The sequence below is a fragment of the Enterobacter cloacae complex sp. 2022EL-00788 genome, from assembly GCF_026627565.1.
Classification (GTDB): domain Bacteria; phylum Pseudomonadota; class Gammaproteobacteria; order Enterobacterales; family Enterobacteriaceae; genus Enterobacter; species Enterobacter pasteurii.
On sequence record NZ_JAPNMC010000006.1, the window covers coordinates 283,246 to 340,123 of the forward strand.

56 protein-coding genes and 1 other annotated feature (1 of these 57 cut by a window edge) are annotated in these 56,878 nt (G+C 56.1%); of the genes, 14 read left to right on the forward strand and 42 right to left on the reverse strand.

From position 1 onward, the window contains the following. Both OWK27_RS12095 and dsdC read right to left on the reverse strand, forming a co-directional pair. Positions 1-136: the beginning of a glycoside hydrolase family 5 protein gene (locus OWK27_RS12095; RefSeq protein ID WP_267590466.1), read on the reverse strand. It extends 953 nt beyond the left edge of the window; only the first 136 of its 1,089 coding nucleotides appear in the window; it begins with the start codon at positions 134-136; its stop codon lies off the left edge, out of view. Between the two features lie 84 nt (positions 137-220). Further along, entirely contained in the window at positions 221-1,135 is a 915-nt protein-coding gene (gene dsdC / locus OWK27_RS12100; protein ID WP_242174271.1) for a DNA-binding transcriptional regulator DsdC, read from the reverse strand. A 121-nt stretch (positions 1,136-1,256) separates the two neighbouring features. On the opposite strand from dsdC, the gene dsdA reads away from it, so the two are divergent. Further along, positions 1,257-2,543 (forward strand): D-serine ammonia-lyase, encoded by a 1,287-nt coding sequence (gene dsdA, locus OWK27_RS12105; RefSeq protein WP_267590467.1) that lies wholly within the window; start codon positions 1,257-1,259, stop codon positions 2,541-2,543. A 31-nt stretch (positions 2,544-2,574) separates the two neighbouring features. Here dsdA and OWK27_RS12110 read toward each other — a convergent pair whose 3' ends face one another. From OWK27_RS12110 to ibpA, 5 genes are all read right to left on the reverse strand, one after another. Then, complete coding sequence (locus OWK27_RS12110; RefSeq protein WP_176609124.1) at positions 2,575-2,922, reverse strand: DUF202 domain-containing protein; 348 nt, start codon at positions 2,920-2,922, stop codon at positions 2,575-2,577. Next, the gene (locus OWK27_RS12115) at positions 2,912-3,259 is read right to left on the reverse strand and encodes a YidH family protein (protein WP_148420369.1); all 348 of its coding nucleotides are present in this window, start codon (positions 3,257-3,259) and stop codon (positions 2,912-2,914) included. Before OWK27_RS12115 ends, OWK27_RS12110 begins: the two co-directional genes overlap by 11 nt. A gap of 92 nt (positions 3,260-3,351) precedes the next feature. Next, positions 3,352-5,013 (reverse strand): putative transporter, encoded by a 1,662-nt coding sequence (locus OWK27_RS12120; RefSeq protein WP_148420368.1) that lies wholly within the window; start codon positions 5,011-5,013, stop codon positions 3,352-3,354. Between the two features lie 152 nt (positions 5,014-5,165). Continuing rightward, the gene (gene ibpB, locus OWK27_RS12125; RefSeq protein ID WP_148420367.1) at positions 5,166-5,594 is read right to left on the reverse strand and encodes a small heat shock chaperone IbpB; all 429 of its coding nucleotides are present in this window, start codon (positions 5,592-5,594) and stop codon (positions 5,166-5,168) included. Between the two features lie 136 nt (positions 5,595-5,730). Then, positions 5,731-6,141, reverse strand: coding sequence for a small heat shock chaperone IbpA (gene ibpA, locus OWK27_RS12130; RefSeq protein WP_267590468.1), 411 nt, complete (start codon positions 6,139-6,141; stop codon positions 5,731-5,733). Then, positions 6,135-6,208 (reverse strand) — a sequence feature (ROSE (Repression Of Heat Shock gene Expression) occurs in the 5'-region of heat shock genes and acts as an RNA thermometer to modulate expression.). It overlaps the preceding gene by 7 nt. 249 nt (positions 6,209-6,457) lie before the next feature. Here ibpA and OWK27_RS12135 point away from each other — a divergent pair. After that, entirely contained in the window at positions 6,458-6,790 is a 333-nt protein-coding gene (locus OWK27_RS12135) for a YceK/YidQ family lipoprotein (protein WP_148420365.1), read from the forward strand. On the opposite strand, the gene OWK27_RS12140 is transcribed toward OWK27_RS12135, so the two are convergent. From OWK27_RS12140 to OWK27_RS12175, 8 genes are all read right to left on the reverse strand, one after another. Further along, a complete protein-coding gene (locus OWK27_RS12140; protein WP_267590469.1) occupies positions 6,787-8,016 on the reverse strand; it encodes a DUF3748 domain-containing protein in 1,230 nt (409 codons plus the stop codon). The genes OWK27_RS12135 and OWK27_RS12140 overlap by 4 nt on opposite strands. A gap of 51 nt (positions 8,017-8,067) precedes the next feature. Then, the gene (locus tag OWK27_RS12145) at positions 8,068-9,405 is read right to left on the reverse strand and encodes an MFS transporter (protein ID WP_162273767.1); all 1,338 of its coding nucleotides are present in this window, start codon (positions 9,403-9,405) and stop codon (positions 8,068-8,070) included. A 127-nt stretch (positions 9,406-9,532) separates the two neighbouring features. Beyond that, positions 9,533-10,681 carry a galactonate dehydratase gene (gene dgoD / locus OWK27_RS12150; protein WP_176609130.1) on the reverse strand — a complete coding sequence of 383 codons (1,149 nt, stop codon included), beginning with the start codon at positions 10,679-10,681 and terminating at the stop codon, positions 9,533-9,535. Further along, positions 10,678-11,295 (reverse strand): 2-dehydro-3-deoxy-6-phosphogalactonate aldolase, encoded by a 618-nt coding sequence (locus tag OWK27_RS12155; RefSeq protein ID WP_267590470.1) that lies wholly within the window; start codon positions 11,293-11,295, stop codon positions 10,678-10,680. Before OWK27_RS12155 ends, dgoD begins: the two co-directional genes overlap by 4 nt. Next, on the reverse strand, positions 11,279-12,157 hold the full coding sequence (locus tag OWK27_RS12160; protein WP_267590471.1) for a 2-dehydro-3-deoxygalactonokinase: 879 nt from the start codon (positions 12,155-12,157) through the stop codon (positions 11,279-11,281). The genes OWK27_RS12155 and OWK27_RS12160 overlap by 17 nt, the downstream gene beginning before the upstream one ends. Continuing rightward, entirely contained in the window at positions 12,154-12,843 is a 690-nt protein-coding gene (dgoR, locus tag OWK27_RS12165) for a D-galactonate utilization transcriptional regulator DgoR (protein ID WP_003861109.1), read from the reverse strand. The genes OWK27_RS12160 and dgoR overlap by 4 nt, the downstream gene beginning before the upstream one ends. 226 nt (positions 12,844-13,069) lie before the next feature. Continuing rightward, complete coding sequence (yidA, locus tag OWK27_RS12170; protein ID WP_242174262.1) at positions 13,070-13,882, reverse strand: sugar-phosphatase; 813 nt, start codon at positions 13,880-13,882, stop codon at positions 13,070-13,072. Positions 13,883-13,997: 115 nt separating this feature from the next. Further along, positions 13,998-15,023 carry a zinc-dependent alcohol dehydrogenase family protein gene (locus tag OWK27_RS12175; protein ID WP_148420359.1) on the reverse strand — a complete coding sequence of 342 codons (1,026 nt, stop codon included), beginning with the start codon at positions 15,021-15,023 and terminating at the stop codon, positions 13,998-14,000. Between the two features lie 110 nt (positions 15,024-15,133). Here OWK27_RS12175 and OWK27_RS12180 point away from each other — a divergent pair, with 110 nt between their 5' ends. Further along, complete coding sequence (locus OWK27_RS12180; RefSeq protein WP_193355451.1) at positions 15,134-16,069, forward strand: LysR family transcriptional regulator; 936 nt, start codon at positions 15,134-15,136, stop codon at positions 16,067-16,069. A 33-nt stretch (positions 16,070-16,102) separates the two neighbouring features. On the opposite strand, the gene gyrB is transcribed toward OWK27_RS12180, so the two are convergent. From gyrB to dnaA, 4 genes are read right to left on the reverse strand one after another with little or no spacing between them, the layout of a single operon-like run. Beyond that, complete coding sequence (gene gyrB, locus OWK27_RS12185; RefSeq protein ID WP_267590472.1) at positions 16,103-18,514, reverse strand: DNA topoisomerase (ATP-hydrolyzing) subunit B; 2,412 nt, start codon at positions 18,512-18,514, stop codon at positions 16,103-16,105. A gap of 28 nt (positions 18,515-18,542) precedes the next feature. Next, entirely contained in the window at positions 18,543-19,616 is a 1,074-nt protein-coding gene (gene recF, locus OWK27_RS12190) for a DNA replication/repair protein RecF (RefSeq protein WP_045260850.1), read from the reverse strand. Further along, entirely contained in the window at positions 19,616-20,716 is a 1,101-nt protein-coding gene (dnaN, locus tag OWK27_RS12195) for a DNA polymerase III subunit beta (RefSeq protein WP_003861122.1), read from the reverse strand. Before dnaN ends, recF begins: the two co-directional genes overlap by 1 nt. 4 nt (positions 20,717-20,720) lie before the next feature. Next, complete coding sequence (gene dnaA / locus OWK27_RS12200) at positions 20,721-22,115, reverse strand: chromosomal replication initiator protein DnaA (RefSeq protein WP_003861124.1); 1,395 nt, start codon at positions 22,113-22,115, stop codon at positions 20,721-20,723. A 601-nt stretch (positions 22,116-22,716) separates the two neighbouring features. On the opposite strand from dnaA, the gene rpmH reads away from it, so the two are divergent. The 9 genes from rpmH to OWK27_RS12245 all read left to right on the forward strand — a co-directional run bounded on the left by rpmH (position 22,717) and on the right by OWK27_RS12245 (position 30,236). Beyond that, a complete protein-coding gene (gene rpmH / locus OWK27_RS12205; RefSeq protein WP_000831330.1) occupies positions 22,717-22,857 on the forward strand; it encodes a 50S ribosomal protein L34 in 141 nt (46 codons plus the stop codon). A 16-nt stretch (positions 22,858-22,873) separates the two neighbouring features. After that, a complete protein-coding gene (gene rnpA / locus OWK27_RS12210) occupies positions 22,874-23,233 on the forward strand; it encodes a ribonuclease P protein component (RefSeq protein WP_003861126.1) in 360 nt (119 codons plus the stop codon). After that, positions 23,197-23,454 (forward strand): membrane protein insertion efficiency factor YidD, encoded by a 258-nt coding sequence (gene yidD, locus OWK27_RS12215; RefSeq protein ID WP_001307474.1) that lies wholly within the window; start codon positions 23,197-23,199, stop codon positions 23,452-23,454. The genes rnpA and yidD overlap by 37 nt, the downstream gene beginning before the upstream one ends. A 2-nt stretch (positions 23,455-23,456) precedes the next feature. Beyond that, complete coding sequence (gene yidC / locus OWK27_RS12220) at positions 23,457-25,100, forward strand: membrane protein insertase YidC (protein ID WP_176609136.1); 1,644 nt, start codon at positions 23,457-23,459, stop codon at positions 25,098-25,100. 72 nt (positions 25,101-25,172) lie between these two features. Then, on the forward strand, positions 25,173-26,537 hold the full coding sequence (gene mnmE / locus OWK27_RS12225; protein ID WP_148420355.1) for a tRNA uridine-5-carboxymethylaminomethyl(34) synthesis GTPase MnmE: 1,365 nt from the start codon (positions 25,173-25,175) through the stop codon (positions 26,535-26,537). 111 nt (positions 26,538-26,648) lie between these two features. Continuing rightward, positions 26,649-27,824, forward strand: a complete 1,176-nt coding sequence (locus OWK27_RS12230) for an MFS transporter (RefSeq protein ID WP_267590473.1) — start codon at positions 26,649-26,651, stop codon at positions 27,822-27,824. After that, positions 27,793-28,764 carry an HTH-type transcriptional regulator YidZ gene (gene yidZ, locus OWK27_RS12235; protein ID WP_148420353.1) on the forward strand — a complete coding sequence of 324 codons (972 nt, stop codon included), beginning with the start codon at positions 27,793-27,795 and terminating at the stop codon, positions 28,762-28,764. Before OWK27_RS12230 ends, yidZ begins: the two co-directional genes overlap by 32 nt. A gap of 122 nt (positions 28,765-28,886) precedes the next feature. Next, complete coding sequence (locus tag OWK27_RS12240; protein WP_148420352.1) at positions 28,887-29,633, forward strand: 4'-phosphopantetheinyl transferase family protein; 747 nt, start codon at positions 28,887-28,889, stop codon at positions 29,631-29,633. Between the two features lie 36 nt (positions 29,634-29,669). Next, positions 29,670-30,236: an NADPH-dependent FMN reductase gene (locus OWK27_RS12245; RefSeq protein ID WP_003861147.1), complete on the forward strand. Its 567-nt coding sequence runs from the start codon at positions 29,670-29,672 to the stop codon at positions 30,234-30,236. A 93-nt stretch (positions 30,237-30,329) separates the two neighbouring features. Here OWK27_RS12245 and adeP read toward each other — a convergent pair whose 3' ends face one another. Further along, positions 30,330-31,667, reverse strand: a complete 1,338-nt coding sequence (adeP, locus tag OWK27_RS12250; protein WP_148420480.1) for an adenine permease AdeP — start codon at positions 31,665-31,667, stop codon at positions 30,330-30,332. Positions 31,668-31,832: 165 nt separating this feature from the next. Between adeP and yieH the strand changes: the two genes are divergently transcribed. Beyond that, positions 31,833-32,498, forward strand: coding sequence for a 6-phosphogluconate phosphatase (gene yieH / locus OWK27_RS12255; protein ID WP_148420350.1), 666 nt, complete (start codon positions 31,833-31,835; stop codon positions 32,496-32,498). 45 nt (positions 32,499-32,543) lie between these two features. On the opposite strand, the gene phoU is transcribed toward yieH, so the two are convergent. From phoU to asnC, 20 genes are all read right to left on the reverse strand, one after another. Beyond that, positions 32,544-33,269, reverse strand: coding sequence for a phosphate signaling complex protein PhoU (gene phoU, locus OWK27_RS12260; protein ID WP_008500182.1), 726 nt, complete (start codon positions 33,267-33,269; stop codon positions 32,544-32,546). A gap of 26 nt (positions 33,270-33,295) precedes the next feature. Next, entirely contained in the window at positions 33,296-34,069 is a 774-nt protein-coding gene (gene pstB / locus OWK27_RS12265; RefSeq protein WP_015961095.1) for a phosphate ABC transporter ATP-binding protein PstB, read from the reverse strand. Positions 34,070-34,116: 47 nt separating this feature from the next. Then, complete coding sequence (pstA, locus tag OWK27_RS12270; protein WP_003861156.1) at positions 34,117-35,007, reverse strand: phosphate ABC transporter permease PstA; 891 nt, start codon at positions 35,005-35,007, stop codon at positions 34,117-34,119. Further along, the gene (pstC, locus tag OWK27_RS12275; RefSeq protein ID WP_148420349.1) at positions 35,007-35,966 is read right to left on the reverse strand and encodes a phosphate ABC transporter permease PstC; all 960 of its coding nucleotides are present in this window, start codon (positions 35,964-35,966) and stop codon (positions 35,007-35,009) included. Before pstC ends, pstA begins: the two co-directional genes overlap by 1 nt. 128 nt (positions 35,967-36,094) lie before the next feature. Continuing rightward, positions 36,095-37,135, reverse strand: coding sequence for a phosphate ABC transporter substrate-binding protein PstS (pstS, locus tag OWK27_RS12280; RefSeq protein ID WP_063452042.1), 1,041 nt, complete (start codon positions 37,133-37,135; stop codon positions 36,095-36,097). 277 nt (positions 37,136-37,412) lie between these two features. After that, the gene (gene glmS / locus OWK27_RS12285; protein ID WP_148420348.1) at positions 37,413-39,242 is read right to left on the reverse strand and encodes a glutamine--fructose-6-phosphate transaminase (isomerizing); all 1,830 of its coding nucleotides are present in this window, start codon (positions 39,240-39,242) and stop codon (positions 37,413-37,415) included. A gap of 183 nt (positions 39,243-39,425) precedes the next feature. After that, the gene (gene glmU / locus OWK27_RS12290; protein ID WP_252004747.1) at positions 39,426-40,796 is read right to left on the reverse strand and encodes a bifunctional UDP-N-acetylglucosamine diphosphorylase/glucosamine-1-phosphate N-acetyltransferase GlmU; all 1,371 of its coding nucleotides are present in this window, start codon (positions 40,794-40,796) and stop codon (positions 39,426-39,428) included. Between the two features lie 307 nt (positions 40,797-41,103). Next, positions 41,104-41,523 carry a F0F1 ATP synthase subunit epsilon gene (locus OWK27_RS12295; RefSeq protein WP_006177560.1) on the reverse strand — a complete coding sequence of 140 codons (420 nt, stop codon included), beginning with the start codon at positions 41,521-41,523 and terminating at the stop codon, positions 41,104-41,106. A 20-nt stretch (positions 41,524-41,543) separates the two neighbouring features. Next, entirely contained in the window at positions 41,544-42,926 is a 1,383-nt protein-coding gene (atpD, locus tag OWK27_RS12300; protein ID WP_003862362.1) for a F0F1 ATP synthase subunit beta, read from the reverse strand. Positions 42,927-42,957: 31 nt separating this feature from the next. After that, positions 42,958-43,821 carry a F0F1 ATP synthase subunit gamma gene (gene atpG / locus OWK27_RS12305; protein ID WP_003862364.1) on the reverse strand — a complete coding sequence of 288 codons (864 nt, stop codon included), beginning with the start codon at positions 43,819-43,821 and terminating at the stop codon, positions 42,958-42,960. Positions 43,822-43,872: 51 nt separating this feature from the next. Next, complete coding sequence (atpA, locus tag OWK27_RS12310; RefSeq protein WP_006808751.1) at positions 43,873-45,414, reverse strand: F0F1 ATP synthase subunit alpha; 1,542 nt, start codon at positions 45,412-45,414, stop codon at positions 43,873-43,875. 12 nt (positions 45,415-45,426) lie between these two features. Next, entirely contained in the window at positions 45,427-45,960 is a 534-nt protein-coding gene (atpH, locus tag OWK27_RS12315; RefSeq protein WP_003862369.1) for a F0F1 ATP synthase subunit delta, read from the reverse strand. 14 nt (positions 45,961-45,974) lie between these two features. Then, the gene (gene atpF / locus OWK27_RS12320; protein ID WP_013099406.1) at positions 45,975-46,445 is read right to left on the reverse strand and encodes a F0F1 ATP synthase subunit B; all 471 of its coding nucleotides are present in this window, start codon (positions 46,443-46,445) and stop codon (positions 45,975-45,977) included. Between the two features lie 48 nt (positions 46,446-46,493). Next, positions 46,494-46,733, reverse strand: coding sequence for a F0F1 ATP synthase subunit C (gene atpE, locus OWK27_RS12325; protein WP_000429386.1), 240 nt, complete (start codon positions 46,731-46,733; stop codon positions 46,494-46,496). Positions 46,734-46,782: 49 nt separating this feature from the next. Further along, positions 46,783-47,598, reverse strand: coding sequence for a F0F1 ATP synthase subunit A (gene atpB / locus OWK27_RS12330; protein WP_148420346.1), 816 nt, complete (start codon positions 47,596-47,598; stop codon positions 46,783-46,785). 8 nt (positions 47,599-47,606) lie between these two features. Continuing rightward, positions 47,607-47,987: a F0F1 ATP synthase subunit I gene (atpI, locus tag OWK27_RS12335; protein ID WP_003862375.1), complete on the reverse strand. Its 381-nt coding sequence runs from the start codon at positions 47,985-47,987 to the stop codon at positions 47,607-47,609. Between the two features lie 616 nt (positions 47,988-48,603). Beyond that, the gene (rsmG, locus tag OWK27_RS12340) at positions 48,604-49,227 is read right to left on the reverse strand and encodes a 16S rRNA (guanine(527)-N(7))-methyltransferase RsmG (protein WP_267590474.1); all 624 of its coding nucleotides are present in this window, start codon (positions 49,225-49,227) and stop codon (positions 48,604-48,606) included. A gap of 108 nt (positions 49,228-49,335) precedes the next feature. Further along, on the reverse strand, positions 49,336-51,225 hold the full coding sequence (gene mnmG / locus OWK27_RS12345; protein WP_267590475.1) for a tRNA uridine-5-carboxymethylaminomethyl(34) synthesis enzyme MnmG: 1,890 nt from the start codon (positions 51,223-51,225) through the stop codon (positions 49,336-49,338). A 374-nt stretch (positions 51,226-51,599) separates the two neighbouring features. Next, complete coding sequence (gene mioC / locus OWK27_RS12350) at positions 51,600-52,049, reverse strand: FMN-binding protein MioC (protein WP_020882767.1); 450 nt, start codon at positions 52,047-52,049, stop codon at positions 51,600-51,602. 90 nt (positions 52,050-52,139) lie between these two features. Continuing rightward, positions 52,140-52,598 (reverse strand): transcriptional regulator AsnC, encoded by a 459-nt coding sequence (asnC, locus tag OWK27_RS12355; RefSeq protein WP_003862383.1) that lies wholly within the window; start codon positions 52,596-52,598, stop codon positions 52,140-52,142. 151 nt (positions 52,599-52,749) lie between these two features. Between asnC and asnA the strand changes: the two genes are divergently transcribed. Beyond that, entirely contained in the window at positions 52,750-53,742 is a 993-nt protein-coding gene (gene asnA / locus OWK27_RS12360; RefSeq protein WP_267590476.1) for an aspartate--ammonia ligase, read from the forward strand. Here asnA and viaA read toward each other — a convergent pair whose 3' ends face one another. Both viaA and ravA read right to left on the reverse strand, forming a co-directional pair. Further along, positions 53,743-55,194: an ATPase RavA stimulator ViaA gene (gene viaA, locus OWK27_RS12365; RefSeq protein WP_267590477.1), complete on the reverse strand. Its 1,452-nt coding sequence runs from the start codon at positions 55,192-55,194 to the stop codon at positions 53,743-53,745. Further along, a complete protein-coding gene (gene ravA / locus OWK27_RS12370) occupies positions 55,188-56,684 on the reverse strand; it encodes an ATPase RavA (protein WP_267590478.1) in 1,497 nt (498 codons plus the stop codon). Before ravA ends, viaA begins: the two co-directional genes overlap by 7 nt. Positions 56,685-56,878: the final 194 nt, after the last annotated feature.

Sequence of the window (56,878 nt, forward strand, 5' to 3'; positions counted from 1 at the left end):
GCTCGGTGCGCGCCCAGTCCACGTCCATCCCCACGCCCAGCAACTGCGCGTATCGGGCAGCCGTGAGGGGCGGCTCAGCGGCACAGGCCCAGCCGGAAGCGATCGCTAACAGGGTGACAATGAAAGCCTTTAGCACGGTTTATCCAGGACACATCAATAGCATTACCTGTATTTAGCACGCTTTTTCACATTTGGTGTAGCGCCAAAGCGTAATAATTCTTCAGCCTGCCTGCTCCCTCAGCCAGCCGATAAAGGCATCGATTTTCGGCCACTGGCGGCCGGTAAGCGTGGAGATGTAATAGTGCTGATGGCATTTGAGAGCCTTGCTGCCAAACGGGGCGATGAGCTCGCCCCGCTCAAGCCGCTTTTGCACCAGCCGCTTTCTGCCCATCGCCACGCCCAGGTGATTAACGGCCGCGATAATCGCTAAGTCTGAGCGATCGAAACCCATCCCCGACGATGGCGGCATATTCACCGCAAAATGCTGCGCCCAGCTTAGCCACTCATCCGTGCCGGTATCATTGCTCCAGGCCTGACGGTCATGCAGCAGCGTGCAGTGGCCGAGCTGCGCGGGGTTTTCCAGCAGCGCATGCTCGCGGGCGTAGGTCGGCGAGCAGACGGGCAAAATCTCTTCGTCCATCAAAAAGTGATGGGAGACGTGGTTTGGCGGCGTATCGTCGAAGTAGAGCGCCAGATCGATCCCCGTTCGCTGCATGTTAACGTAATCATTGCCGGTCAGGACGGTGAGCGAAATCGACGGGTAGCGGCGGGTAAAGTCGCCCAGCATGGGTACCAGCCAGCACTGGGCGATGGACGGCCGTGAATAGACCGTCAGCGTGCCGGAGAGCGCCTGGTTTTTAATATCCAGGATCTCCTGATTCAGGGTGTCGAGGGACGATTTAAGGGTCCAGTAAACGCGCTTTCCCTCCTGCGTCAGCTCCACCTTACGGTGCGAGCGGATAAACAGCTGAATGCCCAGCTCCTCTTCCAGCAGGCTGATGCGGTGGCTCACCGCGCTGGGTGTCAGGGACAGCTCAGCGGCTGCCAGCGCAAAAGATTCATACCGGGCCGCCGCTTCAAAGGTGTGCATTTTTGACAGCTGCCAGCCGTTTAGCCGTCGCTTATCTTCCTCCATCGCCCTCATCTCTTCGTGGTTGGTTCAATCTGGTTCACCTGAAACGCAATTTATATCATTTGTCAGTATGCCTCTTTTTTTTGCTTAATACCGGATGAAACCCCTTGCGAAGAGATGGACGATGAAAAGCGCAACGATCAACGCGTTAACCGCACAGTTTCCTCTGGTTGAGGACCTGATTGCCCTGAAAGAGACCACCTGGCTTAACCCGAGCACCACCACGCTTGCCGAAGGGTTGCCCTACGTCGGGCTGACCAAAGCCGACGTGGACGACGCGCACGCTCGCCTTAACCGCTTTGCGCCGTATCTGGCGAAAGCCTTCCCGGAGACGGCCGCCACGAAGGGGATTATTGAATCTGAGCTGGTTGCCATTCCGGCAATGCAGGCGCGGCTGGAGAAAGAATCTGGCAAATCCGTTCCCGGCACGCTGCTGCTGAAAAAAGACAGCCACCTGCCGATCTCCGGCTCGATTAAAGCGCGCGGCGGCATTTATGAGGTGCTGGCCCACGCGGAGAAGCTGGCGCTGGAAGCCGGGTTGCTGAGCGTGGAAGACGATTACAGCATCCTGCTGGAGCCGCGCTTTAAGGACTTCTTCAGCCAGTACAGCGTTGCGGTAGGCTCAACCGGCAACCTGGGGATGTCCATCGGGATCATGAGCGCGCGCATTGGCTTTAGGGTGACGGTGCATATGTCTGCCGACGCCCGCGAGTGGAAGAAGGCCAGGCTGCGCGGCCACGGCGTGACCGTCGTGGAGTACGAGCAGGATTACGGCGTGGCGGTGGAGCAGGGTCGTAAAGCAGCGGAAAGCGATCCGAACTGCTTCTTTATTGACGATGAGAATTCACGCACCCTGTTCCTGGGCTATGCGGTGGCGGGCGAGCGCCTGAAGGCGCAGTTTGCCGCACAGGGGCGCGTGGTGGATGCGGAGCATCCGCTGAACGTCTATCTGCCGTGCGGCGTTGGCGGCGGCCCGGGCGGCGTGGCGTTTGGCCTTAAGCTGGCTTTTGGCGATAATGTGCACTGCTTCTTTGCCGAGCCGACCCACTCGCCGTGCATGCTGCTGGGGGTTTATACCGGCCTGCATGACGAGATCGCCGTGCAGGATCTGGGTATCGACAACGTCACGGCGGCTGACGGGCTGGCGGTAGGTCGGGCGTCCGGCTTTGTCGGCCGCGCGATGGAGCGCCTGCTTGACGGGTTCTATACCCTGTCCGATCAAAGCATGTACGACATGCTCGGCTGGCTGGCACAGGAGGAGGGGATCCGTCTGGAGCCGTCGGCGCTGGCGGGGATGGCCGGGCCGCTGCGCGTGCAGTCTGATGCCGGCGTTACCCACCTGGTATGGGCAACCGGCGGCGGCATGGTGCCGGAAGATGAGATGGCGAAATATTTAGCAAAAGGCCGATAATTGCAGGCCCGGTAAGGCGTAACCGCCGGGCTTACAGGCTCACTATTTGCTGAATATGCGTCACCGCAAACAGCAGCGACAGCAACAATACCGCCAGCGCGATCAGGAACTTGTCCCGCACGGCTTTCGGCTGCACAAAATCGCTCTGCGCCACATCCATCAGGTTACGGCTGCGGGTGTAGCGCCATAAAATGAGGGCCACCAGCGCCAGCACCACCAGCGCGATCCAGAATGGCCCTCCCGTGCGGTGCCAGTTATGCTTTATCGCCAGGGCGATGAGCGCTCCATATCCCAGCAGGGTCCGCAACCACGCGAGCGAGGTACGCTCCGGCTGCAGGCCGGGATCGGCTTCGCGGCGCGCTTTGCGGCTATCCGGCATAGAACACCAGCACCATCACTACGCCAGCGACGGCCAGCAGTATCGTACTGATGATGAGCAGGCCTCGCGTATAGGGGAGATCCTGCTTCAGACGCATCGCCTTTTCATTTCGCAGCCAGCGCAAATAGCCATAAATCGCCAGTACGCCCGCAAACAGGCACAGCAGCAGGGCGAGTACTTCGCGGATCGCCGGGGTAGCAAAATCGGGAGCGAGCTGGTCAAGCCCAACGCCTGCGGCCAGAAAGCCCAGCGCCGTGCGGATCCACGCTAAAAAGGTACGCTCGTTTGCCAGAGAGAAGCGATAGTCCGGTGCTTCACCGAGGCGGGAAAGTTTCATGAAGGCTCCTTGTCTTGCTGCGGGCAGGCTTCAGCATAGCGTAAAATGGCAGGGACAAGGAGACCGGCATCGGGCGATGCCGGTCAGCGAAGCTAGCCTATTCCCCAGAACAGCACCGCCAGTAGCTGCGGGGTGATGATGCGCAGGAACATCACCAGCGGATAAACCGTGGCATACGACAGCGCCGCCGCGCCGCTGGTGGCGTGCAGATTATTTGCAAAAGCCAGCGCGGGCGGGTCGGTCATCGAGCCCGCCAGCATGCCGCACAGCGTCAGATAGTTCATTTTAGCGAACATTCGCGCCAGTATCCCGACCGTTAGCAGCGGGATAGCGGTGATAAAGATGCCGTATCCTACCCAGCTGATCCCGTCGCCGTTCACCAGGGTATCAACAAAATCGCCGCCCGATTTCAACCCTACCACCGCCAGGAACAGCACAATGCCTAACTCGCGCAGCGCCAGGTTAGCGCTCGGGGGCATAAACCAGTAAAGCTTACCGATGGAGCCGATACGCCCAAGGATCAGCGCCATTATCAGCGGTCCGCCCGCCAGACCCAGCTTGAGCGCGACCGGGAAGCCGGGCACGTACAGCGGAATGGAGCCAAGCATGACGCCAAGCCCGACGCCGATAAATACCGGCAGCATCTGCACCTGCTGAAGCTTCTGCTGCGCGTTGCCCACCATGTCCGCCACCGCATCAATGGAGGCCGGACGCCCGACCAGGTTGAGAATATCACCAAACTGCAGGCTGGCATCCTGGCTTGCGACCAGCTCGACGCCGGCGCGATTAAGCCGGGAGATCACGACGTCATAGCGCTCTTTTACCTGCAAATCGCGGATTTTCTTGCCTAACACTTTCTCGTTTGTGACCACCACGCGCTCCACGCGCATGTCCGTACCGCGGGTGGAGAGCGAGGTATCCACCTCCTGGCCAATCACTAGCCGCGCGTTGTTTAAATCCGCCGGCTGTCCTACCAGGTGCAGGAGATCGCCGTGCTGAATAAGGGTGCCGGGCGAGGGCACCATCAGCGTTTCATCCCGTTTCAGCCGCGAGCAGATAATGGTTGCGCTGTTCAGGATGGGTACGTCCTGAATCGCCATATTATTAAGGTTAGGGTTTTCGACGCGGATGTTTATGGTTTTGATCAGCGTATGGCCGTTGGTCAGCGTGCTTTCATGGTCCTTTGCCTCCTGCTCAACGTTAACGCGGAACAGCACGCGCACAAGCCACATCGAGAGCAAAATGCCGCAGATGCCGAACGGATAGGCCATGGCGTAGCTCATGCCCATCTGATCGACGACGTCGAAAGGGATACCCAAATCGCGCAGAATTTGCTGCCCCGCCCCGAGCGCGGGCGTGTTGGTGACGGCCCCGGAGAAGATGCCCAGCACCACGGGCAGCGGGATGGCGAAGAGCTTATGCAGAATGGCGGTGACCAGCCCACCCATCACGACAATGCCGAAAGCAAAGAGGTTGAGCCGTAAACCGGAGACGCGCAGCGAAGCGAAGAACCCCGGGCCCACCTGAATGCCGATGGTATACACAAAGAGGATCAGGCCGAACTCCTGGATGAAATGCAGCATATCGGCGCTGAGCACCCACCCAAGCTGGTCGGCAAAATGGCCGACGAAAATCCCGCCAAACAGCACTCCTCCGATGCCAAACCCGACGCCGCGGATTTTGATATTCCCCAGCCACAGCCCCACTACCGCGACAAGGGCCAACACGCTGACGGTTAACGCGATATCACTCATGATCCACTTCCTGTGTATAACCATAGGTATACTAAGGATTCTCTCAGAGCTGGCGGCGGCTGTATGGGCGATGGCGCACAAAAAAGCCCTGCCGGGGCAGGGCTTTAACTTTTCACCTTTCCCTGGGGGAGAGGGTCAGTATGACACAGGTATTAACTGTTCAGCGCCGGACGCTCGCTAATGGCGATGCGCTGGGGCGCAATGGCTTCCGGCACGTTACGGGTAAGATCGATGTTCAGCAGCCCGTTAGTGAACGTCGCGCCAGAAACTTCCATATGGTCTGCCAGGGTGAAGCTCAGGCTAAACGGCTGAGTTACCAGCCCCTGGTGCAGCCATTTGGTCTCGGTTTCCGGTTTTTCAGGCGACCCTTTCACGGTCAGGCGCGTGCCCTCAAGCTGAATATCGAGATCTTCCTGACGGAATCCGGCCAGCGCAAGCGTGATGCGGTAGTGGTTATCGTCGCTTTTTTCGATGTTGTACGGCGGAAACGTCTGCTGTTCGGTCGCGCTTTGCAGGGCGTTAGCCAGTTTGTCAAAACCAATCCACTGACGCAGCAGAGGGGAAAAATCATAGTTACGCATACTAAATCTCCTTCTGAGAAGCGAGTTCGGCACAGTTTAATTTTGTGCACAATTGTTCCTGCAAATCCTTATGGATTCGCATATGCTCCCGTTACGGCAAGCAGTTTCAGATGGGCCGCTTTCGCGACCCGCACAATTAGTTGATTTCGATACGGCGCGGTTTTTTCTCTTCCGGAATCACACGTTCCAGTTCGATAAACAGCAGGCCGTTGACCAGGTTCGCGCCCTTAACGTGAATGTTTTCGGCGAGCTGGAACTTGCGTTCAAAGTTGCGCTCGGCAATGCCCTGGTAAAGGTAGGTACGTTCTTTCTGCTCGGTCGTATGGGAGCCTTTCACCACCAGCAGGTTATCCTGCGCGGTGATCTCCAGTTCGCTCTCTGCGAAACCGGCAACAGCGATCGCGATGCGATAGTGGTTTTCGTCTACCAGTTCAACGTTGTAGGGAGGATAGCCGTTGCTCTGGCTCTGATTGTTTTCTAAATGGTTGAACAGGCGATCGAAACCAATGGCAGAACGGTATAGCGGAGAGAGATCGAAATTACGCATAGATTAAAACTCCTGAAATCAGCGAGAAAATGTAGCCTTCCACCATGGACAGGCTTCTGTTTCCCCGAACACCCATCAGGCGTGTTCGTTATCGGGTTACATTCTTAAAATGGGTCTGGTTACGGGCTTTTCAAGCGTATTTATGTGAGATTTTTTTGCACTTTGCTGGTTGTCGCATAGACTCAGGGGCAACAGCACAAAGGGTTAAATTGCGATGGCCTCCACAGTGCGGACGTTTTGCGCTGTCCATTTTGTACCAGCCTCGCTATAACCCTGAGTTGCAGGTCAATGCCGTGCTAATAATGATGACTGAGTGATGATGAGAAATGTTCTGATTAAGCTGGCGACGTTCAGCGGGGTTGTTTTACTTTGCGGGTGTTCGAGCGTGATGTCTCACACCGGCGGTAAAGAAGGAACATATCCAGGGACGCGCGCCAGCGCCGCAATGATCTCTGACGATGAGACGAACTGGGGCACCAAATCTCTGGCGATTCTTGATATGCCATTTACTGCGGTTGCCGATACGCTTCTGCTGCCGTGGGACATGTTCCGCACCGACAGCTCCGTGCGCTCGCGCGTGGAGAAAAGCGAGCAGGAAAATCTGGCGACCAACTCCGTCATTCCGCCCGCCGCGATGCCACCACGCTAGTCCCGTGCGGTTTCCGTTAGCCACAGCTGGCGGAAACCCGCTTTATCCTCCATCCACGCGATAAAACGCCCGTCCGGCGAAAACACGACGGCATCAGCAGACGGCGGGTTGTCATGATCGGACGTCAAAAACGTGACCTCACCGGTCCGCGCATCGCAGCAGGCAATGCGGCCTTCAAGCACAAACCCCAGCGCGTTGCCGGAAGGATGCCAGTTGAACGCCGACTGAATATCGCTCTCATTGTGGGTTAACTGGCGCGGCTCGCCGCCCTCAGGTGCGATAAGCCACAGCTGCACAACGCCGCTATCGTCGCGCATTAAAAACGCAATCTGCGTCCCCTGCGGGTTGCTGCGCACCCAGTGGCGCGGCACGTTAACCAGCCCCGGATACGCCTTCTGATGGGTGAAGGTCAGACGGCGCTGCAGCACGCCAGCAGGCGGTGCTGGCATCGTCTCCGGCGTACCCTGCAATGGCGCATCGCCCGCCCGCTTCCAGCCCTGCTCGTCCTGGGGCAGATCGACAATAAACAGTTCGGGTACCTTATCGCCTTTCGCAGACAGGGTATCGCCAATAAACGCCAGCCTGCCGTTGCCCACCCAGCCCTCTTCATAGGCGCGGCCGATCTCATCGCTGCCCGGTTTTGGATCCGGCGTGGTGCGGCTCACCAGCACGCTCCAGAAGGTGCCGGCATATTCCCGCGGATGGTTCCCCTGCGGGTGCACCGGGCCAAAAGGCGTTGCCACCCCGACGTTACGCAAATCCAGCTTCGGATCGCGCTCGTGCAGCACGTGGTCGTTATAGGTAAAGCTGACGAACTGCCCGTTCGGACTGAAGACGTGGACGTGACTGCCGCCGCGCAGCGCGCCGGCCGTGTAAGGCGCGGTGATATCCATCGCATCAAGGTTGCTTACCTGGCCATTGTGCGCAATCACCCCCTGACGATGATGAAAATCATACTGCCACTCTGCGTCCGGATTTTTCGGGCCGTGGATAAAAACGTATTTCTCCTGTGCCGGATGAACGGTCACCACGCCAACGTGCGCGCCGTCAGTGGCCCGGTAGATCACGTCAACCTCGCCCGTAAAGACGTTTACCCGCTCGATGGTTTCACCGGTGAACGACGCGCCTGACGGGCGCACATCATAAGCAAGCCACTGGCTGTCCGGAGTCCAGGTATTGATATTGGTGAGCTGGTGGTTGCGGGAAGCGAAGGTGATTTGTTTCATGGACGTACCCTGATGCGCGGTTTTCGCATCAGGGTAAAACATCCGAAGGGATTAGCCTACTCGTTTCACGTCGCCCACCAGCAGGATATAGGAGAGCGCCCCGATCAGCGCCACGGCGGAGATGTAGACCAGAGCCGGACCAAAGCCGTAGTCCTGCGCCAGGTAGCCGATGACCAGCGGCACGGTGATCCCGCCCAGCCCGCCTACGAAGTTGAACACGCCCCCGGTCAGGCCGATCAGACGCATCGGCGCCAGAGACGACACCAGTGACCAGGTGATGGAGGCAAAACCGTTTCCGAAGAACGCCACCGCCATCAAGGTCATAATCCATACCGGATCGTTGGTGTAGTTAGCGCCCATGATGCAGGTAGAGATCAGCAGCCCGCAGATAATCGGCGTTTTACGCGCAACGCCCAGTGAGAAACCTTTTTTCACCAGCTTGTCCGCCAGCCAGCCCGAAAGCAGCACCCCGAAGAAGGCCGCCAGGAACGGTACGGTGGTCATAAAGCCCGCCTTCAGCGCGGTAATCCCCTTCTCCTGGGTCAGGTAGTTCGGGAACCAGGTGAGGAAGAACCACAGCGTCGACGTGACCGCAAACTGGCCCAGATACACGCCCACCAGCTTACGATGGAAGACCAGCTTCCAGTCCGCGCGGGTTAGCGGCTGACGCGCCTCTTTTTTCACCGGGGCATCGCCGTCCACCAGACCGCCACCGTCGCGGATGTAGTCCAGCTCGGCTTTGGTGATGCTTTTGGTCAGACGCGGCGGCTGATAGACCTTAAACCAGATAAGCGACCAGATAATGCCGATCCCGCCGGTGACGATAAACACCCAGTGCCAGCTCAGCAGCTCCTGGATCCAGATTAGCAGCGGCGTCAGGAACGCCAGGCCAACAAACTGCCCGGAGGTGTAGAAGCCCACGGCAGAGGCACGCTCATGCTCCGGGAACCAGCTGGTCACCATGCGGTTGTTGGTCGGGAACGCCGGCGCTTCAAACACCCCGGTGATGGCGCGCAGGCCAATCAGCGACATCAGCCCGGTCGCGAAGCCCTGGAACAGGGTCGCCACGGACCAGCCTAAAATGGCGATAAAGTAGGTCAGGCGCGACCCCACGCGGTCAAGGAACCAGCCGCCGGGGATCTGGCAGAACGTATAAAGCCAGGCAAACGCCGAAAAGACATAGCCCATTTCCGCTTTGGTGATCCCAAACTCTTCCTGAATATGGGCCGATGCCACGGCAAGGTTGGCGCGGTCTACATAGCAAATGACCACGGTAATAAAAATCATAATTAGCGTCAGGTAGCGGCGACGCCCGGTCTTTGTAGCAGTAACTGGAATATCCATCGCAATCTGTCTCCAGATTTTGGGCATAGCGAAGCCGCTCACCATGCCCTGTAATTTACAGAGGGTGTATTTGGTTTTTTTAATTAAAAACGTAAACAGAATGCGCTAAGTAATTCGTGCTGGGGTAAGAAAACGCAGCCAACGCATTACCAGCGCGAAGTATGACGCGCATTTACCATTCCGCTACGCTGCCATCCTCATGGCGCCACAGCGGGTTACGCCAGTCCGGCGTATTTTTACTCAGCTCAATGACTTTGGCTTCGTCAACTTCCACGCCAAGGCCCGGCTTCGTTAACGGTTTAAAGAAACCGCCTTCCATGCTGAAGTCTTCTTTGTTTTTCACAAAGTCGAGCAGCTCCGCGCCCTTGTTATAGTGAATACCCATGCTTTGCTCCTGGAACACCGCATTACGGGAGACAAAGTCGACGTGCAGGCAGGCCGCCAGCGCAATCGGCCCAAGCGGACAGTGCGGCGCCAGCGCAACATCGTAGGCTTCCGCCATGCCGGCAATTTTGTAGCATTCGGTGATGCCGCCCGCATGGGAGAGATCCGGTTGCAGGATCGCAACGCCGCCCGCCTCCAGCACGCGTTTAAACTCGAAGCGCGAGAACATGCGTTCACCCGCCGCGATTGGAATGTGCGTCTGTTCTGCCAGTTTCGGGTAGTACTCTGCCTGCTCGGCCAGCACCGGCTCTTCGATAAACAGCGGGCGGTACGGCTCCAGCTCTTTAATCAGTACCTTAGCCATCGGCGCGCTGACGCGTCCGTGGAAGTCCAGGCCAAACTCAATCTCGTTGCCGAAGGCCTCGCGGATTTGCGCCACGGTATTCACCGCCCGGTCTACGGCGCGGGAGTTATCGACGATACCCATCTCTTCGCAGCCGTTGAGCTTAAAGGTATCGAACCCGATGCCGCGCAGCTTGTGTATGCCGTCGATCACCTCTGCCGGACGGTCGCCGCCTACCCAGCTGTAGGCCTTGATTTTGTCGCGCACCAGGCCGCCCATCAGCTGCCAGACCGGGGCATTCAGCACTTTGCCTTTGATATCCCACAGCGCCTGGTCGATACCGGCGATGGCGCTCATCAGAATCGGGCCGCCGCGATAGAAGCCCGCCCGGTACATCACTTGCCACAGGTCGTTGATGCGCGCCGGATCCTGACCAATCAGGTATTCCCCCAGCTCATGCACGGCGGCCTCAACCGTGCGCGCGCGGCCTTCAATCACCGGCTCGCCCCAGCCAACCACGCCTTCATCGGTTTCGATCTTCAGGAACATCCAGCGCGGGGGTAAACGGTACGTGGTGAGTTTGGTTATTTTCATTGCACTGCCTCTCGATACGCTTTCACAAATGCTGCCGCCTGCTGCGCGGTACGCTCCACGGACTGTCCGGCGCGATAGAGATCGCTGCCCAGCCCAGCGCCCGCGCAGCCTGCCTTCATCCACTGCGCCAGGTTTTCTGGCGTTACGCCGCCCACGGCAAAGACCGGCACGCTGGCGGGTAAGACCGCTTTCAGCGCTTTGATGTAATCCGGGCCAAAGGCCGACGACGGGAAAATTTTGAGCGTCTGCGCGCCCGCATCGAGAGCGGTAAAGGCTTCGGTAGCCGTAGCGCATCCCGGGCAGACGGTCATGCCGTAGCCCACCGCCCGGCGGATGACCTCGGGGTTGATGTTGGGGGTGACGATGAGTTTGCAGCCCATCTTCGCCAGCCTGTCCACCTGCTCCGGCTGTAACACGGTTCCCGCGCCAATCAGTGCTTTATGACCAAACGCATCCACCACGGCCGGAATGCTTTTTTCCCATTCCGGGGAGTTGAGCGGGATTTCCACCGCGTCGAAACCGGCGTCGATAACCGCGCCGACGTGGGCAAGCGCCTCATTGGGCGTGATGCCGCGCAAAATTGCGATAAGGGGAAGACTAGTTTGCCACTGCATGAGCGATGCTCCTTATTCCTGCCTGAAATGCCGTGTCGCCTTCCACCGCAGCAACATCCCGACCGATGGCGCGAAACGCCTGTCGGTAACGAGACGTCAGCGATGAGCCCGCGACGAGGGTGATGGTCTGCTGCCCGGCGAACGCGTCGGCCAGGGAGGCGACTTCCGCGCCAATCAGCAGGCCGGACAAAAATTCGCTAACCTCCTCGCGCGGGAGATTTCCCAGCACGTGCGAAGCGCGAACCTCAAAAAGCTGTGGCAAAACGGCAGGGGAGGCGATCCCGCGCTCAAGCCCGGCGGCAAACGCCTCCGGCGACGGAACCTGCTCAGACAAACCGGCGCCCACCAGCGAATGCATAAGCAGCAAATGGTGTAATTCGCCGGTCATTACGGTACGAAAATCATGAATTTGCCCGGCATCGGTCTGCACCCATTTGCAGTGCGTACCGGGCATAACGTAGACGGAAGAGGGAGAGAGAGCGCGCGCGCCGAGCAGCTGTGTCTCTTCGCCGCGCATCACGTTATGGTTATCGTCGCGAGAGACGCACAGGCCGGGAATAATCCAGACATTGTCGTCAACGGACGTTAACTGCTCGCCAATGGCGGCAAAATGGGCCGGAACAGGCAGATAGGGGGCAACCTTCCAGCCCACGTTACTGCCGACCATTCCCGCCATCACCACCGGCGTAGCGCCGTCGCGCCAGTCTTGCGTCACTTCTGCTAACACCGCCTCCGGGGATTTACCGTTCAGGCGCGTCACGCCCGCCTCTGATTGCCTGCTTTCCAGGCACTGCTCGCCCTGGTACAGCCAGGCGCGCAGGTTGGTCGATCCCCAGTCAATTGCGATGTAGCGTGATGTCATGTGATTTCCTTCAACCTTCGTGTTGAGCTGGCAATCATGGTGAGAGCCGCCTGCTCTGCCGCATCGCCGTCCTGATGCCGTATCGCATCGAACAGCGCTTTATGTTCCTGGAGCGTTTTCGGCATGTTGGCCTCATCGCCCATCCAGGTACGTTCAAATACCGCTCGCTGTAGCGAGCTGATCGCCACGCTAAGCTGCTGTAACACCGGGTTATGCACCGACTGCAATACCGCCTCGTGATAGCGTATATCCGCCTCGTTGAACGCTTCCCGGTTCTGGTTATTGGCGATCATGTCGTTTAAAGCCGACTCAATCTGCGCCAGGTCGCCTGACGTTGCGCGCTCCGCTGCCCATCGGGCGATGGCCGGTTCCACCAGGTTTCGCACTTCACTCATCGCGCCGATAAGCCGCGGGTCGTAGTCGTTTTCCAGCACCCACTGCAGGACATCGGTATCGAGGTAGTTCCACTGGTTGCGCGGCGCGACAAACGCGCCGCGATAGCGTTTCATTTCAATCAACCGCTTCGCCATCAGCGAGCGGAACACTTCCCGGATGATGTTGCGCGAGGTTTCAAACTCTTCGCAAAGTTCGGCCTCTGCCGGCAGCGGCGAACCGGGAACGTATTTACCACCCACAATCTGAGTGCCCAGCGTGATGACAATGCGATCGGTTTTATTGAGTGTCATGGAGAGTCCTTGTGCTCTGTAAGTCCATCACTACTTTACCGCGACCGCTGAATTTCGCCTCACTTTTGCAGTACAAACGTGAGGCCTTTCGCCTTTGCTGTGACGCTAATGTAGTACAATCATTTAATGTTGTACTACAATCCAGATCACAAAAAGAACAATTCGATAAATTCAGGGCCAAAAAAAGCCCCGGTTGATAACCGAGGCTGATGATTACGGACAGCTGCTAGGACAGGACAAATTTCTCAATCGCGTAAGCCACGCCGTCCTCCAGGTTAGATTTGGTGACGAAGTTCGCCACGTCTTTCACCGACGGGATCGCGTTATCCATCGCCACGCCCATGCCCGCATACTCGATCATCGCGATGTCATTCTCCTGGTCGCCCAGCGCCATAATCTCCTCAGGCTTAATGCCCAGCGCATCGGCAAGGGACTTCACGCCGGTGCCTTTATTGACGCGTTTATCGAGGATCTCGAGGAAGTACGGCGCGCTTTTCAGCACGGTGTATTTCTCTTTCACCTCTGCAGGAATGCGCGCGATGGCTTTGTCCAGAATCGCCGGTTCGTCGATCATCATTACTTTCAGGAACTGCGTCGCCGGGTCCATTTTTTCCGCTTCGCAGAACACCAGCGGGATGGTCGCGACGTAGGATTCATGCACCGTGTAGTAGCTGATATCGCGGTTAGCGGTATACAGCGTTGTGCGATCGAGCGCGTGGAAGTGGGAGCCCACTTCGCGGGAGAGTTTTTCAAGGAACAGGTAGTCATCATAGCTCAGCGCAGTTTGTGCCACCGTGCTGCCATCTGCGGCCTTTTGTACCAGCGCGCCGTTATACGTGATGCAGTAATCGCCCGGCTGATTCATGTGCAGCTCTTTCAGGTAGCTGTGCACCCCGGCATACGGGCGGCCAGTGGTCAGCACCACGTTCACGCCTTTTTCGCGGGCGGCGGCGATCGCGTTTTTAACGGCGGGAGAGATGGTGTGGTCAGGCAGCAGCAGCGTGCCGTCCATATCGATTGCAATGAGTTTGATAGCCATGAGTTCCCCAGGATGAATGAGTGCTACCTCATGCTAACGCGATTAAGCACACAAAAATAGAGCTACATTGCGCAACGGAAACACCCCTTTTACGCTTATCCTGGGGAACTACGGCTTACTTGCGGGTAAGGACAATTTTACCAAACGCACCGCGATCCAGATGTTCAAGCGCCTGTTCAAGTTCATCAAAGCGGTAGCGATGCTCAATCACGGGCTTGAGTTCCATCACATCCACGGCGCGGACGAAATCTTCCAGCGCACGGCGGTGCCCCACGCCAATGCCCTGAATAACGGGGGATTTCAGCAGCAGCTCGCCAGCAGGCAGGGAAATGTCCGTTCCGGCCAGCACGCCAATGACGGAGATACGCCCGTGAACGGCTACCGCGCGCAGGGAATGCTTCAGGTTCTCCCCACCTACGGTTTCGATAATATGGTCGATGCCGCGATCCTGCGTGAGCGCCAGCGTATCTTCTGCCCAGTCGCCCTTCAGCCGGTTAATACCCTGACTGGCCCCGAGTTCTTTGGCCTGCGCCAGTTTGTCATCGCTTCCCGAGGTGACAAACACCTCCGCTCCGTGCGCTTTTGCAATTTGCAGGGCAAAGATCGCCACGCCGCCCGTTCCCTGAACCAGCACCGATTGTCCGGCTCGCAAGTTCCCGCGCTCCACCAGCGCGAACCAGGCGGTAAGCCCTGCGCAGGGCAGCGTGCTGGCCTCTTCGTCATTCAGGGTCTCCGGGGATGCCACCAGCGCGCTTTCCTTCACAACCACATACTCGGCCAGCATCCCCGGGAAGTACCCTCCGCTCGTTTTATAGGGCAAATTACGGGCATCCGCCTGCGGCTTACCGTCGATCCACTCCGGGAAGAAGGTTGAGATAACGCGAGCGCCGGGCTGGAACCGCGTCACGCCTTCACCAACGCTGTCCACCACGCCCGCCATGTCAGATGCCGGAGTGAACGGGAAGGAAAGCGGAATCGGCATCGTGCCTTCAATCACCATTTTATCGCGATAGTTGAGCGCAACGGCATTCACCCGTACGCGCACTTCACCCGGGCCTGGCTGTGGCACCGGCTCCTGAATGAGTTTGAGGCTATCGCGCCCGAGGGCGTTCATAGACCAGCGCTGCATTGTCTCTGTCATTTTTTCTCTCCTGCCATCAAATAAGCTATAGGACTGACAGTCTACCGTTGACGCCTGGTCGTCAGTGGCGATAACTTTTCCCATAATTGATGACGCAGTGGATACAATCTATGACCGATACGCTGAAGGATATTCCTGTCTTTGTGGCCGCCGTTGAGGCGGGAAGTTTTGCTCAGGCCGCTGTTCGTCTGCACCTGTCGCGCTCTGCGGTAGGAAAAAGCATCGCCCGCCTTGAAGAGCGGCTGGGCGTACGTCTTTTCCAGCGCACCACCCGCAGCCAGAGGCTTACCGACAACGGCGCTCTGTTTTATGAACGCTGCCTGCGTGCGCTGGAGGAAATTCGGGGCGCGGAGTCGCTGCTTGAGACAGGGAAGCAGCAGGTCAGCGGCCGCCTGCGCGTCGCCATGCCGGTACTGTTTGGTCGCCAGTGCGTCGCGCCGCTGCTGATAGAACTGACGCAGGAACATCCCGGGCTTGAGCTTGAAATGTCATTCAGCGATCGCGTGGTGGATCTGGTAGAGGAAGGCTTTGATATGGCGGTACGTAACGGCACGCTACAGGACAGCAGCGTGCTGGTCGCCAGAAGGCTGGGCGAGCACCGCATGGTGCTGTGCGCCGCTCCGGATTACCTGATGAAGAACGGCCAGCCAGAAAACGTTGCTGATTTACCCCACCACACTGCCATTAACTATCTGCGATCGGGCAGAGTGCTACCCTGGCAACTGATGGATAGCGAAGGGAGATCGCACACCTTTACTCCCCGCTCATCGCTCAATATGGATGATTTACAGGCAATCTGCGACGCTGCGCTGGCCGGACACGGCCTTGCGTGGTTGCCCTGCTGGATGGCTCGCAGAGAAATACATCAGGGAAAACTCATCCCGCTTTTAAAGCAGGCACCGGACGTGCGCTTCGACGTTCATGCAGTCTGGCAACAGACGCCGCATTTGCCGCTGAGGGTTAGAATTGCTGTCGATACGCTTGCCAGCCGTTTACCGTCAGTGCTGTCGCTGGATATGCCTGCGCCCATAAAAAAGCCGCGCTAAATGCGCGGCCTGAGTCGTGCAGTATAACAACGATTAAATATCGATATTCGCCGCTTTCAGGGCGTTCTCTTCGATGAAGGCACGACGTGGTTCAACCGCGTCGCCCATCAGGGTCGTGAACAGCTGATCCGCTGCAATCGCGTCTTTAACGGTAACGCGCAGCATGCGGCGGCTTTCCGGATCCATGGTGGTTTCCCACAGCTGATCCGGGTTCATTTCGCCCAGACCTTTATAACGCTGAATAGAAAGGCCGCGACGGGACTCTTTCACCAGCCATTCCAGCGCCTGCTCGAAGCTTGCCACCGGCTGACGGCGCTCGCCACGTTCGATGAACGCATCGTCTTCGATCAGACCGCGCAGCTTCTCGCCCAGGGTGCAGATACGGCGGTATTCCGGACCGGTCACAAACTCGTGCTCCAGCGGGTAGTCGGTGTCGACGCCGTGAGTACGGACGCGAACAATCGGCTCGAACTGCTGCGCCGCGTTCTGCTGAACGTCAAACTTCCACTGGCTGCCGTGCTGCTCTTTCTCGTTCAGCTCGCTCACCAGGATGTTTACCCAGCGGGTCACGGCCTGCTCGTTGCTCAGATCGGCTTCGGTCAGGGTTGGCTGATAAATCAGCTCCTTCAGCAGCGCTTTCGGATAGCGACGCTCCATACGGCCAATCATTTTCTGCGTGGCGTTGAACTCGGAGACCAGACGCTCCAGCGGCTCGCCGGCCAGCGCTGGCGCGCTGGAGTTTGCGTGCAGGGTCGCGCCATCAAGGGCGATCGCGATTTGATACTGATCCATCGCATCGTCATCTTTAATGTACTGTTCCTGCTTGCCTTTCTTCACTTTGTACAGCGGCGGCTGTGCAATGTAGACGTGGCCGCGCTCAACGATTTCTGGCATCTGACGATAGAAGAAGGTCAACAGCAGCGTACGAATGTGCGAGCCGTCGACGTCCGCATCGGTCATGATGATGATGCTGTGATAGCGCAGCTTGTCCGGGTTGTACTCGTCGCGACCGATACCGCAGCCGAGCGCGGTGATAAGCGTCGCCACTTCCTGAGAAGAGAGCATCTTGTCGAAGCGCGCTTTCTCAACGTTCAGGATTTTACCCTTCAGCGGCAGAATCGCCTGGTTCTTACGGTTACGGCCCTGCTTCGCAGAACCGCCCGCGGAGTCCCCTTCCACAAGGTACAGTTCAGACAGCGCCGGATCGCGCTCCTGGCAGTCAGCCAGCTTGCCCGGCAGGCCGGCTAAGTCCAGCGCGCCTTTACGACGGGTCATTTCACGGGCTTTACGCGCCGCTTCACGGGCACGGGCCGCATCGATAATTTTGCCCACCACGATTTTCGCGTCGGACGGGTTTTCCTGCAGGTAGTCGCTCAGCAGCTCGTTCATCTGCTGCTCAACCGCCGATTTCACCTCAGAAGAGACCAGCTTGTCTTTGGTCTGCGAGGAGAACTTCGGATCCGGCACCTTCACGGAAACAACAGCAATCAGGCCTTCACGGGCATCGTCGCCGGTGGCGCTGACTTTCGCTTTTTTGCTGTAGCCTTCTTTGTCCATGTAGGCGTTCAGGGTACGGGTCATCGCCGCGCGGAAGCCCGCAAGGTGAGTACCGCCGTCGCGCTGCGGAATGTTGTTGGTGAAGCAGTAGATGTTTTCCTGGAAGCCGTCGTTCCACTGCAATGCCACTTCCACGCCGATACCGTCTTTTTCAGTGGAGAAGTAGAAAATATTCGGGTGAATTGGCGTTTTGTTCTTGTTCAGGTACTCAACGAACGCCTTGATACCGCCTTCGTAGTGGAAGTGGTCTTCTTTGTTGTCGCGTTTGTCGCGCAGACGAATCGACACGCCGGAGTTCAGGAACGACAGTTCACGCAGGCGTTTTGCCAGGATGTCGTACTCAAACTCGGTAACGTTGGTGAAGGTTTCCAGGCTCGGCCAGAAACGCACCATGGTACCGGTTTTCTCGGTATCGCCGATAACGGCCAGCGGGGCTTCAGGCACGCCGTGCTGGTAGATCTGACGGTGAATTTTGCCTTCGCGCTGGATAACCAGCTCCAGCTTCTGCGACAGGGCGTTTACTACGGAAACCCCTACGCCGTGCAGACCGCCGGAAACCTTATACGAGTTATCATCGAACTTACCGCCTGCGTGCAGAACGGTCATGATCACTTCCGCAGCAGATACGCCCTCTTCCGGGTGAATACCGGTTGGGATGCCACGACCATCATCGGTAACGGACACGGAGTTGTCCGCATGGATCGTGACCACGATGTCTTTACAGTGACCCGCGAGCGCTTCGTCGATAGCGTTATCTACCACCTCGAATACCATGTGGTGCAGACCGGTGCCGTCATCCGTGTCGCCGATATACATACCCGGGCGCTTACGCACCGCATCCAGTCCTTTCAGGACTTTGATACTGGAGGAGTCATAAGAATTCGACATCAACGTTTCTCGCTCATTTCAACTTGGGTTAATCCGTTATTTTACCCTTTTCCACGGTAAACATCTTCGAATTTTCGTCCGACATGTCCATAACGTGTTCAGCGCTGATAGCGCTGACGAAAACCTGCGACTGCGTGGCTTTTAAGCGGCTGGCAAGCAGTCCGCGCCGCGCGTCGTCAAGTTCCGAGGCAAAATCATCTATCAGGTACAGGCAGCGTCGTCCGCTTTCGCGGGTGAGGAACTCCCCCTGCGCCAGGCGCAGCGCGCACATCAGGAGCTTTAGCTGCCCGCGCGACAGCGTGTCTTCTACCGGTGCGCCGTCAGCACGAATGCGGAAATCCGCCTTGTGCGGGCCGTGCGCGGTGTAGGTCAACATGCGATCGCGCTCGAAGCTTCTCTCTAACACCTCGGCATAATCCGTCTCTTTCTCCCAGCCACGCTGGAACGAGAAGGTGAGAGAGAATTCGGGTAAAAACTGTTTGCAGGTGTCGGCCATGTCTTCGGCGATACCCGCGCTGTATTCGGCACGCCAGCGGCTGATTTGTTCCGCAAGAGGAATTAATTCCATGTCCCACGGACGCAGCTGGGCGTAGCGCGTGACCTGACGCAACGCGGCGTTACGCTGCTTAAGCAGACGCTTCAGGTTGCTCCAGGCGTTAAAGAAGCCGGCTTCGTTGTGAAAGCATCCCCAGTCGAGGAACGCTCTTCTGTATTTGGGGCCGCCGTTGAGTAAAGTAAACCCCTCCGGCGTAATCAGCTGCATCGGCATCAGCAGCGCCAGCTCCGCCACCTTGTGGCCGTCGGTGCCGTCGATGCGTACCTTGCTGTCGCCCTGCTTGTCCTTGGTCAGGCCGATGGCGGTTTCCCGCTCTGCGCCCTGTAAACGCCCGTGCAGAACAAAGGATTCCTGCTCGTGGCGAATCACGCGACCAATCTGCAAACTGCGAAACGCCCGACCGTGGCCGAGCGTATAGATGGCCTCAAGCACGCTGGTTTTGCCGCTGCCGTTTGCGCCAACCAGAAAGTTAAAGCCAGGGGATAAAGCGAGATCCGCGCTTTCGATATTGCGAAAGTCGCGGATCAACAGACGGGTGAGCGACATTACAGTCTCATTGGCATGACAACATAAGCCGCGCTTTGGCTGGCCGCATCTTCAATCTGTACGCTCGAAACGGAGTCAGTCAGCAGAATGCGAACGTTCTCGCATTTCAGTGCATTGAGCACATCCAGCACGTAGCTGACGTTGAAGCCGATTTCCATCTCAGCCCCGGCGTAGGTGACGTCCAGAATCTCTTCTGCCTCTTCCTGCTCCGGGTTGTTGGCGGTGATTTTGATCTGATTTTCACTCACGTACAGACGTACGCCGCGGAATTTCTCGTTAGAGAGAATGGCCGCACGGGCGAACGCCTGCTTGAGAATATCGCAGCCCGCTTCCAGCGTTTTGTCCGGATTTTTCGGCAATACGCGGCGATAGTCAGGGAAACGACCGTCAACCAGCTTCGACGTGAAGACAAAATCACCCACGTGTGCGCGAATGTTGTTGCTGCCAATCTGCACGCGCAGCGGCGTGTCGCCACCGTCGAGCATACGCATCAGCTCAATCACGCCCTTACGCGGCACGATCACCGAATGGTTTGGCAGTGAATCGCCAATCGGCATGGAACAGACCGCCAGACGGTGCCCGTCGGTGGCCACGGTACGCAGCTCTTCGCCTTCGGTTTCGAACAGCATGCCGTTTAAGTAGTAACGAACGTCCTGGTGCGCCATAGAGAACTGCGTGGCTTCAATCAGACGCTTCATCGTCGCCTGCGGCAGGGTAAATTCAACCTCGCTCTGCCAGTCGTCCAGGTTCGGGAAGTCCGCAGCGGGCAGCGTGGAGAGTGAGAAACGGCTGCGGCCAGAGCGCACCAGCATGCGGTCGCCCTCCAGCTGCACGGCAATTTCAGCGCCTTCCGGCAGCCCACGGCAGATATCAAAGAATTTACGTGCCGGAACCGTGGTCGCGCCCGCGTCGTGCGGCTGCGTCAGCGTAACGCGCGCGATCATTTCCATTTCCAGATCCGTGCCGGTCAGCGACAGCGTACCGTCCGCGACCTGAAGCAGCAGGTTTCCGAGAATAGGCAGCGTTGGGCGGCCACCTAATGGGCCACTCACCTGTTGCAGCGGTTTTAATAAATGTTCACGTTCAACGGTAAATTTCATAGCGTCACGATGATAATGTTCTGATTAAATTGGAAAAATCTTCTTTTATGTCGTGGCTTTCTTCGCGTAACTGCTCAATCTTGCGACAGGCGTGCAGCACGGTCGTATGGTCACGGCCACCAAACGCATCGCCGATTTCCGGCAGGCTGTGGTTGGTTAGCTCTTTTGCCAGCGCCATCGCCATCTGACGCGGACGCGCCACCGAGCGGGAACGACGTTTAGACAGTAAATCTGCCACTTTGATCTTGTAGTACTCAGCCACCGTCTTCTGAATATTGTCGATGGTGACCAGTTTTTCCTGCAATGCCAACAAATCGCGCAGCGCTTCACGCACAAAATCGATGGTGATCGCACGACCGGTAAAATTGGCGTTGGCGATAACGCGATTCAGTGCCCCTTCCAGCTCACGAACGTTGGAACGCAGGCGCTTGGCAATAAAGAACGCCACTTCACCCGGCAGGCGAATGTCGTTCTCGTCGGCTTTTTTCATCAGGATCGCGACGCGGGTTTCCAGCTCCGGCGGCTCGATCGCCACGGTCAGGCCCCAGCCGAAGCGGGATTTCAGACGATCTTCAACGCCGTTGATCTCTTTTGGATAACGATCCGAGGTCAAAATGATCTGCTGATTGCCTTCCAGCAGGGCGTTAAAGGTGTGGAAAAACTCTTCCTGCGATCGTTCCTTATTGGCAAAGAACTGGATGTCATCGATCAGCAGTGCGTCAACGGAACGGTAGTAGCGTTTAAACTCTTCGATCGCATTGTTTTGCAGGGCTTTTACCATGTCCTGAACGAAGCGCTCGGAGTGCATATACACTACTTTGGCATTGGGCTTACGCGCCATAATGCCGTTACCCACCGCGTGCAGCAGGTGCGTTTTACCGAGACCCGTGCCGCCATAAAGGAACAGCGGGTTGTAAGCACCACCGGGGTTATCGGCAACCTGGCGGGCCGCCGCGCGCGCCAGCTGGTTCGATTTACCTTCAACGAAGTTATCGAACGTGTGCTTCACGTTAACGTTAGAGCGGTAGGTAGGCTCTGCGGGGGCCGGAACGTTATCCCAGCCCTGACGAGCCGGTGCAACACGCGGTGCAGGAGCGGGCGCCGCCTGAGCAGGGGCTGCCACATTGACAACTTCACGAACGGTTTGGGTGACCGGCTTTGTGCCCACTTCAAAACGCAGCTGTGGGGCATCTGATCCGCAGAAATCGTTCAGCAGTCCATTGATGTTGTTAAGGTATTTATCCCTTACCCAATCGAGCACGAAACGGTTTGGCGCATACAAAGCCAGCGTGTTATCGCTCAGTTCCGCCTGCAACGGGCGGATCCACATACTGAATTCTGTGGCTGGTAACTCATCCTGCAATCGGGCAAGACACTGCTGCCAAAGCGAAAGTGACACGGCGGACTCCACTCGAACAATAAAAGAAAACTATTGAATATTCATGATTGTTGGCGCACATCGACATGACCCTGTGCAAAAGGGGGACGTGCGAATTGCTATCTGCAATTAAATCCTGACCAGGATCCTGGGATCCCAATCGGGACCGCGGATCATAGCCTAAACTGAGACAGAGATCTTCTGTTTCTCACAGATTCTTCCCGATTTATCCACAGGAAGATCCGAAACCGGGTAAGTGTAAACGATCCTGACGCGAGTGCCCCGCGATTTAGCGCGCATATTGGAAAATTTAATGAGCACAGACCTTTTTTGGCTTAAATGATCTAACGAAGATCCGGGACGATCCTTGCGCTTTGTGGATGACGCCGTATAATCCTCGACCCGGCGCGTGAGGCTCATCTTCCTGCGTCGTTCGCTGCTCATTTTCCACGCAAAATAGTGCGGAAATACGCAGGAAATAAGGAAAGAGAATTGACTCCGGAGTGTACAATTATTACAATCCGGCCTCTTTAATCACCCACGCTGAGGCGTTAGTCGTTCGAAACTCGTTCGGGTATACGCAAAAGTCAGTGAATTTATTCAAGTTTAGGTAGAAATCGCCATGAAACGCACTTTTCAACCGTCTGTACTGAAGCGCAACCGTTCTCACGGCTTCCGTGCTCGTATGGCTACTAAAAATGGTCGTCAGGTTCTGGCACGTCGTCGTGCTAAAGGCCGCGCTCGTCTGACCGTTTCCAAGTAATAAAGCTAACCCCTGAGTGGTTAAGCTAGCATTTCCCAGGGAGTTACGTTTGTTAACTCCCACTCATTTCACTTTCGTCTTCCAGCAGCCACAACGGGCTGGCACGCCGCAAATCACCATCCTCGGCCGCCAAAATTCGCTGGGGCATCCCCGCATCGGTCTCACAGTCGCCAAGAAAAACGTTAAGCGTGCGCATGAACGCAACCGGATTAAACGTCTGACGCGTGAAAGCTTCCGTTTACGTCAACACGAACTGCCTTCGATGGATTTCGTGGTGGTGGCTAAAAAAGGGGTTGCCGACCTCGATAACCGTGCTCTCTCGGAAGCGTTGGAAAAATTATGGCGCCGCCACTGTCGCCTGGCTCGCGGGTCCTGATAGCCCTCATCAGGGTCTATCAACGCCTGATTAGTCCGCTACTCGGGCCACATTGCCGTTTCACCCCAACATGCTCAAGCTACGGAATTGAGGCATTGCGCAGGTTTGGAGTGATAAAAGGCAGTTGGTTGACGGTGAAACGCGTATTAAAATGCCACCCTTTACACCCAGGTGGAGACGACCCCGTCCCTCCAGGACCCTTTGATACCAGAGAACACTAACGATGGATTCGCAACGCAATCTTCTTATCATCGCTTTGTTGTTCGTGTCTTTCATGATCTGGCAGGCATGGGAGCAGGATAAAAATCCTCAACCCCAGCAGCAGACCACGCAGACCACGACCACCGCAGCGGGTAGCGCCGCCGACCAGGGCGTACCGGCCAGTGGCCAGGGGAAACAGATTACGGTTAAAACCGATGTGCTTGAGCTGACTATCAACACCCGTGGCGGTGATGTTGAGCAGGCGCTGCTGTTGACCTACCCGAAAGAGCTGAAGTCTACCGAACCGTTCCAGTTACTGGAAACCACGCCTGAGTTTATCTACCAGGCGCAGAGCGGCCTGACCGGTCGTGATGGCCCGGATAACCCGGCTAACGGTGCGCGTCCACTGTATAACGTCGAGAATGACACGTTTGTGCTGGCTGATGGTCAGAACGAACTGGTTATCCCGATGACCTACACCGACGCCGCAGGCAACACCTTCACCAAAACCTTCACCCTGAAACGCGGTGAGTATGCGGTGAACGTGGGCTACAGCGTACAGAACGCCGGTGAGAAACCGCTGGAAATCTCTACCTTTGGTCAGCTGAAGCAGTCCATCAATCTGCCGTCTCACCGTGACACCGGAAGCAGCAACTTTGCGCTGCATACCTTCCGCGGCGCGGCGTACTCCACGCCAGACACCAAGTACGAGAAATACAAGTTCGACACCATTGCCGATAACGAAAACCTGAACGTCAGCTCTAAAGGCGGTTGGGTCGCAATGCTGCAACAGTATTTCGCAACGGCGTGGGTACCGAATAACGACGGGACGAATAACTTCTACACCGCGAACCTCGGCAACGGTATTGCCGCTATCGGCTACAAATCTCAGCCGGTTCTGGTGCAGCCGGGTCAAACCGGTAAGCTGGCAAGCACCCTGTGGGTTGGCCCGGAAATCCAGGACAAAATGGCTGCCGTTGCGCCACATCTGGACCTGACCGTAGATTACGGTTGGCTGTGGTTCATCTCTCAGCCGCTGTTCAAGCTGCTGAAGTTCATCCACAGCTTCCTGGGTAACTGGGGCTTCTCCATCATCGTTATCACCTTTATCGTTCGTGGCATCATGTACCCGCTGACTAAGGCGCAGTACACCTCCATGGCGAAGATGCGTATGCTGCAGCCGAAGATTCAGGCAATGCGTGAGCGTCTGGGCGATGACAAACAGCGTCAGAGCCAGGAAATGATGGCCCTGTATAAAGCCGAGAAGGTAAACCCGCTGGGTGGTTGCTTCCCGCTGCTGATTCAGATGCCAATCTTCCTTGCGCTGTACTACATGCTGATGGGTTCCGTTGAGCTGCGCCACGCGCCGTTCGCCCTGTGGATCCATGACCTGTCCGCACAGGACCCGTACTACATCCTGCCGATCCTGATGGGCGTGACGATGTTCTTCATTCAGAAGATGTCTCCGACCACCGTGACCGACCCGATGCAGCAGAAGATCATGACCTTTATGCCGGTCATCTTCACCGTGTTCTTCCTGTGGTTCCCGTCAGGTCTGGTGCTGTACTATATCGTCAGCAACCTGGTGACCATCATCCAGCAGCAGCTGATCTACCGTGGTCTGGAAAAACGTGGCCTGCACAGCCGCGAAAAGAAAAAGTCCTGATTCGGTAAGTTAACGCTAAAATAAGGGCGGTCGATTGACCGCCTTTTTTATTTGTACTGAACGAGAGCAACCATGAGCCATAACGACACTATCGTCGCCCAGGCAACCCCACCGGGACGCGGTGGTGTAGGCATTCTGCGCATCTCCGGCCTGAAGGCGCGCGAGGTGGCCGAAGCGGTGCTGGGTAAACTGCCAAAGCCGCGCTACGCTGATTATCTGCCGTTTAAAGATGCCGACGGCACCCCGCTGGACCAGGGCATTGCGCTGTGGTTCCCCGGCCCGAACTCCTTTACCGGCGAAGACGTGCTGGAGCTCCAGGGCCACGGCGGCCCGGTGATCCTCGATCTGCTGTTAAAGCGTATTCTGACCCTGCCTGGCCTGCGCATTGCGAAGCCGGGCGAGTTCTCCGAGCGTGCCTTCCTGAACGACAAGCTCGACCTGGCGCAGGCCGAGGCGATTGCAGACCTGATCGACGCCAGCTCCGAACAGGCGGCCCGCTCTGCCCTGAACTCGTTGCAGGGCGCGTTTTCCGCACGCGTAAATCACCTTGTGGAAGCACTTACTCACCTCAGGATCTACGTCGAAGCAGCAATTGACTTCCCGGATGAAGAAATCGACTTTCTCTCTGACGGTAAAATTGAAGCCCAGCTCAACGACGTGATGGCCGATCTCGACGCGGTGCGTGCCGAAGCGCGTCAGGGCAGCCTGCTGCGTGAAGGGATGAAGGTGGTCATTGCCGGACGCCCGAACGCCGGGAAATCGAGCCTTCTGAACGCCCTGGCGGGCCGTGAGGCGGCGATCGTGACCGACATTGCCGGGACGACCCGCGACGTGCTGCGCGAGCATATCCATATCGACGGCATGCCGCTGCATATCATCGACACCGCCGGGCTGCGCGATGCCAGCGACGAGGTTGAGCGTATCGGTATCGAGCGCGCCTGGCAGGAGATCGAGCAGGCCGACCGCGTGCTGTTTATGGTGGACGGCACCACGACCGACGCCGTCGACCCGGCGGAGATCTGGCCAGACTTTATCGCTCGTCTGCCGGCTAAACTGCCGATCACCGTGGTGCGTAACAAAGCGGACGTGACCGGCGAAACGTTGGGCATCAGCGATGTGAATGGTCACTCACTGATTCGCCTCTCGGCGCGCACCGGGGAAGGCGTGGACGACCTGCGTAACCATCTCAAGCAGAGCATGGGGTTTGATACGAGTATGGAGGGTGGCTTCCTGGCGCGTCGCCGTCACCTGCAGGCGCTGGAGGAGGCGGCTCGCCATCTTGACCAGGGCAAAGCCCAGCTGATCGGCGCGTGGGCGGGTGAACTGCTGGCGGAGGAGCTGCGTCTGGCGCAGCAGAATCTGAGTGAGATCACCGGAGAGTTTACGTCGGACGATCTGCTGGGAAGGATTTTCTCGAGCTTCTGTATCGGTAAGTAATTCCCGCTAGCACAGGGTGATTTCCTTTCAGGAAATCACCATTGTCCAAATGGCAACTCGCCTAATCACCGCCATCCCCCTATTCTGCATGCCTGCATCTATGGGGGATATATGGCTCGTTTTCTGTTTTGTAGTTTTGCGCTGGTTCTGCTTTATCCGTCCGGCATTGATATGTATCTGGTGGGTTTACCGCACATCGCGCGGGATCTGGGGGCCAGTGAGGCACAGCTGCACATCGCGTTTTCGGCCTACCTTGCGGGGATGGCGTCCTCAATGGTGTTTGCGGGAAAAATCGCGGATAAGGCCGGGCGTCAGCCCGTCGCCATTACCGGTGCGATCGTCTTCGCGCTGGCATCCATACTCTGCTCTGTCGCGCAGGGAAGTCCCCTGTTCCTGACCGGACGTTTTATTCAGGGCATTGGCGCGGGCGGCTGCTACGTGGTGGCGTTTGCCATTCTGCGCGATACCCTGAGCGCCCAGCGCCGCGCCAAGGTGCTCTCAATGCTGAACGGCATTACCTGCATCATTCCCGTACTGGCACCGGTTATAGGCTACCTGATCATGCTCAAATTTCCGTGGCAGAGCCTATTCTGGACCATGGCGGCAATGGGCGCCATCGTCTTTATCTTGTCCGTGACGGTGCTGAAAGAGACCCACCCCGGTTCGCAGCAGTCCCCCCATACCGCAACCATCCATCCGGCTGAAAAATTGTTGAATCGCTTTTTCCTTAGCCGGCTGGCAATCACCACGCTTAGCGTGGCGGTGATCCTCACCTATGTAAACGTTTCCCCGGTTTTGCTGATGGAGACAATGGGCTTCGATCGCGGCGAGTATTCAGCGGTGATGGCGCTAACCGCGATGGTCAGCATGGCGGTCTCTTTCTCAACGCCTTTTGCGCTCAATATTTTCCGCCAGCGCACGCTGATGCTAACTTCGCAGGCGCTGTTCCTTGCCGCCGGCGCGGTCCTGGCAACCGCCAGTTCGCACGCGCTGATGCTGGTGGGCATCACCCTGATTTGCGCCGGGTTTTCCGTCGGCTTCGGCGTGGCGATGAGCCAGGCGCTTGGCCCGTTCTCGCTGCGCGCGGGTGTCGCAAGTTCGGTGCTGGGCATTGCTCAGGTTTGCGGTTCGTCGCTGTGGATTTGGCTGGCGGCGGTGATCGGCCTTAACGCGCTGAATATGCTGATCGGGGTTCTGATTGGCTGTAGCATACTCTGCATCACCTTACTTATGGTCATTCAGCCCGCGGCGAACTATGAAGAAGCCCATCCGCAATCTCGATCTTAATCTTTTACTTTGCCTGCAGCTCCTGCTTCAGGAGCGCAGCGTCACCAAGGCCGCGAAGCGGATGAACGTGACGCCCTCCGCGGTGAGTAAATCGCTGGCGAAGCTGCGCGACTGGTTCGACGATCCGCTGTTTGTGAAAACGCCGTTAGGGCTGCTGCCCACGCCGCTGACGGTGAGCCTGGAGCAGGATCTGGCCGACTGGATGCAGATTGGCAATCAGATCCTCGATAAATTCCACCACGATTCGCCCGGCGGCCTGAACTTCGAGCTGGCCGCGGAAACGCCGCTGATGTTGATCCGGTTTAACGATCTGCTGGAGCAGGTTAATCAGCGCTATCCGCAGGCCACGGTGAAGATGCGCCACTGGGATTATGACTCGCTGGACGCCATCACGCGCGGAGAGGTCGATCTGGGCTTTACCGGTCGCGAAACGCATCCGCGCTCGCGGGAGCTGCTAAAGCTGATGCCGTGGTTTATTGACTATGAAATCCTGTTCAGCGACCGTCCCTGCGTCTATTTGCGGGAAGATCACCCGGCGCTTCAGGATGAGTGGAACCTCGAGACGTTTCTGCGCTACCCGCATATCAGCATCTTCTGGGAACGCAGCGATACCTGGGCGCTCGACGAGGTGCTAAGAGAAATGGGCCGGGAGCGCAATATCGCCATGAGCCTGCCCGGTTTTGAACAGTCGATGTTTATGGCGGCGCAGCCCGGCCATCACTATATCGCGACCGCGCCAGGCTACTGCCGCCATTACAACCAACTCCACCAGCGAAATCTGATCTGCCTTCCCATCCCCATCGATGAAGCGCAGGCAGAAAAGCTGACCGTGCCCTTCACGCTGATCTGGCATAAACGGAACAGCCATAATCCGAAAATTCTCTGGCTACGCGAGACGATAAAAGCGCTGTATACCGCGCCAGGTCAGGTTTTCGCCTAAGATAATGTAAAGTTCGGTCCTCAGGCTTCTCATATTTCCATTTACTGATTAAAACAGAAGCTGAGTTAAGCGATAATCATGTAACCGTTTAACCGAATACGACCATTATCAGGGAGCGAAAAATGGCTACGCACTTTGCACGAGGGACATTAACAGAAGGGCATCTCGTATCGGCCAGAGTTTCTTCAGCCTGCCACAGCGAGGCACTCAAGCTACCAGAACACCGCAGGACGCGGTTTTTAGCCTCCAGGGCACTCCTCGCTGAACTGCTTTTTATGCTGTACGGCACCAGCGAACTACCGGACATCATTATCCAGCCAGAGGGACGTCCGGTGTTTGCGGACCCTGCGCTGCCCCGTTTTTCCATCGCTTACACCGGCAATATTGTTGGCGTCGCCCTGACCACGGAAGGCGATTGCGGACTAGATATGGAACTGCAACGCGTGACGCGCAGCTTCCACGGTGCCAACGCGCTTGATGAATACCCGCTCTCCAGCAATGAAAAGCTGTGGGTACGTAACCAGAACGATCCCGTTGAAGCCAGAGCGCAGCTCATCACCCTTCGCCAGAGCATCCGTAAACTGAGCGGCGCGGCGTCAGACGACGCCAGCCTGTTGCAGCTGCTTCCCGGCTCCGGGCGCCTGCGTGCCGCGAAAGCGTCGCTGGTAGAGGCGCTCAGCGACGCTGAGGACGTGCTGATCTGGTCCGTTGCGGTTACCCCCGCCATCGAACGACTAAAAGTCTGGGAGTTTGACAGTATACGCGGCTGGCGTAGTCTTCCGGATGTACCCGAGCGCGCCAACGAGCCCGCCGCGCGCCTGATACGATTAACCAGTTTACCGGCAGAAAAAGCATATACCCTTAGCTGATCCGTTCAGGGTCATCATGATGAAACAGGAGTAATCATGTCTGATACGTTGAAAGTTGTTACGTTACTGGGAAGCCTGCGCAAAGGTTCGTTTAACGGGATGGTTGCCCGCACGCTGCCGCAGCTGGCACCGGCTGGAATGGAGATTAGCGCCCTGCCATCAATCGGCGACATCCCGCTTTATGATGCTGATGTTCAGCAGGAAGAAGGATTCCCGCAAAGCGTGGAGGCAATAGCCGAGCAGATCCGCCAGGCCGACGGCGTAGTGATCGTGACGCCAGAATATAACTATTCGGTACCGGGTGGCCTGAAGAACGCCATTGACTGGTTATCCCGCTTACCGGAGCAGCCGCTGTCAGGCAAGCCGGTGCTGATCCAGACCAGTTCTATGGGTGCCATCGGCGGCGCGCGCTGCCAGTATCACCTGCGTCAGATCCTGGTGTTCCTGGATGCGATGGTGATGAACAAGCCGGAATTTATGGGTGGCGTGATTCAGAACAAGGTCGACCCGCAGACGGGTGAAGTGGTGGATCAAAGCACGCGCGACCATCTCTCTGGCCAGCTGACGGCGTTTGGGGATTATATCAAGAGGGTGAAGGCGTAAGGTGAGGTGCGGGCTGATGCCCTCACCCTGACCCTCTCCCGCAGGGAGAGGGTACAAACACTAAAGCCCTTTTCGGAGAAAAGGGCTTGCTGTTTATTTGGCGTCGATGAACACAATCTTCAGCACAAACAGCAGCGCCACGATGATGACGCACGGGCTGAGTTCGCGGAAGCGGCCGGTGCCGATCTTCATCACGCAGTAGGAGATAAAGCCCAGCGCGATACCTTCGGTAATCGAGAAGCTGAACGGCATCATTACCGCGGTGATAAACGCCGGAACGGCTTCCGTTAAATCTTCCCACTTCACGCGCGCCAGGCTCGACGTCATCAGCACGCCGACATAAATCAGCGCACCCGCAGCAGCGTACGGAGGCACCATCCCGGCAAGCGGAGAGAGGAAGATCACCAGCAGGAACAGCAGCCCCACGACTACCGCCGTCAGGCCGGTACGACCGCCCACGGACACGCCGGAAGAGGATTCAATGTAAGCGGTAACAGACGAGGTGCCGATGAAAGAGCCGGCGACGGAAGAGACGCTATCCACATACAGTGCCTGCTTCATGCGCGGGAATTTACCTTTTTCATCTGCCAGACCCGCTTTATCGGTCACGCCGATCAGCGTACCGGAGGAGTCAAACAGGTTGACCAGCATGAAGGAGAAAATCACCCCTGCCAGGCCCAGGTTCAGAGAGCCCGCCAGATCGACGTGGCCAATCACGGTGGAAACGCTCGGTGGCGCAGAGACGATACCGTTGTAATGCACGTCCCCCAGCATCCAGCCCAGCAGCGTGGTCACAATGATAGAAACCAGCACCGCGGCATGGATGTTGCGCGACGCCAGGATCGCGATAATAAAGAAGCCGAGCACGCCCAGCAGCACGCTGTGGGAGGTCAGGTTACCAATGCTCACCAGGGTTTCCGGGTTCGCCACGATAACGCCGGCGTTTTTCAGCCCCATCATGCCGATGAACAGACCGATACCGCTGGTGATGCCCACGCGCAGGCTCACCGGGATATTGGCAATCATCCAGTAGCGCACGCGGAAGATGGTCAGCAGCAGCAGGCCTACCGCACCCCAGAAAATGGCGCCCATACCGACCTGCCATGGCAGGCCCATTGCCTGAACCACCACGAAAGCGAAGAACGCATTCAGACCCATTGCCGGGGCCAGCGCCACGGGCAGGTTAGCGAAAATGCCCATCAGAATGCTGCCAAGGGCCGCGATCAGACAGGTGGTTACAAAGACGGCGCTGGTGTCCATGCCAGCCACGCCCAGAATTTGCGGGTTAACAAAAACGATATAGACCATCGTCAGGAAGGTAGTAAAACCGGCGATCACTTCGGTGCGTGCCGTTGTGCCGTGCTCGCGCAGTTTAAACACGCGCTCAAGCAGACCCTGACCAGATGTCTGGGTAGTGTGTTGTTGACTCATCATCAATTTCCGAACAAGGAGGGAAAATTCGTCGCTATCCTATACCAAAATGCGACAATAGTGGCGGTTACGGGATACTTTTTTCATTGATTTTGCTTATACGGCAACGATTGCGTCTCGTTAAACTGTCGTACGTAAACGTTAAACTTGTTAAAAGGGAAGGGCATGTCCGGAATTGAAGCGGTATTTTTCGACTGTGACGGTACGCTGGTGGACAGTGAGGTCATTTGTTCGCGCGCGTATGTCGCCATGTTCCAGGAATTTGGCATTACGCTCGATCTCGAAGAGGTGTTTAAACGCTTTAAGGGCGTGAAGCTGTACGAGATCATCGACATCATTAACGAAGAGCACGGTGTGGATCTGGCGAAAGCGGATCTGGAGCCGGTGTACCGCGCCGAGGTCGCACGCCTGTTCGATGCCGAACTGGAGGTGATCGCCGGGGCTAACGCGCTGCTGGATGCGATGACGGTGCCGATCTGCGTGGTCTCTAACGGTCCGGTCAGCAAGATGCAGCATTCACTCGGCAAGCTGGACCTGTTGCACCACTTCCCGGAAAAACTGTTCAGCGGCTACGATATCCAGCGCTGGAAACCCGATCCGGCGCTGATGTTCCACGCGGCGAAAGCGATGAACGTCAACGTGCAGAACTGTATTCTGGTGGATGATTCTTCTGCGGGCGCGCAGTCGGGAATTGATGCGGGAATGGAGGTGTTTTACTTCTGTGCCGATCCGCACAACAAGCCGATCGATCATCCAAAAGTGACCACCTTTACCGATCTGGCGCAGCTGCCTGCACTGTGGAAGGCGCGCGGGTGGGATATTACGCGGTAAATGAAAACAGGGCGGGTATGCGCTACGCGCCACCCGCCATAACCCTTACTCTTTCGGATCTTTACCCGCCAGCAGCTTGTCCAGCTCGTCGCCGCCCACGTGTCGGAAATCCTGACCCTTAACGAAGTAGAAGATGTATTCACAAATATTCTGGCAGCGGTCACCGATACGCTCGATTGAGCGCGCGCAGAACAGCGCGGTCAGAACGCTTGGAATGGTGCGTGAATCTTCCATCATGTAGGTCATCAGCTGACGCACGATGCCTTCGTATTCCTGGTCAACTTTCTTGTCTTCACGGTAGATACGGACCGCTTCGTCCAGATCCATACGCGCGAAAGCATCCAGCACGTCGTGCAGCATCTGCACGGTGTGGCGACCAAGGGACTCCAGGCTCACCAGCAGCGGCTGGTGCTGCTGAGAGAACTTCTCCAGCGCGGTGCGGCAGATTTTATCCGCAACGTCACCGATACGTTCCAGCTCGGCGATAGTTTTGATGATCGCCATCACCAGGCGCAGGTCGCTCGCCGTCGGCTGACGCTTCGCAATAATGCGCACGCAGGCCTCGTCGATGGCCACTTCCATCATATTGACGTTTTTGTCGCCTTCAATGACGCGCTTCGCCAGCTCGCTGTCCTGGTTGTGCATCGCCGTGATCGCATCAGAAAGCTGCTGCTCGACCATGCCGCCCATGGTCATCACCTGGGTGCGAATGCTTTCCAGCTCTGCGTTGAACTGGCCGGAAATGTGTTTATTAAGATTGAGGTTGTCCATGGTTTCTCCACATGCACTGAGGCAAATCAACCGTAGCGGCCAGTAATATAATCTTCGGTTTGTTTCTTCGCGGGCTTGGTGAACAGATCGTCCGTGTTACTGAACTCAATCAGCTCGCCCAGGTACATAAACGCCGTGTGGTCAGAGCAACGCGCAGCCTGCTGCATGTTGTGGGTAACGATCACCACGGTGTAATCCTGCTTCAGCTCGGTGATCAGCTCTTCAATACGCCCGGTTGAGATCGGGTCCAGCGCTGAACACGGCTCATCCAGCAACAACACTTCCGGGCGAATGGCGATACCGCGCGCAATGCACAGACGCTGCTGCTGACCACCGGAGAGAGAGTACCCGCTCTGGTGAAGTTTATCTTTGGTTTCGTTCCATAATGCGGCCTTGGTCAATGCCCACTGCACGCGCTCGTCCATATCCGCGCGGGAGAGTTTCTCAAACAGACGCACGCCGAACGCAATGTTGTCATAAATCGACATCGGGAACGGCGTTGGTTTCTGGAACACCATCCCCACTTTCGCACGCAGCAGGGCGATATCCTGGGTATTGGTCAGGATGTTGTCACCGTCCAGCAGAATTTCACCTTCTGCGCGCTGCTCCGGATAGAGCGAATACATCTTGTTAAAGGTACGCAGCAGCGTGGATTTACCACAGCCTGACGGACCGATGAATGCCGTCACCTGGTTCTTCGCGATATCCAGGTTGATGTTCTTCAGGGCATGGAATTTGCCGTAGTAGAAGTTCAAATCACGAACCTGAATCTTACCCGGGGCAGTATCAACCATACTCATTGACTCATTTCCTCATTCGGCGCCGCGATGTGCCGCGCCGTAAAAATTTAACCGTGTTTCTTCTTCGCGAAAATGACGCGCGCCAGAATGTTCAGCAACAGTACGCAAAGGGTGATGATCAGCACCCCGGCCCAGGCCAGCTGCTGCCATTCCGCGAATGGGCTCATCGCAAATTTAAAGATCGTCACCGGCAGGTTGGCGATCGGCTGCATCATGTCCGTGCTCCAGAACTGGTTGGAGAGCGCGGTAAACAGCAGCGGTGCGGTTTCACCGGCGATACGGGCGATAGCCAGCAGGATACCGGTCATGATCCCGGAGACGGACGCTTTCAGGGTAATCGCCGAAATCATCTTCCATTTCGGCGTGCCCAGCGCGTAAGCCGCTTCACGCAGGCTGTCCGGCACCAGTTTCAGCATGTTTTCAGTGGTACGAATAACGATAGGCACCTGTAGCAGCGCCAGCGCGATCACACCCGCCCAGCCGGAGAAGTGTTCCATTTGTGCCACCACGATGGTGTAAACAAACAGACCTACCACAATCGACGGGGCAGAAAGCAGAATGTCGTTGATAAAGCGGATGACTTCAGCGATCCAGGACTTACGGCCGTATTCCGCCAGGTAGATACCCGCCATGATGCCCAGCGGCGTACCGAAAACGGTCGCCCACAGGATCAGCAGGCCACTACCCGCCAGGGCGTTTGCCAGACCGCCACCCGCCGTGTTCGGCGGCGGCGTCATCTCGGTGAACAGCGCCAGGGACATTCCATCAATACCGCGGGTAATGGTGGACATCAGGATCCAGATCAGCCAGAACAGGCCGAATGCCATCGTTGCCATCGAAAGCGTCAGCGCAATGCGGTTTTTAATCCGGCGCTTTGACTGCATTTTACGGCGAGATTCCGCAAGCTGGGCGGTGTTTTGCATGTCGAGAGTCGCCATTAGCGTGCCCCCTCATTTTTAGCCAGACGCATAATCATCAGCTTGGAGATAGCCAGCACGATAAAGGTGATAACAAACAGGATCAGACCCAGCTCCATCAGCGCCGCGACGTGCAGTCCCGATTCGGCTTCGGCGAATTCGTTCGCCAGCGCGGAGGTGATGCTGTTCCCCGGCATATACAGCGAAACGCTGTCGAGCTGGTAGGTGTTACCGATGATAAAGGTCACCGCCATGGTTTCGCCGAGCGCGCGGCCTAAACCCAGCATTATGCCGCCGATCACCCCATTTTTGGTGAACGGAAGGACGATGCGCCAGATCACTTCCCAGGTGGTGCAGCCGATGCCGTAGGCCGACTCTTTCATCATCACCGGGGTTTGTTCGAAGACATCGCGCATTACCGCCGCAATGTACGGAATAATCATGATGGCGAGGATCACCCCGGCCGCCAGAATACCGATACCGAACGCCGGGCCTGAGAACAGCGCACCCACAAACGGAACGGCAGAGAGAACGTTACCCACCGGCTCCTGGAAGTACGTCGCAAACAGCGGAGCAAAGATAAACAGACCCCACATGCCGTAAACGATGCTTGGAATGGCCGCCAGCAGTTCAATGGCGATACCCAGCGGACGCCGCAGCCAGCCGGGTGCCAGCTCCGTAAGGAACAGGGCAATACCGAAGCTCACCGGAACGGCAATCAGCAGGGCGATAAAGGAGGTGACCAGCGTGCCGTAAATCGGCACCAGCGCGCCGTAGATATCGTTCGGCGCATCCCACTCTTTGGTCCACAGGAAGGAGAAACCAAATTTCTGAATGCTCGGCCAGGAGGAAAAGATCAGGGACACGATAATGCCGCCCAGCAGCAATAGCACAATCAGCGCAGCCAGTTTGACCAGGGCGCTGAAAATCATGTCACCTTTTTTACCCGGAGGGTTAAATGCAGGCTTGGTTGCAGCCATAAATTACTCTTCTTTTTGAGACGTTTTACGAATATGCCCGGTGGCGCTGGCGCTTACCGGGCCTACAGTCTGAACCGTAGGGCGGGTAGGCGTTAGCGCCGCCCGCCATCTTCGTTAACTATATCCTGTTAGTACAGTGCTTTACCGCTGCTGTCTTTCACGTTGGTTTTCCATGCAGCACGAATCTGCTCAACCACGCTGTCTGGCAGGCTGGCGTAATCCAGGTCATTAGCCTGTTTGCCGCCGTTTTTGTATGCCCAGTCGAAGAACTTCAGCACTTCAGCACCCTGCTCAGGTTTCTTCTGATCTTTGTGGACCAGAATGAAGGTGGTGGAAGTGATTGGCCATGCATCGTCGCCTTTCTGGTTGGTCAGGTCCTGAGCGAAGGATTTGCTCCAGTCAGCGCCTTTGGCGGCGTTGGCGAAGTTCTCTTCGGTCGGGCTAACCGGTTTGCCGTCAGCAGAGACCAGTTTGGTGTAGGCCAGATTGTTCTGCTTAGCGTAGGCGTACTCTACGTAGCCGATGGAGCCAGGCAGACGCTGCACGAAAGCGGCGATGCCGTCGTTGCCTTTACCGCCCAGGCCGGTTGGCCAGTTAACGGTAGAGCCGGAACCCACTTTAGATTTCCACTCTTCGTTAACTTTCGCCAGGTAGCTGGTGAATACGAAGGAGGTACCTGAACCGTCGGCGCGGCGAACCACAGCGATATTCTGCGAAGGCAGCTTAACGCCCGGGTTCAGCTTAGTGATGGCTTCGTCGTCCCATTTTTTGATTTTGCCCAGGTAGATGTCGCCCAGGGTTTTGCCGTCCAGCACCAGCTCGCCTGATTTCAGGCCAGGGATGTTAACGGCCAGCACAACGCCGCCGATCACGGTCGGGAACTGGAACAGGCCTTCCTGATTCAGTTTCTCATCAGACAGCGGAGCGTCGGATGCGCCGAAATCAACGGTATTCGCGGTAATTTGTTTTACGCCACCGGAGGAGCCGATACCCTGATAGTTAACCTTGTTGCCGGTTTCTTTCTGGTAGGTATCCGCCCATTTGGCATACACCGGCGCAGGGAAGGTTGCACCAGCGCCAGTCAGGCTTGCTGCTGCGAAGGCAGAGAAAGCGCTCAGAGATAAGGTCGCGGCGACAACAGTTGCGACAGTGGTACGCATAACTTTCATAATGTCTCCTGCAAGGATTTCGTAAATCATTGTTTAAGTGGCTACGATGAGCAAAATAGGACAAACAGGTGACAGATAAATGTACGAATTATGACAGTTTTATGACAAAGAAAATTTCACTTAAAAACAAGTCAAACTCTCTTTATTTATCAAGAGATTACCAGATAACATGACAGCCTGTTTTCAGTAATATTTTCTTTATGTGACACTGATAAAATAGCTGAAAATGACGGATTGTCATAAAAAAGGCCCCACCGGATGGTGGAGCCTGGAAGGATTATTCTACGGTAACGGATTTCGCCAGGTTACGCGGCTGGTCAACGTCGGTGCCCTTGATCAGCGCGACGTGGTAAGCCAGCAGCTGCAGCGGCACGGTGTAGAAGATCGGCGCAATCACCTCTTCCACATGCGGCATCTCGATGATGTGCATGTTGTCGCTGCTGGCGAAACCGGCATCTTTATCCGCGAAGACGTACAGAACACCGCCACGGGCGCGCACTTCTTCGATGTTAGATTTCAGTTTTTCCAGCAGTTCGTTGTTTGGTGCCACGACGATAACCGGCATATCCGCGTCGATCAGCGCCAGCGGGCCGTGTTTCAGTTCCCCTGCGGCGTAAGCTTCAGCGTGGATGTAGGAGATCTCTTTCAGCTTCAGCGCGCCTTCCAGCGCAATCGGGTACTGATCGCCACGACCCAGGAACAGGGCATGGTGTTTGTCAGAGAAGTCTTCAGCCAGCGCTTCAATGCGTTTGTCCTGAGACAGCATCTGCTCGATACGGCTCGGCAGCGCCTGCAGGCCGTGCACGATGTCGTGCTCAACGGAAGCATCCTGGCCTTTCAGACGCGCCAGTTTTGCCACCAGCATCAGCAGAACGGTCAGCTGAGTGGTAAACGCTTTGGTGGAGGCCACGCCGATTTCGGTGCCCGCTTTGGTCATCAGCGCCAGATCGGACTCACGCACCAGCGAGGAGCCCGGCACGTTACAGATTGCCAGCGAGCCCAGGTAGCCCAGTTCCTTAGACAGACGCAGCGCCGCCAGGGTATCCGCCGTTTCGCCAGACTGGGAAAGGGTGATCATCAGGCTGTTACGACGCACCGCGGATTTGCGATAGCGGAATTCAGAGGCGATTTCCACGTCGCACGGCACGCCAGCCAGAGATTCAAACCAGTAGCGAGAGACCATACCTGAGTTGTAAGAGGTACCGCAGGCCACGATCTGAATGTGCTCAACCTTGCCCAGCAGCTCGTTGGCGTTTGCGCCCAGCTCGCTCAGATCCACCTCACCGTGGCTGATGCGCCCGGTCAGGGTGTTTTTAATCGCGTTTGGCTGCTCGTAGATCTCTTTCTGCATGTAGTGACGGTAGGCGCCTTTGTCGCCCGCGTCGTACTGCAGGTTTGATTCGATCTCCTGACGCTTAACCTGCTCGCCTTTGGTGTCGAATACGGTCACGCTGCGACGCGTAACTTCGGCAATGTCGCCCTCTTCCAGGAAGATGAAGCGGCGGGTAACCGGCAGCAGCGCCAGCTGGTCGGAAGCGATAAAGTTTTCGCCCATGCCCAGACCGATCACCATTGGGCTACCGGAACGCGCAGCCAGCAGCGTGGACGGATCGCGGGAGTCCATGATCACCGTGCCGTAAGCACCGCGCAGCTGAGGGATAGCGCGCAGCACCGCTTCACGCAGCGTACCGCCCTGTGCCAGCTCCCAGTGTACGAGGTGAGCAATCACTTCGGTGTCGGTTTCAGAGACAAAGGTATAGCCGCGCGCTTTCAGCTCTTCGCGCAGCGGTTCGTGGTTTTCGATAATGCCGTTATGCACTACCACAATGTGTTCAGACACATGCGGGTGCGCGTTGCCTTCCGACGGCTCGCCGTGGGTCGCCCAGCGGGTATGTGCAATACCGGTGCCACCGTGCAGGGAATGTTCTTCCGCGGCCTGGGCCAGCATTTGCACTTTACCGAGACGGCGCAGACGGGTCATATGACCTTCTGCATCAACAACGGCCAGACCGGCAGAGTCATAGCCACGGTATTCCAGACGACGTAAACCTTCGAGAAGGATTTCAGCAATATCACGCTGCGCAACTGCGCCAACAATTCCACACATAGTTAGATTTCCTGATTATGGCGTTATGCCATGCGTTGTCGCTGACCTGTATTTGCCCTTTCCGGGCGCCCCGAGCCTTGTAGAGAGTGGGGTTATTGTTATGGGTACTGCCTGTGGGGGGAGGATTATATTATCCCCTCACCCCGGCCCTCTCCCCATAGGGGTGAGGGGTGTATATTGTCGTTACTTTTTCTTCACCGGGCGTTTCCAGCCCTGCTTGTGTACCTGTGGCACGCGGCTTAACACTAACTCGTTATCCGCTACGTCGCGCGTTACGGTCGTTCCGGCAGCAATGGTCACGCCATTACCTACGGTGACGGGCGCCACCAGCTGCGTGTCTGAGCCAACAAACACGTCGTCGCCGATGATGGTTTTAAACTTATTGGCACCGTCATAGTTACAGGTGATGGTACCTGCACCAATATTCACGTTATCGCCAATTTCTGCATCGCCCAGATAGGTCAGATGACCAGCCTTGGAGCCTTTGCCCAGGCGCGCTTTTTTCATCTCGACGAAGTTGCCCACGTGAGCACCTTCCATCAGCTCGGCGCCCGGACGCAGACGCGCAAATGGACCGATGGTGCACGCCGCTTCAAGATGCGCATCTTCCACCACGCTGTACGGGCTGATTTCGCAGTCGTCACCGATAACGCTGTTTTTAATCACGCAGCCGGCGCCAATTTTGACGCGATTGCCCAGCGTCACGTTACCCTCCAGGATAACGTTAGTATCAATTTCAACGTCGCGCCCGTGGGCCAGCGTGCCGCGCAGATCGAAACGCGCCGGATCGCGCAGCATCACGCCCGCCAGCAGCAGCTTTTCAGCCTGCTCGGCCTGGTAAATACGCTCAAGGCGGGACAGCTGCAAACGGTTGTTAACCCCGTCCGTTTCGCTGATGCGTGCCGGATGAACGGCGGCAATTTCACGCCCTTCACGGTACGCCATCGCAATAATATCGGTAATGTAGTACTCACCCTGGGCGTTGTTGTTGTCGAGCTTCGACAGCCAGCGCTTCAGATCGGCACCGTTCGCAATCAGTATACCGGTGTTGATCTCCTGAATTTTACGCTGCGCTTCGCTGGCATCTTTATGCTCGACAATTCCCGTCACGTTGCCGTTTTCACGGGTAATACGGCCATAGCCGCTCGGATCGTCCAGTACAACGGTTAGCAACCCAATGCCGCCCTGCGGTTTGGCTTCACGCAGGCGAGTCAGGGTTTCTACGGAAATCAACGGGACGTCGCCGTAAAGCATAAGGATATCTTCGTCATCGGCGAAGAAGGGTGCAGCCTGCTGCATTGCGTGACCGGTACCCAGCTGTTCTGCCTGTAGCACCCAGTTGAGCTTATCGTCATGCAGCGTTTTTTTCAGCAAATCACCGCCATGGCCATAAACCAGATGTACCTGGCTGGCACCTAATTCATTTGCTGCATCAATGACATGCTTCACCATAGGCTTTCCTGCCAGTGTGTGGAGCACTTTAGGAAGATCGGAATACATGCGGGTGCCTTTGCCAGCGGCAAGGATGACCACGCTCATCGCATTATTCAACATACGCGTCCTGACTGTAATTTATGTGAGAAGTTAAACCCTTTGATGTTGAAAATTCTACATATTTTGCGCAAAAAAATGGAGTGGTGTTAAAACGTTCAACATCGGCCTGTAATGGCTATTTGAGGCCATCTTTAGGGGCTGAGTAAACCCCTTTTTCTCTGGAATATAGCATTCCCACGGTAAGTAACCAGCAGCGACAACAGGTTAGCTATTTTTTTGCTGCATGAATAAAGTTCAGACCCTGGACGGAGCCATAAAAAAAGCCAGCCTGGGAACCAGACTGGCTTTTGTGCTTTTCAAGCCGGTGTTACATCGCTTTTTTGGTCAACTCGATAACGCGCAGTTTGGCGATCGCTTTGGCCAGCTCCGCAGACGCCTGAGCGTAATCCACGTCACCATGAGAGCTGCTAATATGCTCTTCAGCCTTACGCTTCGATTCCAGGGCTCGCGCTTCGTCGAGATCCTGGCCACGAATAGCGGTATCGGCCAGAACGGTCACACTGCCAGGCTGCACTTCAAGAATGCCGCCGGACAGATAGATAAACTCTTCGTGACCGAACTGTTTAACGATGCGGATCATACCAGGCTTAATGGCGGTGAGCAGCGGTGCGTGACCCGGGAAAATACCCAGTTCACCTTCACTACCCGTTACCTGGATTTTCTCGACCAGACCAGAGAACATTTGTTGCTCTGCGCTGACGACGTCCAGGTGGTAAGTCATTGCCATATCACCCTCCGATTAAGGCGTTAAAGTTTTTTGGCTTTTTCCACGGCTTCTTCGATGGAACCAACCATGTAGAACGCCTGCTCTGGCAGGTGATCGTATTCGCCTTCCATGATGCCTTTAAAGCCACGGATGGTGTCTTTCAGGGAAACGTATTTACCTGGGGAACCGGTGAATACTTCCGCAACGAAGAACGGCTGGGACAGGAAGCGCTGGATCTTACGCGCGCGTGCTACCACCAGTTTGTCTTCTTCAGACAGTTCATCCATACCCAGGATGGCGATGATGTCTTTCAGTTCCTGGTAACGTTGCAGCAGGGACTGTACGCCACGCGCGGTGTCGTAGTGTTCCTGACCAACAACCAGTGGATCCAGCTGACGGCTGGTGGAGTCCAGCGGGTCAACGGCCGGGTAGATACCCAGAGACGCGATCTGACGGCTCAGTACCACGGTTGCATCTAAGTGAGCAAAGGTGGTTGCTGGAGATGGGTCAGTCAGGTCATCCGCAGGTACGTATACCGCCTGAACGGAGGTGATAGAACCGGTTTTGGTAGAGGTGATACGTTCCTGAAGAACACCCATCTCTTCCGCAAGCGTTGGCTGATAACCTACCGCAGAAGGCATACGACCCAGCAGTGCGGATACTTCCGTACCGGCCAGGGTATAACGGTAGATGTTATCAACGAACAGCAGAACGTCACGGCCTTCGTCACGGAACTTCTCAGCCATAGTCAGACCAGTCAGCGCTACGCGCAGACGGTTTCCTGGTGGCTCGTTCATCTGGCCATAAACCAGGGAAACTTTGTCCAGAACGTTGGAGTCGGTCATTTCGTGGTAGAAGTCGTTACCCTCACGAGTACGCTCACCTACGCCCGCAAACACGGAGTAACCGGAGTGCTCGATCGCGATGTTACGGATCAGCTCCATCATGTTTACGGTTTTACCTACACCCGCACCACCGAACAGACCAACTTTACCGCCCTTCGCGAACGGACACATCAGGTCGATAACTTTGATGCCGGTTTCCAGCAGTTCCTGAGAGCTGGACAGCTCTTCGTAGGAAGGTGCCGCGCGGTGGATAGCCCAACGCTCTTCTTCACCGATGTCGCCTTTCATGTCGATTGGCTGACCCAATACGTTCATGATACGACCCAGTGTTGCTTTACCTACCGGGACTTCGATCGGGTGCTCAAGGTCTTTAACTTCCAGACCACGACGCAGACCGTCGGAAGAACCCATGGCGATGGTACGCACGATACCGCCGCCGAGCTGCTGCTGAACTTCCAGCACCAGGCTCTCGTTACCATTCTGTACCTCAAGCGCGTCGTACACGCGTGGTACGGCGTCCTGAGGGAACTCGACGTCCACCACGGCGCCGATTACCTGGACAATCTTTCCAGTAGCCATCTTGAATCCTCTACGTAATTCGTAAACCTGGTTAAACCGCGGCGGCCCCCGAGACGATCTCGGTGAGTTCCTGAGTAATGCTGGCCTGACGAGCTTTGTTGTAAACCAACTGCAGCTCTTTAATCAGGCTGCCGCCATTATCGGTCGCGGCTTTCATCGCCACCATTCGTGCGGCCTGCTCGCTGGCCAGGTTTTCTACAACGCCCTGATAAACCTGAGATTCAACGTAACGACGCAGCAGGGTATCCAGCAGCGGTTTCGGATCGGGTTCATACAGGTAATCCCAGGCTTTCTGTTTCAGCTCGTCATCTTCTGATGCCGGTAAAGGCAGCATCTGAGTGAGCGTTGGCACCTGAGACATGGTGTTAATAAATTTGTTGCTGACAACGTACAGTCTGTCCAGACGGCCTTCATCATAGGCCTGCAACATCACTTTAACCGGGCCGATCAGTTCGGACAGGGACGGGTTATCACCCATACCGGTCACCTGAGCGACAATGTTGCCGCCAACGGAGTTAAAGAAAGAGACGCCTTTAGAGCCAATCAGTGCCAGATCGCACTGAACGCCTTTATCGGACCAGCCTTTCATATCCGCCAGCAGTTTTTTGAACAGGTTAATGTTCAAGCCGCCACACAGACCACGGTCAGTCGACACCACCAGGTAGCCTACGCGCTTAACGTCGCGTTCTTCCAGGTAAGGGTGCTTATATTCCAGATTACCGTTTGCAAGGTGACCAATCACTTTGCGCATGGTCTCTGCATAAGGACGGCTGGCCGCCATGCGATCCTGCGATTTACGCATTTTGGAAGCGGCGACCATCTCCATCGCTTTAGTGATCTTTTGCGTGTTCTGGACGCTTGCGATCTTACTACGTATCTCTTTTGCGCCGGCCATGAGCTTCTCCTCAATGCCAGGCGGCTTGTCCTGAGACAAGCCGCCGGACGATTACCAGGATTGGGTTGCTTTGAAGGAATCGAGGATAGCTTTCAGCTTGCCTTCGATTTCGTCGTTATAGCCACCGGTCTGGTTGATCTCTTGCATCAGCGGAGCGTGATCACGGTCGACGTAAGCCAGCAGAGCGGCTTCGAAGCTACCGATTTTCGCCAGTTCCACATCTTCGAGGTAACCGCGTTCAGCCGCGAACAGTACCAGGCCCTGCTGAGCAACAGACATTGGAGCGTACTGTTTCTGCTTCAGCAGCTCGGTCACTTTCTGACCGTGGCTCAGCTGTTTACGGGTTGCTTCGTCCAGATCGGATGCGAACTGAGAGAACGCAGCCAGTTCACGATACTGTGCCAGCGCGGTACGGATACCACCGGACAGTTTCTTGATGATCTTGGTCTGAGCAGCACCACCAACACGGGATACGGAGATACCCGGGTTAACCGCCGGACGAATACCGGAGTTAAACAGGTTGGTTTCCAGGAAGATCTGACCATCGGTAATGGAGATTACGTTAGTCGGAACGAACGCAGAAACGTCACCCGCCTGGGTTTCAATGATCGGCAGCGCGGTCAGAGAACCCGTTTTACCCTTCACTTCACCTTTGGTGAAGTTCTCGACGTATTCCGCGTTAACGCGGGAAGCACGCTCCAGCAGACGAGAGTGGAGGTAGAATACGTCGCCCGGGAATGCTTCACGTCCTGGTGGACGACGGAGCAGCAGGGAAACCTGACGATAAGCAACGGCCTGTTTAGACAGGTCATCGTATACGATCAGCGCATCTTCACCGCGGTCACGGAAGTATTCGCCCATTGCGCAACCGGCGTATGGTGCCAGGTATTGCAGTGCAGCGGATTCAGAAGCGGTAGCCACAACAACGATGGTGTTAGACAGCGCGCCGTGCTCTTCCAGTTTACGAACCACGTTGGAAATGGTGGACGCTTTCTGGCCGATAGCCACGTACACACATTTGATGCCGGAGTCACGCTGGTTGATGATGGCGTCGATTGCCATCGCGGTTTTACCGGTCTGACGGTCACCGATGATCAGTTCACGCTGACCACGACCGATTGGGATCATGGCATCAACGGACTTATAACCAGTCTGCACTGGCTGATCAACGGACTGACGGTCGATAACGCCCGGTGCGATAACTTCGATTGGGGAGAAGCCATCGTGCTCAACCGGACCTTTACCGTCGATTGGCGCACCCAGGGTGTTAACAACACGACCCAGCAGGCCACGGCCAACCGGCACTTCCAGAATACGGCCAGTACACTTAACCTTCATGCCTTCGGCGAGGTCAGCGTATGGACCCATCACAACTGCACCTACGGAGTCGCGCTCCAGGTTCAGTGCGATAGCGTAACGGTTACCCGGCAGGGAAATCATCTCACCCTGCATACAATCGGCCAGGCCGTGGATGCGGATAACACCGTCACTTACAGAAACAATAGTACCTTCGTTGTGAGCTTCACTCACAACACTGAACTGAGCAATGCGCTGCTTGATCAGTTCGCTGATTTCGGTGGAATTCAGTTGCATGCTCCAGTCCCCTTAAGACTGCAAGACGTCTGCAAGGCGCTCAAGACGGCCGCGTACGCTGCCATCAATGACCATATCACCCGAGCGGATGATTACGCCTGCCATTACAGACTTATCGATTTTGCAATTCAGCTTAACTTTGCGTGACAGACGTTTTTCCATCGCGGCAGTGATTTTCGCAAGCTGTTCGTCACTCAGTTCAGTCGCGGAAGTTACTTCAACTTCAGCGGTTGCTTCACTAAGGGCACGTAAGTGCTCAAACTGCTCGAGAACATCCGGGAGCACACGGAGACGACCATTTTCTGCCATTACCTTAATCAGGTTCTGGCCGTTGGCATCCAGTTGCTCTCCGCACACGGCGATAAACGACGCGGCGAGAGTTTCAGGTGCTAACGCACCGGAAAGCAACTCGGCCATTTGTTCGTTTTTCGTCACCTCAGCGGCAAACGCCAGCATGTTCTGCCAGCGATCGACATTTTGGTGTTCGACAGCAAAGTCAAAAGCTGCTTTGGCGTAGGGGCGAGCTACCGTAACAAATTCAGACATCAGCCCCTCCCTCCTTACAGTTCAGCGACAAGTTTGTCCACGATGTCGCTGTTAGCAGCTTCATCCACGGAACGTTCGATGATCTTCTCGGCGCCAGCAACAGCCAGAATCGCAACCTGCTTACGCAGTTCTTCACGAGCACGTTTACGCTCAGCTTCAATTTCAGCCTGAGCCTGTGTCACGATCTTAGTACGTTCCTGTTCTGCTTCAGCTTTGGCTTCGTCCAGGATCTGTGAACGGCGTTTGTTAGCCTGTTCAATGATTACCTGAGCTTCAGCTTTCGCTTTTTTCAGCTGGTCTGTCGCGTTGGCCTGTGCAAGGTCCAAATCTTTCTTAGCGCGTTCTGCGGAAGCCAGACCGTCAGCAATTTCTTTCTGACGTTTTTCGATGGCAGCCATTAAAGGCGGCCATACATACTTCATGCAGAACCAGACAAAGATAATAAACGCGATGGCCTGGCCGAGGATTGTTGCGTTCATGTTCACAGCACAATACCTCTTAAATTTCTGTGGCTTGGGGTTTTAAAACAACTACTACGCGACAGCAAACATCACGTACAGACCCAGACCTACAGCGATCATTGGGATTGCATCCACCAGACCCATAACGATAAAGAACTGAGTACGCAGCAGAGGAATCAGATCCGGTTGACGCGCTGCGCCTTCCAGGAATTTACCTCCGAGGATGCCGATACCGATCGCAGCACCGATAGCCGCCAGACCCATCATCACAGCGGCAGCCATGTACAGCAGATCCATATTCAGGTTTTCCATGACAGTCTCCAGTTTGTTTCAATTAAAACGTAGTAGTGTTGGTAAAAAATCAGTGCTCTTCAGACGCCATCGACAGATAGACGATCGTCAGAACCATGAAGATAAAGGCTTGCAGCGTAATGATCAGGATGTGGAAAATGGCCCATGGCACATTCAGAATCCACTGTGACCACCACGGCAGAAGACCCGCGATCAGAATGAAAATCAGCTCACCCGCATACATGTTGCCGAACAGTCGCAGACCCAGTGAAACAGGTTTGGACAGCAGGCTAACGCCTTCCAGGATCAGGTTGACCGGAATAAACGCCCAGTGGTTGAACGGCTGCAAGGTAAGCTCTTTCACAAAGCCGCTTACGCCTTTCATTTTGATGCTGTAGAAAAGAATCAGGATAAACACGCCCAGCGCCATCGACAGGGTGATGTTCACGTCCGCAGACGGAACCACGCGCAGAGCAGGCAGACCGAAGACATGCTCGCCGATCCACGGCAGGAAATCGATAGGCAGAAGGTCCATCAGGTTCATCAGGAACACCCAAACGAACACGGTCAGGGCCAGCGGAGCAATCAGCTTGCTCTTACCATGGTACATGTCTTTCACGCTGCCATGAACGAAGCCGATGATCATCTCAACGAACGTCTGGAATTTCCCTGGAACACCGCTGGTCGCCTTTTTAGCAACGCTGCGGAACATGGCCAGGAACAGAAGACCCAAAACCACCGAGAAGAACATGGAGTCGATGTTGATCGTCCAGAAGGTGGCCGGGGGGTGATGTGGATCCACCAGCGAGAATGTACGCAGGTCCAGCTGAAGGTTATTCAGATGGTGACCTATGTAATCCTGCGGCGTCATATTTTCTGAAGCCATGATGCCTTTTACCCTTTGTTATTGATTACAGCTGGAGCCAGAACTTGTACCACCAGCACCAAAACCCACGTTGCTATCAGCGGCATGAATACCACTTTCAAAACCGCCAGCGCCATCACCAGCAATGCAAAGGTCAGCAACACCTTACACACTTCGCCGAGAGCGAAGGACCAGGCCACGCGGCCTTTGGCAGGTGTATGCGCCTGATGACGCCAGGCAAAAATCATAAACAACACGTTTGGCAGCACTACCGCCAAACCCCCGCACGCGGCGGAGATGCCCCAGAAGGGGTCTTTGAGGCTAAACAGCAGTCCACTTGCTATCACAGCCAGAAACTGAATGAACAGAAGCTTACGAGCAACGTTTCTACTCAAGAGCGACACAGACATCACGTTTTTACTCCTGCTCCCTTCGAGGTATGCCGCGTGTCGTATAAAACGTCCTTTAAGGCTCAGAGTCAAGCATCAAAAAGCGGTCAAATTATACGGTGCGTACCCGTGATTTCAAACATTAAGTAGCGAAAAGGTGAATAAATGTTTAAATATTTTTCCCCAGCGCTATTTTTCAACTTTTGACCAAAGCGGCGACCTTCAGGCGAAACTGCAAACAGCGCGAAAACGTTGATGATAAAGCGTGCACAAGATCACAAATTGCACATTTGCGATAAAGTTGTATTTATCAAAGACGTAAAACGCTTTATTCCATCTTTATGAAATTCAAGATAAAAATTCGCAACTATTTTTAAAACAGGCTTATCTACAACAAAAACCTTTTATTGACATTCTTAATAAATATTTAACATCACATTCTGGTTGCCAGCACCCACTTTTAGCAGGCTGATATTTTCATTGTTGATTATCTTCATGGTGAATGAATAAGGTAAGGTTAACCACAAGAAAATCCATAGTAACAACAAGGTTAAATTAACCCGCTTCCGTTCTGGCTGGAAGTGCTGTTTTTTAACACAATCAGAACAGCACAAATTCCACATTTTTTATTAATTTTTTAAAAAGAATTTGGCTTAATTATAACCAGATGGCGCTCGCCATCGAGCTGAGGAATCTGGAGTTTCTCAATGGATTCGACAGTATAGCCGTCCGGAAGCTGCTCAATTTCATCCTCCGGGAGCAGCCCTTTAAGCGCATAAAAACGGCCATTTTCTGCCGGCAGGTGCTTACACCAGCTCACCATATCGTTGAGCGAGGCAAAGGCACGGCTGATAACCCCGTCAAACGGCGGCTCTGCCGGAAACGCCTCTACCCTGCTCTGCACGGGCGTAATGTTTTCCAGCTTCAGTTCATGCTGGACCTGGCGTAAAAAGCGAACGCGCTTGCCCAGGCTATCCAGCAGCGTGAAATGACTCTCCGGACGGACAATGGACAACGGAACCCCCGGCAGGCCCGGACCCGTACCTACGTCGATAAAACGTTCACCGTTAAGATACGGCGCCACCACGATGCTATCGAGAATATGGCGAATCAGCATCTCGTTGGGATCGCGTACGGAGGTCAGGTTGTACGCTTTGTTCCATTTGTTCAGCATATCGACGTAGGCCACCAGCTGGTTTTTCTGGTGATCGGTGAGCGAAATACCTGCCTGGTCCAGCAGACGAGAGAGTTTATTGAGCACGGTGAATACCTGTTGAGATACTTAAGCGGCGGGTGATGCTTCGCTAACCCGCCCTACGGGGTTCAGTAAGCCCGGTAAGCGCAGCGCCACCGGGCAATATTCAGGGCATTACGCACTACGGCGCAGCATGCCCTGCTTTTTCAACCACACCAGCAGAATCGAAATCGCGGCGGGTGTGACGCCGGAGATACGCGAGGCCTGGCCAATCGACACAGGTTTGTGATCGTTCAGCTTAGCGATCACTTCGTTGGAAAGGCCCGTCACCTGACGATAGTCCAGCATTTCCGGCAGCAGCGTATTTTCGTTGCGCTGCTGTTTCTCGATCTCATCCTGCTGGCGCGCGATGTAACCTTCGTATTTCACCTGAATTTCGACCTGCTCAGCCGCTTCAGCGTCTTCCAGGCCCGGCGCGAACGCCGTCAGTTTGACCAGGTTCTCATACGTGACTTCCGGACGACGCAGCAGATCTTCACCGCTGGCCTCACGCGAAAGCGGCGCAGTTAAGTGAGCGTTTACTTCGGCAGCGGTTTCCGCCTGCGGGTTTACCCATGTGGTTTTCAGGCGCTGACGTTCCTGTTCGATACGCTCCAGCTTCTCGTTGAAGCGCGCCCAGCGGTCGTCGTCCACCAGACCCAGCTCGCGGCCGATCTCGGTCAGACGCAGATCGGCGTTGTCTTCGCGCAGCATCAGACGATATTCCGCGCGAGAGGTAAACATACGGTACGGTTCTTTGGTTCCCAGGGTGCAGAGATCGTCAACCAGCACGCCCAGATAGGCCTGAGAACGCGCCGGTGCCCAGCCCTCTTTCTCAGCAGAGAAGCGGGCGGCGTTCAGACCGGCCAGCAGGCCCTGCGCTGCGGCTTCTTCGTAACCGGTGGTGCCGTTAATCTGGCCGGCGAAGAACAGACCCTGGATGAATTTGCTCTCCAGCGTCGGCTTTAGGTCACGCGGATCGAAGAAATCGTACTCAATAGCGTAGCCAGGACGAACGATTTTCGCGTTCTCCATACCCTGCATTGAGCGCACTATTTGCATCTGCACGTCGAACGGCAGGCTGGTGGAGATGCCGTTCGGGTAAATTTCGTTAGAGGTCAGCCCTTCCGGCTCGAGGAAGATCTGATGCTGGTTGCGATCGGCAAAGCGCATCACCTTGTCTTCGATCGACGGGCAGTAGCGTGGCCCGATCCCTTCGATCACGCCTGCGTACATTGGGCTGCGATCGAGGTTATTGCGGATCACGTCATGGGTTTTTTCGTTGGTATGCGTGATGTAGCACGGCACCTGCTGCGGATGTTGCGCCGCATTGCCCATGAACGAGAACACCGGCATCGGATTATCGCCGTGCTGCTGCGCCAGTACGCTGAAATCGATAGTGCGCGCATCAATGCGCGGCGGCGTACCGGTTTTCAGGCGGCTCACGCGCAGCGGCAGCTCGCGCAGACGGCGTGACAGCGGAATGGACGGCGGATCGCCGGCGCGGCCACCGCTGTAGTTATCCAGACCGATGTGGATCTTGCCGTCCAGGAAGGTCCCGACGGTGAGCACCACCGCTTTAGCGCGGAACTTAAGCCCCATCAGGGTCACGGCACCCACGACGCGATCGTTCTCAACGATAAGATCTTCAACCGCCTGCTGGAAGATCATCAGGTTCGGCTGGTTCTCCAGCGCGGTGCGCACGGCCTGACGGTAAAGCACGCGGTCTGCCTGTGCACGGGTGGCACGTACAGCCGGACCTTTACTCGCGTTTAGTATCCTAAACTGAATGCCAGCGCGATCGATCGCTTTCGCCATCAGGCCGCCAAGTGCATCCACTTCTTTTACCAGGTGTCCTTTCCCAATGCCGCCAATCGCCGGATTACAGGACATTTGTCCCAGCGTGTCGATATTGTGTGTCAAAAGCAGGGTCTGCTGACCCATTCGCGCTGCGGCCATTGCGGCCTCAGTGCCCGCGTGACCCCCGCCAATGATGATGACGTCAAAAGGATCCTGATAAAACATGGTGGTCTGCCTCGCGTAAAGCGGTATGAAAATGGATTGAAGCCCGGGCCGTGGATTCTACTCAACTTTAGTCTTTCGAGAAAGCATTGGGATCCTGGGCTATTAAAAAGAAGATCTTTTTATTTAGAGATCTGTTCTATTGTGATCTCTTATTAGGATCGCAGACCTTTGTGGATAAGTCCGATCCAATAAATAAGATCATGCAGTTAGGAAGGATCGTTTGCTGTGAATGATCGGTGATCCTGGACCGTATAAGCTGGGATCAGATCGCCACTTTATACACAGGGCGAAAACAGTCTCAGGGTTATACTTTGGATAACTACGGCTTAATACGAGCTTTTAACCAGAGTTACCCACATCTGATCGCGCGATCTTTAATCGTTTTTGAGTAAATTTTTCCATTCACCCAACCAGATCTCGGCTGGATCTTCCGGAATGTCATGATCGAGGATGTTGATCTTCAGCGTTTCACCCAGCTGTTTTGCTCCGCAAGCGGTCACCGCAGCTTCGACTTTCTCTATTGCGCCACAGAACGTGTCATATTCACGGCTGCCGATCCCGACTGCGCCAAACCGGACGTTTGACAGATCGGGCTGTTGTTCCAGCAGTTCGTCATATAAAGGTTGCAGGTTATCCGGCAGATCGCCCGCGCCGTGCGTGGAGGTGATCAGCAGCCAGACCCCGTCAGTCGGGAGATCGTCAAGCAGCGGTCCGTGCAGGGTTTCCGTGGAAAAGCCCGCGTCTTCCAGCTTCTCGGCCAGATGTTCCGCTACATATTCAGCACCGCCAAGCGTGCTGCCGCTGATAAGAGTAATGTCCGCCATTGATCGCTCGCTCAGATAAAGAGGCGGACATTGTACGCTGTGAACGAGCTGGGATCTACCTGTGGAAAATGTGGGAATGAATTTGCCCGATCACGGGCGGATAGTACGCATGATCGGGTTTTGCAGGGAGATCAGCGTCTCGGTGGACTGAATTTCATCGATTGTTTGGATCTTGTTGATAAGTACCTGCTGAAGGGCGTCGATGGATCGGCACATCACCTTTATAAAGATGCTGTAGTGCCCGGTGGTGTAGTACGCCTCGGTGACCTCATCCAGCGCGTTCAGCTTCTCGAGCGCGGAAGGGTAGTCTTTGGCACTTTTGAGAATAATGCCAATGAAGCAGCAAACGTCGTACCCGAGCTGCTTCGGGCTGACATCAATGCGCGCGCCGGTGATGATCCCTGCCTGCTTCATTTTCTCTACGCGCACGTGAATCGTCCCCGGGCTGACGCCAAACTGTTTCGCCAGCTCGGCATACGCGGTGCGCGCGTTAGCCATCAGCGCTTCCAGGATGCCGCGGTCCAGATTGTCGATCTGATAATTTTCCATAGCTTTTTCTTATGAAGATTAATGAATATGTCTATTCTAGCGCCTTATTTTAACGAATCAAAAGTGAACGCGCCTTTTTGTTGATGGGTTATTGAATCAGGTGCCGGTTCTGTTGCTTAATCATTACCAACAGGACGCAGGAGTATAAATAATGAAAACCGCTTACATCGCAAAACAACGCCAGATCAGTTTCGTAAAATCCCATTTTTCTCGCCAGCTGGAAGAGAAGCTTGGCCTTATTGAAGTGCAGGCTCCGATTTTGAGCCGCGTGGGTGACGGGACGCAGGATAACTTGTCTGGATGCGAAAAAGCGGTACAGGTGAAAGTGAAAACACTGCCAGACGCCCAGTTCGAAGTGGTTCATTCACTGGCGAAGTGGAAGCGTCAGACCCTGGGACAACACGACTTCAGCGCGGGCGAAGGGCTTTACACGCACATGAAAGCCCTTCGCCCCGATGAAGACCGCCTTTCCCCGATTCACTCTGTCTACGTTGACCAGTGGGACTGGGAGCGCGTAATGGGTGACGGCGAGCGCCACGTCGGTACGCTCAAATCTACCGTTGAGGCAATTTACGCGGGGATCAAAGCGACTGAAGCCGCCGTGAGCGAAGCGTTTGGCCTGGCACCGTTCCTGCCGGAAACGATCCACTTTGTTCACAGTCAGGAATTGCTGAGCCGTTTCCCGGATCTGGATGCCAAAGGCCGTGAACGGGCGATCGCCAAAGAGCTGGGGGCGGTATTCCTGATCGGTATTGGCGGCAAACTCTCTGACGGTAAACGTCATGACGTTCGTGCGCCGGATTATGATGACTGGAGCACCGTGGGCGAGAGCGAGTATGCCGGTTTGAACGGCGATATTCTGGTCTGGAACCCGGTACTGGAAGATGCGTTTGAACTCTCGTCTATGGGGATCCGCGTGGATGCTGACGCCCTGAAGCGTCAGCTGGCCATTACCGGAGATGAAGATCGTCTGAAGCTGGAGTGGCACCAGGCGCTGCTGCGCGGTGAAATGCCGCAGACCATCGGTGGCGGTATTGGCCAGTCTCGTCTGACCATGCTGCTGCTGCAACTGTCCCACATTGGCCAGGTGCAGTGTGGCGTCTGGCCGCAGCAGGTACGTGAAAGCGTCGGCTCTCTTCTTTAACTAGCGCCGCCAGCGTCTGAGCAGGCGGCTACGCAGCCCGGTATCAAAGCGCCAGATATGATCGAAGATGCGCATGATGCCGGGTTTTCCATGGGCAGACATCGCCACCGCATGAAAACGGTGCTGGTGAACGCGCTGCATCTCCTTCACCTTATTCACCACATCGTCCGGCAGCCGCTGGGCAATAAAATCGGAAATCACCACCGCATCCGCGTCGTACCAGTCGCCGCCCTGCATGCGTTCAATGATGCTGCGAAAACAGCGGGCCAGATCTGTGCCCCCGCGAAAGCGCTGGCTTAAAAAGCGGATCGCCTGCTCCAGTCCCTGTGAGCTGGTCAGTTCGTATCCCACCACTTCGCTGGAAAATAACATGATGTAGCAGCGACGGCGGTCGGCAAGCGCCACGCGCATCAGTGCCAGGCAGAACGCCTTTGCGCACTGTTCATTGAAGCCCCCCATCGATCCGGACGTATCCACGCAGACAATAAAAGGCCCGCGCGGCTGCTCGTCAAAGTCCTGACGCACTACCGGTCGCTGGCCGATCTTCTCGCGCCAGGCTTCGCCATGCAGCCGATAGGTGAGCAGCTGTTTTTCCACCAGCCGACGATAAAACTCGTACTCCAGTTCGGTCATTCCCAGCGTGCCGAGTTCCGTAGGCAGCAGGCGCAGGATGTCATCACCTTGCTGTAATCCATCCACCTGCTCCGGCACGGTGGAGGGTTCGCGTACCAGCGTGCGGAAGGTTTCCATCGGCGCATCTTTCTTTGGGACCGATTTGGCCTCCCGGGAGCGGCCCAGCTGTTCCGCGAGCTTCATCAGCTCCGGCTGCTCTGCCAGAAAGTCGCCGTACTTCACGATCAGCTGATAATCGCCACGCTTTAGCTGCCCGGCACTCATATCCCAGAGCCGTCCGGCAGCGTTTTCATTCTCCACCAGCACCTGTTCCAGCTGGCCGCTTAACGTCATTCGCTCCTGCACTTCGCTGAGCAGCTGTTCGCGCTCCTCCTCCAGCAGCTGCTGGTTAAGGGTCGTGGCCTGCACCACAAGGCTCAGCCGCCAGCGCTGTAAAAAAAGCGTGTGCAGCGCGGGCGTGAAGGTGGGGTTGTCCGTGACCAGCGCTCTGGCCTGGCCGGCAAACGGGGATTGAACGTTATCAAGCAGAGCCAGGGTTTGCTGAAGCCGGGCAATAAACTGCGGCGTAGAAAGCCGCTGGCACTGCTGATAGCCGGCAACTTCCTCTGTCAGCTCCGGCGGAACTTCCGTCTCCTTAAACCGCTGCCGCAGATTATCGCGCCAGCGTGGGAGATCGTCCGTCATTGCCCTTTTGAGCTTCGGGAATTTTTCAAAGAAGGCCGCCAGCTGCGGTGAAGCAAGCAGGGTGATAACAACCTCTTCGATTAAACCATCCTCGCTAACCGCCAGCATGACGTTGAGCGTGTCCAGCGTTAGCATTGACGCGCCTGTTTGATCTGCGCGCCAACGTCCTGAAGGCTGGCTTCAATGCGGCCAAGCCAGTCGCTATGGATAAAGAGGCATTTCTGCTGCTCGCTGAAGCGCGTGTGCTGCCGGTGCCATTCGGCATCCAGCGCTTCCAGCTGCTGTTTGATCTCCTCCGGGATACTGTCGGAGGCCGTGCCCGGCAGCGCAAGACGCGATCCCTGAAGGCTGACGTCGCGGATCACCAGATGCTGGCTGCTGTCGACTTCCATCGTCAGCGGCTGGGCAAAGCCAATTCCGTTGAGCTTGCCGCGGATCTCGCCGCCTTTATCCAGCCACTGCGCCAGCGCGACACGTTCGATCGTCACGTGCACCACCTGCATATCATGCAGCTTCAGCGGCTGCTGAAGAAGCAGGGTGAGCGAGTCATCTGTCAGTTCGGCCGGCAGTTCATAGTGCGGCTTACGGGCGAACATCCCGCCGAGGCGGTTCACCTTTAGCGCGGTTTTATCGCTTTGCTGCTGCTGGAGCTGGAGGCGGCGTTGGGCAATCGCTCCCAGCTGGTTAAGCATCGACTGCTGGCCCCACGCGTGCCCGGTCATCAAAACGTCCAGCTGCTGCTGCATCAGATTCATCCCTTCGGCGTCGTGCCACAGGCAGTCTTTCAGCAGGATCAGATCGACTGGCGCGACGGCATCGCGACCGCTGAACAGCGCGCTTGCCTGAAGCAGGCGAATCGCTTTTTTCCAGCGACGGTCAGAGACATACGGCGCGGAAGGCAGTAAATCAAGCTGCTGGCGCAGCATGAAGATCAGCTCAAATACGCTATCCGGCAGCTTTATCTTGCAGATCTCCTCCTGCCACTGGTGGTATTCCTCGTCCGTCACCTGCAATGACGCTGCCACCGGGTTTTCGTTCTCGTCCTGCTGGCTCACCAGCATTGAACGGAAGTTCGACTTGTCCTGCACTTTATCCAGCCACAGGCGGATCAGCATGCGGTCATACAGCGCTTCCAGGCTGCTGTCGTCTTCGGGCAGTTCGTTTGACGCGGCCACCAGCAGGCGCATGGGGATCTTCTCTTCGCTCGCGCCGTTGCGGAACCGGCGTTCGTTGATCGCCGTCAGCAGGGTGTTCAGTATGGCCGGACCGGCTTTCCAGATCTCATCAAGAAAGACGATTTCGGCTTCAGGGAGATAGCCCGCCGTCAGACGCTCATAGCGTCCCTCATCCTTTAACGCCTGAATAGAGAGCGGCCCGAACACTTCTTCCGGCGTGGAGAAACGGGTCATCAAATACTCAAATGCGCGGGCGTTCTGGAATGCGAACTTAAGGCGGCGCGCGATCAGGCTTTTGGCAATGCCCGGCGGTCCCAGCAGAAATACGCTTTCACCGCTCAGCGCCGCCAGTAAACAGAGGCGAATGGCGTGGCTACGCTCGAAAAGGCCTTTCTCCAGCGCGCTGCTGAGGCGGGAAATTCTTTCTGCTAATAAATGTGAGTGAGCCATAATAGTTTTGCATCCTTTCGCCGTCGTGGCGGCTAATTGAAGCGAGTATAGACGTTTCGGTCTGGCCTGATAATAGGCTGAAGTGCGGCGCTATTTTCTTTGCGCTACATTAATGCGGCAGCATTTAGGGGTACGATTTTGCATTGAATCGTGCATACTGTGCGCTTTTTGTGGGCCAAGGGACTAAGCACACA

Coding starts and splice junctions, on each gene's coding strand:
- dsdC (WP_242174271.1), bottom strand. CDS start 1,135: ATGGAGGAAGATAAGCGACGGCTAAACGGCTGGCAGCTGTCAAAAATG.
- dsdA (WP_267590467.1), top strand. CDS start 1,257: ATGAAAAGCGCAACGATCAACGCGTTAACCGCACAGTTTCCTCTGGTT.
- OWK27_RS12110 (WP_176609124.1), bottom strand. CDS start 2,922: ATGCCGGATAGCCGCAAAGCGCGCCGCGAAGCCGATCCCGGCCTGCAG.
- OWK27_RS12115 (WP_148420369.1), bottom strand. CDS start 3,259: ATGAAACTTTCCCGCCTCGGTGAAGCACCGGACTATCGCTTCTCTCTG.
- OWK27_RS12120 (WP_148420368.1), bottom strand. CDS start 5,013: ATGAGTGATATCGCGTTAACCGTCAGCGTGTTGGCCCTTGTCGCGGTA.
- ibpB (WP_148420367.1), bottom strand. CDS start 5,594: ATGCGTAACTATGATTTTTCCCCTCTGCTGCGTCAGTGGATTGGTTTT.
- ibpA (WP_267590468.1), bottom strand. CDS start 6,141: ATGCGTAATTTCGATCTCTCTCCGCTATACCGTTCTGCCATTGGTTTC.
- OWK27_RS12135 (WP_148420365.1), top strand. CDS start 6,458: ATGATGAGAAATGTTCTGATTAAGCTGGCGACGTTCAGCGGGGTTGTT.
- OWK27_RS12140 (WP_267590469.1), bottom strand. CDS start 8,016: ATGAAACAAATCACCTTCGCTTCCCGCAACCACCAGCTCACCAATATC.
- OWK27_RS12145 (WP_162273767.1), bottom strand. CDS start 9,405: ATGGTGAGCGGCTTCGCTATGCCCAAAATCTGGAGACAGATTGCGATG.
- dgoD (WP_176609130.1), bottom strand. CDS start 10,681: ATGAAAATAACCAAACTCACCACGTACCGTTTACCCCCGCGCTGGATG.
- OWK27_RS12155 (WP_267590470.1), bottom strand. CDS start 11,295: ATGCAGTGGCAAACTAGTCTTCCCCTTATCGCAATTTTGCGCGGCATC.
- OWK27_RS12160 (WP_267590471.1), bottom strand. CDS start 12,157: ATGACATCACGCTACATCGCAATTGACTGGGGATCGACCAACCTGCGC.
- dgoR (WP_003861109.1), bottom strand. CDS start 12,843: ATGACACTCAATAAAACCGATCGCATTGTCATCACGCTGGGCACTCAG.
- yidA (WP_242174262.1), bottom strand. CDS start 13,882: ATGGCTATCAAACTCATTGCAATCGATATGGACGGCACGCTGCTGCTG.
- OWK27_RS12175 (WP_148420359.1), bottom strand. CDS start 15,023: ATGACAGAGACAATGCAGCGCTGGTCTATGAACGCCCTCGGGCGCGAT.
- OWK27_RS12180 (WP_193355451.1), top strand. CDS start 15,134: ATGACCGATACGCTGAAGGATATTCCTGTCTTTGTGGCCGCCGTTGAG.
- gyrB (WP_267590472.1), bottom strand. CDS start 18,514: ATGTCGAATTCTTATGACTCCTCCAGTATCAAAGTCCTGAAAGGACTG.
- recF (WP_045260850.1), bottom strand. CDS start 19,616: ATGTCGCTCACCCGTCTGTTGATCCGCGACTTTCGCAATATCGAAAGC.
- dnaN (WP_003861122.1), bottom strand. CDS start 20,716: ATGAAATTTACCGTTGAACGTGAACATTTATTAAAACCGCTGCAACAG.
- rpmH (WP_000831330.1), top strand. CDS start 22,717: ATGAAACGCACTTTTCAACCGTCTGTACTGAAGCGCAACCGTTCTCAC.
- yidD (WP_001307474.1), top strand. CDS start 23,197: ATGGCGCCGCCACTGTCGCCTGGCTCGCGGGTCCTGATAGCCCTCATC.
- yidC (WP_176609136.1), top strand. CDS start 23,457: ATGGATTCGCAACGCAATCTTCTTATCATCGCTTTGTTGTTCGTGTCT.
- mnmE (WP_148420355.1), top strand. CDS start 25,173: ATGAGCCATAACGACACTATCGTCGCCCAGGCAACCCCACCGGGACGC.
- OWK27_RS12230 (WP_267590473.1), top strand. CDS start 26,649: ATGGCTCGTTTTCTGTTTTGTAGTTTTGCGCTGGTTCTGCTTTATCCG.
- yidZ (WP_148420353.1), top strand. CDS start 27,793: ATGAAGAAGCCCATCCGCAATCTCGATCTTAATCTTTTACTTTGCCTG.
- OWK27_RS12240 (WP_148420352.1), top strand. CDS start 28,887: ATGGCTACGCACTTTGCACGAGGGACATTAACAGAAGGGCATCTCGTA.
- OWK27_RS12245 (WP_003861147.1), top strand. CDS start 29,670: ATGTCTGATACGTTGAAAGTTGTTACGTTACTGGGAAGCCTGCGCAAA.
- adeP (WP_148420480.1), bottom strand. CDS start 31,667: ATGAGTCAACAACACACTACCCAGACATCTGGTCAGGGTCTGCTTGAG.
- yieH (WP_148420350.1), top strand. CDS start 31,833: ATGTCCGGAATTGAAGCGGTATTTTTCGACTGTGACGGTACGCTGGTG.
- phoU (WP_008500182.1), bottom strand. CDS start 33,269: ATGGACAACCTCAATCTTAATAAACACATTTCCGGCCAGTTCAACGCA.
- pstB (WP_015961095.1), bottom strand. CDS start 34,069: ATGAGTATGGTTGATACTGCCCCGGGTAAGATTCAGGTTCGTGATTTG.
- pstA (WP_003861156.1), bottom strand. CDS start 35,007: ATGGCGACTCTCGACATGCAAAACACCGCCCAGCTTGCGGAATCTCGC.
- pstC (WP_148420349.1), bottom strand. CDS start 35,966: ATGGCTGCAACCAAGCCTGCATTTAACCCTCCGGGTAAAAAAGGTGAC.
- pstS (WP_063452042.1), bottom strand. CDS start 37,135: ATGAAAGTTATGCGTACCACTGTCGCAACTGTTGTCGCCGCGACCTTA.
- glmS (WP_148420348.1), bottom strand. CDS start 39,242: ATGTGTGGAATTGTTGGCGCAGTTGCGCAGCGTGATATTGCTGAAATC.
- glmU (WP_252004747.1), bottom strand. CDS start 40,796: ATGTTGAATAATGCGATGAGCGTGGTCATCCTTGCCGCTGGCAAAGGC.
- OWK27_RS12295 (WP_006177560.1), bottom strand. CDS start 41,523: ATGGCAATGACTTACCACCTGGACGTCGTCAGCGCAGAGCAACAAATG.
- atpD (WP_003862362.1), bottom strand. CDS start 42,926: ATGGCTACTGGAAAGATTGTCCAGGTAATCGGCGCCGTGGTGGACGTC.
- atpG (WP_003862364.1), bottom strand. CDS start 43,821: ATGGCCGGCGCAAAAGAGATACGTAGTAAGATCGCAAGCGTCCAGAAC.
- atpA (WP_006808751.1), bottom strand. CDS start 45,414: ATGCAACTGAATTCCACCGAAATCAGCGAACTGATCAAGCAGCGCATT.
- atpH (WP_003862369.1), bottom strand. CDS start 45,960: ATGTCTGAATTTGTTACGGTAGCTCGCCCCTACGCCAAAGCAGCTTTT.
- atpE (WP_000429386.1), bottom strand. CDS start 46,733: ATGGAAAACCTGAATATGGATCTGCTGTACATGGCTGCCGCTGTGATG.
- atpB (WP_148420346.1), bottom strand. CDS start 47,598: ATGGCTTCAGAAAATATGACGCCGCAGGATTACATAGGTCACCATCTG.
- atpI (WP_003862375.1), bottom strand. CDS start 47,987: ATGTCTGTGTCGCTCTTGAGTAGAAACGTTGCTCGTAAGCTTCTGTTC.
- mnmG (WP_267590475.1), bottom strand. CDS start 51,225: ATGTTTTATCAGGATCCTTTTGACGTCATCATCATTGGCGGGGGTCAC.
- mioC (WP_020882767.1), bottom strand. CDS start 52,049: ATGGCGGACATTACTCTTATCAGCGGCAGCACGCTTGGCGGTGCTGAA.
- asnC (WP_003862383.1), bottom strand. CDS start 52,598: ATGGAAAATTATCAGATCGACAATCTGGACCGCGGCATCCTGGAAGCG.
- asnA (WP_267590476.1), top strand. CDS start 52,750: ATGAAAACCGCTTACATCGCAAAACAACGCCAGATCAGTTTCGTAAAA.
- viaA (WP_267590477.1), bottom strand. CDS start 55,194: ATGCTAACGCTGGACACGCTCAACGTCATGCTGGCGGTTAGCGAGGAT.
- ravA (WP_267590478.1), bottom strand. CDS start 56,684: ATGGCTCACTCACATTTATTAGCAGAAAGAATTTCCCGCCTCAGCAGC.